Source organism: Paenibacillus sp. P4_A7 (assembly GCF_056402455.1).
Genome location: NZ_JBFUHJ010000009.1, coordinates 1 through 57,671, shown reverse-complemented (window position 1 = coordinate 57,671; position 57,671 = coordinate 1). Strand labels below are relative to the sequence as shown.

At 46.6% G+C, this 57,671-nt stretch carries 43 protein-coding genes and 1 pseudogene (1 of these 44 running past the window's edge); 34 read left to right on the top strand and 10 right to left on the bottom strand.

The window, feature by feature from the left end; all coding sequences use genetic code 11:
• The 9 genes from AC1DWN_RS02845 to AC1DWN_RS02805 form a co-directional block, all read left to right on the top strand.
• Nucleotides 1–305, top strand: the final stretch of a protein-coding gene (locus AC1DWN_RS02845) for a carbohydrate ABC transporter permease (protein ID WP_477557428.1). It extends 592 nt beyond the left edge of the window; only the last 305 of its 897 coding nucleotides appear in the window; its start codon lies beyond the left edge, outside the window; its stop codon occupies nucleotides 303–305.
• Between the two features lie 66 nt (nucleotides 306–371).
• Nucleotides 372–1,994, top strand: coding sequence for an extracellular solute-binding protein (locus AC1DWN_RS02840; protein ID WP_477557427.1), 1,623 nt, complete (start codon nucleotides 372–374; stop codon nucleotides 1,992–1,994).
• Nucleotides 1,995–2,070: 76 nt separating this feature from the next.
• Nucleotides 2,071–4,428, top strand: coding sequence for a hypothetical protein (locus tag AC1DWN_RS02835; RefSeq protein ID WP_477557426.1), 2,358 nt, complete (start codon nucleotides 2,071–2,073; stop codon nucleotides 4,426–4,428).
• On the top strand, nucleotides 4,425–7,889 hold the full coding sequence (locus tag AC1DWN_RS02830; RefSeq protein ID WP_477557425.1) for an endo-alpha-N-acetylgalactosaminidase family protein: 3,465 nt from the start codon (nucleotides 4,425–4,427) through the stop codon (nucleotides 7,887–7,889). Before AC1DWN_RS02835 ends, AC1DWN_RS02830 begins: the two co-directional genes overlap by 4 nt.
• Entirely contained in the window at nucleotides 7,882–8,895 is a 1,014-nt protein-coding gene (locus AC1DWN_RS02825) for an asparaginase (RefSeq protein ID WP_477557424.1), read from the top strand. Before AC1DWN_RS02830 ends, AC1DWN_RS02825 begins: the two co-directional genes overlap by 8 nt.
• Nucleotides 8,896–8,942: 47 nt before the next feature.
• Nucleotides 8,943–10,235: an alpha-L-fucosidase gene (locus AC1DWN_RS02820; protein ID WP_477557423.1), complete on the top strand. Its 1,293-nt coding sequence runs from the start codon at nucleotides 8,943–8,945 to the stop codon at nucleotides 10,233–10,235.
• A 38-nt stretch (nucleotides 10,236–10,273) separates the two neighbouring features.
• Nucleotides 10,274–11,533 (top strand): alpha-L-fucosidase, encoded by a 1,260-nt coding sequence (locus tag AC1DWN_RS02815; RefSeq protein WP_477557422.1) that lies wholly within the window; start codon nucleotides 10,274–10,276, stop codon nucleotides 11,531–11,533.
• A gap of 293 nt (nucleotides 11,534–11,826) precedes the next feature.
• Nucleotides 11,827–12,807, top strand: a complete 981-nt coding sequence (locus AC1DWN_RS02810; protein WP_477557421.1) for an aldo/keto reductase — start codon at nucleotides 11,827–11,829, stop codon at nucleotides 12,805–12,807.
• Nucleotides 12,808–12,903: 96 nt separating this feature from the next.
• Entirely contained in the window at nucleotides 12,904–13,128 is a 225-nt protein-coding gene (locus AC1DWN_RS02805; RefSeq protein WP_477557420.1) for a hypothetical protein, read from the top strand.
• Between the two features lie 154 nt (nucleotides 13,129–13,282).
• Here the strand turns inward: AC1DWN_RS02805 and AC1DWN_RS02800 are convergent, their stop codons facing one another.
• The gene (locus AC1DWN_RS02800; RefSeq protein WP_477557419.1) at nucleotides 13,283–14,398 is read right to left on the bottom strand and encodes a glycoside hydrolase family 88 protein; all 1,116 of its coding nucleotides are present in this window, start codon (nucleotides 14,396–14,398) and stop codon (nucleotides 13,283–13,285) included.
• Nucleotides 14,399–14,539: 141 nt separating this feature from the next.
• Between AC1DWN_RS02800 and AC1DWN_RS02795 the strand changes: the two genes are divergently transcribed.
• Complete coding sequence (locus AC1DWN_RS02795; RefSeq protein ID WP_477557418.1) at nucleotides 14,540–15,403, top strand: AraC family transcriptional regulator; 864 nt, start codon at nucleotides 14,540–14,542, stop codon at nucleotides 15,401–15,403.
• A gap of 39 nt (nucleotides 15,404–15,442) precedes the next feature.
• On the opposite strand, the gene AC1DWN_RS02790 is transcribed toward AC1DWN_RS02795, so the two are convergent.
• Nucleotides 15,443–16,282: a helix-turn-helix domain-containing protein gene (locus tag AC1DWN_RS02790; protein ID WP_477557417.1), complete on the bottom strand. Its 840-nt coding sequence runs from the start codon at nucleotides 16,280–16,282 to the stop codon at nucleotides 15,443–15,445.
• Nucleotides 16,283–16,425: 143 nt separating this feature from the next.
• On the opposite strand from AC1DWN_RS02790, the gene AC1DWN_RS02785 reads away from it, so the two are divergent.
• Nucleotides 16,426–17,211, top strand: coding sequence for a sugar phosphate isomerase/epimerase family protein (locus tag AC1DWN_RS02785; RefSeq protein WP_477557416.1), 786 nt, complete (start codon nucleotides 16,426–16,428; stop codon nucleotides 17,209–17,211).
• 121 nt (nucleotides 17,212–17,332) lie between these two features.
• On the opposite strand, the gene AC1DWN_RS02780 is transcribed toward AC1DWN_RS02785, so the two are convergent.
• Entirely contained in the window at nucleotides 17,333–18,355 is a 1,023-nt protein-coding gene (locus AC1DWN_RS02780; protein WP_477557415.1) for a LacI family DNA-binding transcriptional regulator, read from the bottom strand.
• A gap of 161 nt (nucleotides 18,356–18,516) precedes the next feature.
• Here AC1DWN_RS02780 and AC1DWN_RS02775 point away from each other — a divergent pair, with 161 nt between their 5' ends.
• From AC1DWN_RS02775 to tatA, 9 genes are all read left to right on the top strand, one after another.
• Nucleotides 18,517–19,872, top strand: a complete 1,356-nt coding sequence (locus AC1DWN_RS02775) for an FAD-dependent oxidoreductase (RefSeq protein WP_477557414.1) — start codon at nucleotides 18,517–18,519, stop codon at nucleotides 19,870–19,872.
• Nucleotides 19,873–20,050: 178 nt separating this feature from the next.
• On the top strand, nucleotides 20,051–21,829 hold the full coding sequence (locus tag AC1DWN_RS02770) for a cache domain-containing sensor histidine kinase (protein WP_477557413.1): 1,779 nt from the start codon (nucleotides 20,051–20,053) through the stop codon (nucleotides 21,827–21,829).
• On the top strand, nucleotides 21,817–22,554 hold the full coding sequence (locus tag AC1DWN_RS02765; RefSeq protein WP_477557412.1) for a response regulator transcription factor: 738 nt from the start codon (nucleotides 21,817–21,819) through the stop codon (nucleotides 22,552–22,554). The genes AC1DWN_RS02770 and AC1DWN_RS02765 overlap by 13 nt, the downstream gene beginning before the upstream one ends.
• 277 nt (nucleotides 22,555–22,831) lie before the next feature.
• The gene (locus tag AC1DWN_RS02760) at nucleotides 22,832–26,137 is read left to right on the top strand and encodes a discoidin domain-containing protein (RefSeq protein ID WP_477557411.1); all 3,306 of its coding nucleotides are present in this window, start codon (nucleotides 22,832–22,834) and stop codon (nucleotides 26,135–26,137) included.
• Between the two features lie 180 nt (nucleotides 26,138–26,317).
• Nucleotides 26,318–27,652: an ABC transporter substrate-binding protein gene (locus AC1DWN_RS02755; protein WP_477557410.1), complete on the top strand. Its 1,335-nt coding sequence runs from the start codon at nucleotides 26,318–26,320 to the stop codon at nucleotides 27,650–27,652.
• A gap of 105 nt (nucleotides 27,653–27,757) precedes the next feature.
• On the top strand, nucleotides 27,758–28,666 hold the full coding sequence (locus AC1DWN_RS02750) for a carbohydrate ABC transporter permease (protein ID WP_477557409.1): 909 nt from the start codon (nucleotides 27,758–27,760) through the stop codon (nucleotides 28,664–28,666).
• Nucleotides 28,656–29,489, top strand: coding sequence for an ABC transporter permease subunit (locus tag AC1DWN_RS02745; RefSeq protein ID WP_475810278.1), 834 nt, complete (start codon nucleotides 28,656–28,658; stop codon nucleotides 29,487–29,489). Before AC1DWN_RS02750 ends, AC1DWN_RS02745 begins: the two co-directional genes overlap by 11 nt.
• A 381-nt stretch (nucleotides 29,490–29,870) precedes the next feature.
• Nucleotides 29,871–30,602, top strand: a complete 732-nt coding sequence (gene tatC, locus AC1DWN_RS02740) for a twin-arginine translocase subunit TatC (protein ID WP_477557408.1) — start codon at nucleotides 29,871–29,873, stop codon at nucleotides 30,600–30,602.
• 20 nt (nucleotides 30,603–30,622) lie between these two features.
• On the top strand, nucleotides 30,623–30,826 hold the full coding sequence (gene tatA / locus AC1DWN_RS02735) for a twin-arginine translocase TatA/TatE family subunit (RefSeq protein WP_477557407.1): 204 nt from the start codon (nucleotides 30,623–30,625) through the stop codon (nucleotides 30,824–30,826).
• A gap of 104 nt (nucleotides 30,827–30,930) precedes the next feature.
• Here tatA and AC1DWN_RS02730 read toward each other — a convergent pair whose 3' ends face one another.
• Together AC1DWN_RS02730 and AC1DWN_RS02725 are read right to left on the bottom strand one after the other, a co-directional pair.
• Nucleotides 30,931–32,646, bottom strand: a complete 1,716-nt coding sequence (locus tag AC1DWN_RS02730) for a GMC family oxidoreductase (RefSeq protein WP_477557406.1) — start codon at nucleotides 32,644–32,646, stop codon at nucleotides 30,931–30,933.
• Between the two features lie 16 nt (nucleotides 32,647–32,662).
• A complete protein-coding gene (locus tag AC1DWN_RS02725) occupies nucleotides 32,663–33,442 on the bottom strand; it encodes a gluconate 2-dehydrogenase subunit 3 family protein (RefSeq protein WP_477557405.1) in 780 nt (259 codons plus the stop codon).
• 125 nt (nucleotides 33,443–33,567) lie between these two features.
• Here AC1DWN_RS02725 and AC1DWN_RS02720 point away from each other — a divergent pair, with 125 nt between their 5' ends.
• Nucleotides 33,568–34,260, top strand: a complete 693-nt coding sequence (locus tag AC1DWN_RS02720) for a hypothetical protein (RefSeq protein WP_477557404.1) — start codon at nucleotides 33,568–33,570, stop codon at nucleotides 34,258–34,260.
• 22 nt (nucleotides 34,261–34,282) lie between these two features.
• Here AC1DWN_RS02720 and AC1DWN_RS02715 read toward each other — a convergent pair whose 3' ends face one another.
• Nucleotides 34,283–36,073, bottom strand: a complete 1,791-nt coding sequence (locus AC1DWN_RS02715) for an ABC transporter substrate-binding protein (RefSeq protein WP_477557403.1) — start codon at nucleotides 36,071–36,073, stop codon at nucleotides 34,283–34,285.
• Between the two features lie 119 nt (nucleotides 36,074–36,192).
• Between AC1DWN_RS02715 and AC1DWN_RS02710 the strand changes: the two genes are divergently transcribed.
• Genes AC1DWN_RS02710 through AC1DWN_RS02700 form a run of 3 tightly spaced genes read left to right on the top strand, consistent with a single transcriptional unit; the run spans nucleotide 36,193 to nucleotide 39,601 of the window.
• The gene (locus AC1DWN_RS02710) at nucleotides 36,193–37,710 is read left to right on the top strand and encodes a DUF4153 domain-containing protein (RefSeq protein ID WP_477557402.1); all 1,518 of its coding nucleotides are present in this window, start codon (nucleotides 36,193–36,195) and stop codon (nucleotides 37,708–37,710) included.
• Nucleotides 37,711–37,732: 22 nt separating this feature from the next.
• A complete protein-coding gene (locus AC1DWN_RS02705) occupies nucleotides 37,733–38,683 on the top strand; it encodes an alpha/beta fold hydrolase (protein ID WP_477557401.1) in 951 nt (316 codons plus the stop codon).
• Between the two features lie 48 nt (nucleotides 38,684–38,731).
• On the top strand, nucleotides 38,732–39,601 hold the full coding sequence (locus tag AC1DWN_RS02700; RefSeq protein WP_477557400.1) for a metallophosphoesterase: 870 nt from the start codon (nucleotides 38,732–38,734) through the stop codon (nucleotides 39,599–39,601).
• Nucleotides 39,602–40,310: 709 nt separating this feature from the next.
• On the opposite strand, the gene AC1DWN_RS02695 is transcribed toward AC1DWN_RS02700, so the two are convergent.
• Nucleotides 40,311–41,366, bottom strand: coding sequence for a ParB/RepB/Spo0J family partition protein (locus AC1DWN_RS02695; protein ID WP_477557399.1), 1,056 nt, complete (start codon nucleotides 41,364–41,366; stop codon nucleotides 40,311–40,313).
• Between the two features lie 180 nt (nucleotides 41,367–41,546).
• Here AC1DWN_RS02695 and AC1DWN_RS02690 point away from each other — a divergent pair, with 180 nt between their 5' ends.
• Nucleotides 41,547–42,110, top strand: a complete 564-nt coding sequence (locus AC1DWN_RS02690) for a nucleotidyltransferase family protein (protein WP_477557398.1) — start codon at nucleotides 41,547–41,549, stop codon at nucleotides 42,108–42,110.
• A 270-nt stretch (nucleotides 42,111–42,380) separates the two neighbouring features.
• On the opposite strand, the pseudogene AC1DWN_RS02685 reads toward AC1DWN_RS02690, so the two are convergent.
• Nucleotides 42,381–42,775, bottom strand: a pseudogene (locus AC1DWN_RS02685) (FAD-dependent oxidoreductase); the annotation flags it as partial.
• A 245-nt stretch (nucleotides 42,776–43,020) separates the two neighbouring features.
• Here AC1DWN_RS02685 and AC1DWN_RS02680 point away from each other — a divergent pair.
• Nucleotides 43,021–43,620: a DJ-1/PfpI family protein gene (locus tag AC1DWN_RS02680; protein WP_477557397.1), complete on the top strand. Its 600-nt coding sequence runs from the start codon at nucleotides 43,021–43,023 to the stop codon at nucleotides 43,618–43,620.
• A gap of 48 nt (nucleotides 43,621–43,668) precedes the next feature.
• Here the strand turns inward: AC1DWN_RS02680 and AC1DWN_RS02675 are convergent, their stop codons facing one another.
• The gene (locus tag AC1DWN_RS02675; protein WP_477557396.1) at nucleotides 43,669–44,034 is read right to left on the bottom strand and encodes a helix-turn-helix domain-containing protein; all 366 of its coding nucleotides are present in this window, start codon (nucleotides 44,032–44,034) and stop codon (nucleotides 43,669–43,671) included.
• A 207-nt stretch (nucleotides 44,035–44,241) separates the two neighbouring features.
• Between AC1DWN_RS02675 and AC1DWN_RS02670 the strand changes: the two genes are divergently transcribed.
• Nucleotides 44,242–44,592 (top strand): YmaF family protein, encoded by a 351-nt coding sequence (locus AC1DWN_RS02670; protein ID WP_475810304.1) that lies wholly within the window; start codon nucleotides 44,242–44,244, stop codon nucleotides 44,590–44,592.
• Nucleotides 44,593–44,683: 91 nt separating this feature from the next.
• Here AC1DWN_RS02670 and AC1DWN_RS02665 read toward each other — a convergent pair whose 3' ends face one another.
• Nucleotides 44,684–48,025: a DEAD/DEAH box helicase gene (locus tag AC1DWN_RS02665; protein WP_477557395.1), complete on the bottom strand. Its 3,342-nt coding sequence runs from the start codon at nucleotides 48,023–48,025 to the stop codon at nucleotides 44,684–44,686.
• A 207-nt stretch (nucleotides 48,026–48,232) separates the two neighbouring features.
• Here AC1DWN_RS02665 and AC1DWN_RS02660 point away from each other — a divergent pair, with 207 nt between their 5' ends.
• The 7 genes from AC1DWN_RS02660 to AC1DWN_RS02630 all read left to right on the top strand — a co-directional run.
• A complete protein-coding gene (locus tag AC1DWN_RS02660; protein WP_477557394.1) occupies nucleotides 48,233–49,168 on the top strand; it encodes an ABC transporter permease in 936 nt (311 codons plus the stop codon).
• Nucleotides 49,168–50,094, top strand: a complete 927-nt coding sequence (locus AC1DWN_RS02655; RefSeq protein ID WP_477557393.1) for a carbohydrate ABC transporter permease — start codon at nucleotides 49,168–49,170, stop codon at nucleotides 50,092–50,094. The genes AC1DWN_RS02660 and AC1DWN_RS02655 overlap by 1 nt, the downstream gene beginning before the upstream one ends.
• Before the next feature lie 114 nt (nucleotides 50,095–50,208).
• Nucleotides 50,209–51,783 carry a response regulator gene (locus AC1DWN_RS02650; RefSeq protein ID WP_477557392.1) on the top strand — a complete coding sequence of 525 codons (1,575 nt, stop codon included), beginning with the start codon at nucleotides 50,209–50,211 and terminating at the stop codon, nucleotides 51,781–51,783.
• Between the two features lie 11 nt (nucleotides 51,784–51,794).
• Nucleotides 51,795–53,537, top strand: coding sequence for a sensor histidine kinase (locus AC1DWN_RS02645; RefSeq protein WP_477557432.1), 1,743 nt, complete (start codon nucleotides 51,795–51,797; stop codon nucleotides 53,535–53,537).
• A gap of 103 nt (nucleotides 53,538–53,640) precedes the next feature.
• Nucleotides 53,641–55,134 (top strand): extracellular solute-binding protein, encoded by a 1,494-nt coding sequence (locus AC1DWN_RS02640; protein WP_477557391.1) that lies wholly within the window; start codon nucleotides 53,641–53,643, stop codon nucleotides 55,132–55,134.
• A gap of 179 nt (nucleotides 55,135–55,313) precedes the next feature.
• Nucleotides 55,314–56,189 carry an AraC family transcriptional regulator gene (locus AC1DWN_RS02635; protein ID WP_477557390.1) on the top strand — a complete coding sequence of 292 codons (876 nt, stop codon included), beginning with the start codon at nucleotides 55,314–55,316 and terminating at the stop codon, nucleotides 56,187–56,189.
• A gap of 15 nt (nucleotides 56,190–56,204) precedes the next feature.
• On the top strand, nucleotides 56,205–57,671 hold a 1,467-nt coding region (locus AC1DWN_RS02630), incomplete at its 3' end, for a hypothetical protein (protein ID WP_477557389.1).

Sequence of the window (57,671 nt, the reverse complement as noted above, 5' to 3'; positions counted from 1 at the left end):
CTGTATTGGCGACGATCGCCTTATGGGTTGCGGTAGGCCATTGGAATGCTTGGTTTGATAGCCTGATCTACATCTCAGATCCAAAAAGTCAGGTACTTCAGGTCATATTGCGCAAAATTATTATCGAGAACAACACCTCTGGCTTGATGTTGGCTATGCAAAATCTAACCCAGCATTCGGAATTTTCCGGCAGGCAGCTACAAGCCACAATGATTATGTTCTCCATTATCCCGATGTTAGCTATCTATCCTTTCGTTCAGAAGTATTTCGTAAAAGGCGTTATGGTTGGCGCTATCAAAGGGTGATGCCGTCCCGTACRGATCGAGCCCATGATAGAATATACGAATTAATAGGGGAAGGGTTGATTTAAGATGAAAAAAGAGTTGAAGAGGATCGTTTTCGGAGGTGCGAGCTTTGCTCTTCTTGCTGGTCTTTTGGCAGGATGTGGCGGCAACGATACAAATAATGGAGGTTCAGGTTCAACTCCGCCGGTTGGAAATGAATCGGGGTCCACATCGACTGAGGAGAAACCGGATCACTTGACTTTCTGGGCGCATTTTCCAGAGCAAAACAAAGTGGATTCTCCAGGGATTACTGTAATTGCAAAGAAATTTAACGCCGAAATTGAGCTCGTTCCGACTAGTCACGAGACATACAAAGAAGATGTGAACTTGAAAATTGCCTCGGGCAACATTCCGGATTGGATAAAGGAGCCAGCGGCTACAGATTATTTGACGTTTGTTGATCAAGGGGTCGTTGCGGAAATTCCACAAGACTTGATTGAGAAACATATGCCGAAATATGTAGAATGGATCAAACGGTTTATTGACAAAGATGACCCTTTCAAATATGTTCGTGTAGATGGAAAAATTTATGGCTTACCGACGATTTGGGATATCGGTATCGATGGACAACAGCTTGGATTCCGTGAAGATTGGCTGAAGAAGGTCGGTATTAACAAAATTCCGGAAACGCTCGAAGAAGAGGAAGCAGCTTTGACGAAATTCCGCAACGACGATCCTGACGGCAATGGCAAGAAGGATACTTATGGCTTGACTGCTCATTCGGAAGGAGTGGAATCACTGTTCAGCTCCGTATTCGGAGCCTATGATGCTTACCCTGGTATCTTCCGTGAGAAAGACGGCAAAATTGTTCGCGGAGAAATCGAATCTGGTGCCAAGGAAGCACTGACTACGCTCAACCGCTGGTACAAAAACGAATTGATCGATCCTGAGTTCGTTGTCAACAAGGGCAATAATTTTGAAGATAAAATGATAACGGGTAAAGCCGGTGCAGCAGATTACTACTGGTGGGTTTATTATCCGGGCGCTTCATTCCTCGGAGGCGAAAGTTGGTATGATAAAATCCGCAAAGACATCCCGGACTTCAAGTTTTTGACGACAGGTGGTATTAAAGGACCGGATGGTAAATACGGTATTTCGCAATCTTCGCCTGCTTCCGCGACGGGGGTTATGTTCGGTAAGCAGCTTGCAGACGATCAACAAAAAATGATTAAGTATATGCAAATTTTCGAAGCGTCGCAATTCGATCCGGAAACCTACGAGCTTCTCAACTTCGGTGTTAAAGACACGCATTGGAAATTGAACGATCATGGCATCGTAGAGCGCATAGCTCCTTATGACAATGAAGAAGAACGAAAAAAAATCGGAGTCCAAGGCGGGTACTCGATGTCTGGATCATTTAACGACTATGATTTCCAAACATCTTATACCGCTGACGTTAGTCTGCAGCCAATTGCGAAAGAAGCAAGAGCGAAGGGCGTAAAAGTATTCGACATTCTAACTGCTTATCAGAAGCCTGTCTATGATGAATATAAAGAGCAGCTTTCTCAGTTCACCTTGCAGTCTTATATCGATTTCATCACAGGCAAGAAGCCAATCAGCGACTTCGACAAATTCGTTGAAGACTGGAAGAAAAATGGCGGAAACAAAGTGTTGGAAGAAGCTCAGCAAGTTTACGACAAAAACAAATAATAATGAGTTCATGAAGCATACACGGACATCGGAGTTTTCGGTGTCCGTTATGCACATTTTTGAGGGGGAATGGATCATGCAAATAAGCGCTGGCCACATCATAATCGTACTGAACGAAAGAGGAGAAATATCCAGTTTAACTGACAAAACTTCAAACAAAAATTACATGGATACGACGCAAGCTTCACCATTTATCCGAATCGTCACGAACGGACTAATTGAACAGCCTTCATCCGCTCAATTTAACGATGGAGATGGAACGGCCATTTTTCATTTCGGAGACAGTGGGGCTAACATTGAAGTGGGATTTATCTGCAAAGAGAAATATATGACGTTTGAAGTAAAGAGCGTCGCCGGTGCTGAAGTTGAAGCGGTACTTTGGGGACCGTTCGCGACAACGATTGCCGGTTCGGTCGGTGAGTCTGTCGGTGTTGTACACGATGGTGGGTTTGCTGTCGGTATTCAATCATTAAATTGGAAAACGATCGGTGGCTGGCCTATTGAGCTTAAGAAACTTGAATACGCCAATCAACCATTTGAAGATAGTAAGTTCGAATACGATAAATGTACAGCTTGGCCGACAAACGGAGGCAGCCTGTTGCAGGCCTATTCGCGAAATCGAACGTTGAGCGCGCGGAGGCCTGTTTGGAACTTAAATGAAGTTGAAGTACCAGCGCTTAGCGGTGCCGATGCAGAGATAGCAGGTTCGAAAATTGCACTATTCGGTTGTACGGCGAGCGATGTGCTTGGAACAATTGAAGAAATAGAGCTTGGAGAAGGTTTACCGCATCCGATGATCGAAGGCGTCTGGGGCAAGGTATCGCCAGCGGCTAACCAGTCCTATTTGATCACCGATTTTTCTGAAGCGTCAATCGATGAAGCAGTGCGTTACACGAAGCAGGCGGGGCTGAAGTATGTGTATCATCCCGATCCGTTCTCCGAATGGGGACATTTCGTGCTGAAGCCGCGCAGCTTCCCCAGCGGTGACGAGGGAATGAGTGCTTGTGTCGCGCAGGCCGATAAGGAAGGTGTTCATGTCGGGGTTCATACGTTGTCTAATTTCACGACATTAAATGATTCGTATGTGACACCGGTGCCGGATAGACGGCTGCAGACGAGTGGCTCCGCTCGATTAGCCAAGTCGATCTCGGCGGAGGCGATAGAAGTAACTGTGGACGACCCGGAGCCGTTCCGGGCTAGTTTGTTTCGGCATACGGCGATGATCGGCAGCGAATTGATCGAGTACGAAAGCGTTTCATCTGCTGCGCCGTGGACATTGCTCGGCGTCAAGCGCGGTGCCAACGGCACATCTGCTGCCGCATATGAGCAGGGTTCGGAAATTGGCCGGGTGTGGGATCATCCTTATGATGTGTTTTTCCCGAATCTGGAGTTGCAGGATGAATATAGCGAGCGCATTGCCGAGCTATTACGGGAGACGGGAGTTAAGCAAATTTCGTTCGATGGACTGGAAGGCTGCTATGCGACGGGCCAAGATGACTACGGGGTAAATCGCTTTGTTCAGCTATGCTATGACAGCTGGGGTGAAGAGGTTATCAACGATGCGAGCATCGTCGTTCCGAATTACTCATGGCATATGTTTACACGCTTCAATTGGGGAGAGCCGTGGGGCGTAGCGACGCGTGATGGGCAGCTAGAATGGCGGCTAAGCAATCAACGTTATTTCGAGCGGAACTTTATTCCACCGATGCTCGGATGGTTTCTCGTACGCTCGGCTTCTGATCAGTTTGAAGCGACGACACCAGATGAAATTGAATGGGTACTGTCCAAGGCGGCAGGCTTCAACGCTGGCTTCGCTCTCGTGGCTGATATGGCGGTATTGCTGCGGAACGGTAATAGTGAAGCGCTGCTTGAAACGGTTAATCAATGGGAGACGGCTCGGCAGGCTGGAGCGTTTACTCCGGAACAAAGAGAGCAGATGCGAGATCCGAAGAGCGACTGGCAATTGGAAACTACCGGGGAAGGAAGCTGGAGCCTGTACCCTGTTAACATTTCAAAACCGCTTGTTTGCAACCCAGAGGAGCTGCAGCCTGGACAGCCTGGTGGCGCGGATTGGGCATTCTATAACAAGTTCTCAGAGCAGCCGCTGCGGTTCTGCATGCGCGTAGCACCGTCATACGGCAACGATGACGCTTCGGTTAAACGGCCGACGTTCTATACGAACGGGGAATATATGACGTTCGACACAGAAGTGCGAGCGAACCAATACCTCGTTTGCGATGGAGATCGTACCGGGAAAATCTATGATTTGAACTGGAATTTGCTCGAAACGGTTCAAGCTTCCGCTGATGCGCCTGTCGTGCGAAAAGGCGGAGCAACGTTATCGTTTAGCTGCAAGTTCGTAGGAGATCCGAAACCGGCGGTGAGCGTCAAGGTGTTTACTCGGGGCGAGCCCCAAGCTGCGGGCAAAGTATGATGGAGACTTTAAGTAATTACCGAATCGCGTTCGGTGATGGAATATGGGGAAAAGAGAAGGACACATACATCTTGGAGGCGAACGGCTCCGATACAGTAGTCATCTCGGAAAACGGTACGATCTTAAGCGACGGAGAGCTGGCGTTTACAATGACGCCGCTCAACCCCTCGGGGAGAGTCGGCGCAGTGATCCGTTATACAGCGCCGGACAGCTGGATATTCATTGGCTGCGACACACCGATGGACCCTTTTGGAAGAAGTACGTGGATATGGGCTATGCCTTGCGGAAAGCAAGGCGTACTGTTTAAATCCGATCCTTTGTACGAAGGGAAATCCTATCGCGTCGAGCTCCGATATACGGGAACCGTCCTAACTATTTCATTGAATGGTTATCCGACTTATCATGGCGACATACCGGAATGGAAGACGGAAGCGGGGGTCAATGGTTTTCGCGTATGGAGTAATGAAGAGGGTGAAGACGGCCGAGCTCGTCTTAGCGAAGTAATGGTGAATGTCCTGGATGACATATATCTATCAGATTACTCGGTACAGGACGAAAATTTGACGGTGCCTACTTGGACTTTGTCGTCAGAGCTGTTGGAAGTTGTGATGGATGCTTCCTTTCCGCGTGTGCTTCAATATCGTTGGAGAGCGAATGGAGCTCTCCTATATGGTCAAGAAGATCGGCTTGTCTATGTCGATCTGAATGGGGAGCGACAAACGCCAACTGTTATTCCGACTTTACCGTCTAAGGATAAAGCGGCGTACCGACTTGTTTTCACGCAGATTCAGGTTGAAATGGTTGTCTCCTTCACCCTTTTAGAATCAGTGCTGGAAATGAAAATTACCGATATTCAGGAAGTCGGCTTATTCCGTATCCGCACAATCGAGTTCCCCAATCATGGGCTTATTTCCGTTCGCGACACGCAGGAAGAGGCGTGTTTGGCAACCGCTAAAGGGATTAAGGGCGATGAGTTTGCAAGCATTTCCGAGCTCAGAACGTCAGCTGCGCCTTCCTATCGCGCGATTGCAATCGTGAACACGAAGCAATTAGCTGCGAGTGTGGTCGGTAACGTGTTGGAAAATCGCAGACGCCTGTGCGTTCAAACCGTACAGCGGAATGGATACAAACGGACAGCTGTCTGGAACGCATATTGGACCTATCGAGGACCCGATATGGAAGTGATCGGCGAGCCATGGTCCAAAATTGTCATTACGGACGATAGAAACGGTGATAGAATCGTAGATTGGCAGGACGGTGCGATTGCCRTTCGTGAGGTGCTGCCGCCGATTGCCGGGTCAGAAGCGCTGCGGAGCAGCTACGCGCATATCGCTATGAATTTTGGCAGCATGGCGCAATTTCCGTTTCTCCGCATCTTGAACAATATTAAGAAGTTTTACTTATATACCGATGGGTTTGGCCAGATGATCGAGTTGAAAGGCTATCAAAGTGAAGGCCACGACAGCGGGCATCCCGATTACGGCAACAATTTCAACGAGCGGGCTGGCGGTTTGAAGGATCTAAACATTCTTGCTGATCGGGCTAGCGATTTTGGAGCGGTCATCGGCGTTCACATCAATCATAGTGAAGCTTATCCGGAGGCGCGTACGTACTCGGACTCTTTTATAACGACAACGCCAGGGTGGAAATGGCTGGATCAGTCTTATTATATCGATCGGGAAAAAGATATTTTATCGGGAGAGTTCGATCAGCGCTTGGATGAATTGAGAGCTAATGCGCCTAATCTCGGTTTTGTATATGTAGATACCTATCGCGATGAGCACTATGCAGCATGGCGCTTAGTCCGGAAGCTGCGAGGCAATGGCTGGACGATCTGGACAGAGGAAGCTGACGCGCTCGATTCAGATGCCGTATGGACGCACGATTCCACTGGAGACAGTCGTATTTCTCGGTTTATCCGCCATCAGGACAAGGATGCTTATGCTGAGGATGTGCTGCTCAAAGGCGGATACGACCGCCATGGTGATAACGGGTTTATGGGTTGGCAGCGAGAGCGGGATTTAACGGCTGTTGTTCGCGCTTTTTTCACAAAGCAGCTTCCGTATCGTTACCTGATGCACTTCGCTATCCTGAAATGGAAGGACTCGGAAGAGGCTATTCTGGAAGGAGGCGTCTCCTCCAAGCTAGAGGAAGGCGTTGCTGTTATTCGCAAGAACCATCGTATAATCGCAGAAGGAGATACGGTCTTTATTCCATGGGATCCGATTGGTGAGACGAAAATTTACCATTGGAACGCTAAGGGAGGAGAAAGCACTTGGCTTCTTCCAGAAAGCTGGCCAGAAGACGGGACAATCAAGCTCTATCGGTTAACGAATTTAGGCCGGGTATATGTCCGTGATGTACAGGTTAGCTCTGGCACGGTCACAGTAGAAGCAGAGGCAAATATGCCTTATGTACTCTATAAGACAGTTGCGCCTCCTGTTCCAGACATCAAGTGGGGAGAGGGCAGTCCGGTGAAGGATATGGGCTTCGACAGTCACAGTTTCAACTGGTGGTCGAAAACATCATTGTCTGACAATACGGACCATATCGAGATTCCGGAAACGAGCTACGGTCAATCGTACCTGCAAATAAGCGGCAATGACGGAGCCGATGCTCGGGTATATCAGACGCTTTCAGGTCTGGAGAGAGGGAAATCCTATTCCGCTTCGGTATGGGTGGAAGTGTCTGAGGGGAGAAAGGCATCGATCAGCATAGACGGCTACGGAGGACCGGAAAAGATACGATCCATTAACCGTACGGCGTTCATCAACTGCGATGCAGATTCGGATAAGCGGGGAACGTATTATCAGCGGCTGCAAATTCGATTTGATATACCGGATTCAGAAGGCGAGCTTTCGCCTGTTCTATCCCTCGCTGCGGAAAGAGGGGAGCACAGTTCCTAYGTACATTTCGATGATGTTCGTGTTAAAGAAGTGAGTAAGACGATTCAAACGGATCATGATTATTACGAAAATTTTGAGAATGTGGATGAAGGCTGGGGTCCGTTCGTCAGCGCTAGCTTCAAAGTTGGCAAAACGCATCTCGCACAACGTCATGAGGGATATACGGAGGATACAATCGAAGGAGAATGGTCGTTCAAAACGATGGATGAGGTTTCTGGTGAACTGATCAGAACTTTGCCATCTACTCTGGAGCTGCTGCCTAATAGGAAGTACCGGTTGTCATTCGAATACAAAACAGAAGAGGAAGCCCAATATTCGGTTTCCGTGAGGACATCGGATGGAGGCGCTTCGCAGGAAGTGTTTAATGAACCGCTCCATAAGGGACTGCAGCGGTTTTCAACGGAGCTGTTGACTGGACCCTATACGGATTATTATTTCGCCATCGTGAGAAATAACGTTAATAAAGGTTTCTTGGTAATCGATGGTTTCACTGTCGATCAAATCTCGTTGCAATCAATCGATGGTGGGTCGGAAGGAGAAATGCCAAATGTCTGAAGCTGCTAAAAATTTGGTAGAGGAGTATCGGGGGGGCCATCTGGAAAATGTGCATCAAGGTCATATTTGCGGCGTTGATGTAGATGGGGYCAGATACGGTACGGGCAATGTAAACCATTCAACTTTTTTACGGTCTTCAGGGAAGCCAATACAGGCGCTTCCCGCCCTTTTGCACGGCACAAACGTCGCTTTTGACTTGTCGGAGAAGGAGACGGTCATTATGGCCGGTTCCCACCGTGCCGAACCATTCCATGTCGCCGCATTGGAATCGATGATGGACAAAATAGGTATTGATGAGGATCAGCTAGTGTGTATGCCCACCTATCCACTGAGCATAGCGGCAAGGGATCAGTTGATCGCGACTGGAATGCCGAAACGCCGCATTTACCATAATTGCTCTGGCAAGCATCTAGGCATCTTATCGCTTTGCAAGCATAAAGGATATGACTTGTCCGGATACACGGACACTAATCATCCGGCTCAACGGGAAATCGTTGCTGTGCTGGCCTATTTGGCGGATATGTTAGAAAAGGACATCGTACTAGGTGTCGACGGCTGTGGATGTCCGGTATTTGCTATACCGCTTGACCGTCTTGCGATGGTATATTTAAAGCTGGCACGACCGGAAATAATTGGCGATGCTGACATTCGAAGGGCAGTTCTGATCATTACTGATCTTATGAACCGTCATTTCGAAATGGTGTCCGGAACGGACCTCATTTGCTCAACTCTGTTGATGGATGACAATATTGTCGCCAAAGGGGGCGCGAAAGGCGTCTATTGCTTTGGTTTGAGGAACGAAGGGCTTGGCTTTGCTCTTAAAGTAATGGACGGTTCTGAAGAAGAGTGGCCGTTGATTGTTGCTTCGATTCTCGAACAGATCGATTATTCCAGGCAGGATACGATTAATCGGCTTCGAGCTTTAGCACCAGCAGAAATTCTCAACGATAATGGCGTTGTTGCCGGTTACAACCAAGCGGTTTTTCAATTGCGTAAATACGAATAAGCTACACTAGAATCCAATTTTAACAAAAGAGGAGGGGAGCGACTAAGATGAATGAAGTATGGGAGAGAACCGAATGGTTTCGTCAGGATCGATTCGGTATGTTCATCCACTGGGGCTTATACTCCATTCCGGCTCGAGGGGAATGGGTCAGAAGTTTTGAGCGTATTTCAAATGAAGGCTATCAAAAGTACTTTGAACAGTTTGATCCGACGAGGTACAACCCCCGTGAATGGGCCAAGATTGCCAAGGCGGCAGGGCAGAAGTATGCGGTTCTGACGACTAAACATCACGATGGCTTCTGTCTGTACGATAGCGAGCTGACAGATTATAAGGCGACGAATACATCGGCCGGTCGCGATTTGGTTCGTGAATATGTCGATGCATTCCGTGAGGCTGGCATCAAAGTAGGTTTATATTATTCGATCATAGATTGGCATCATGAGCATTATCCGGCTTTCGGCGATCGTATTCATCCGATGCGGGACAACGAATCGTTCCGTGACAAGGAAATTGACTTCGACCTCTATCTCACATACATGCACGGTCAGATTCGTGAGCTGCTGACCAACTATGGGAAAATCGACATCATGTGGTTCGACTTCTCCTACGATGAGATGACTGGCGAGAAATGGAAAGCGACCGAGTTAATGCAAATGATTCGAGAGCTTCAACCAGACATTATTATCGATAACCGTCTTGGCGGCAATATCAAATCGGCAACACCCGAAATTTATGCAGGGGACTTCTACTCACCAGAACAGATTCTACCGCCGGGTGGTATTGTGAATGAAGTCGGAGAACAGGTACCGTGGGAAGCTTGCATTACATTGAACGATAATTGGGGTTATCACGCACGCGACCAGCTGTACAAATCGCCGCGATCGGTCGTGCGCTCTCTAGTAGAATGCGTGAGCAAGAACGGAAATCTACTGTTGAATGTTGGTCCCGATGCGAAAGGCGAAATTCCGACACCAACCATTGATATTTTGGATGAGGTGGGTGAATGGATGCGGAAAAACGGTGATAGTATTTACGGTTGCGGGGCAGCCCAATTGCCCAAGCCAGAATGGGGCCGTTATACGCAAAGAGGCAATAAACTTTATGCTCACGTATTCGACCGTGGCGTAGGTCCGCTTTATTTGGAAGGACTTAAAGGGAAGATTAAACATGCGATCTTGCTTGCAGACGGCAGTGAGCTGAAGGTTGAGGTTCCTTGGATGGCTGATCATTATGGYGACACGGCTACAGGAGCATTCATCAGCCTCGCCGGAGGAGAACTGCCGGACGAGCTGGACACGGTTATCGAGCTTCAGCTAATTGAAGAGGTACTTGAAGCGTAATCTTAAAATAGTGAATAGAGAGCGAGGCGATTTTTCTCATGATAACAGATCAAAAGCTAGTGCCTGCAGCAAAGCAGCTTGAATATCAGGATTGGGAATTTGGATTGTTTTTACACTTTGGTCTAAGAACTTTTTATGAAGGTTACGCTGATTTCGATGAAAGGGCTATGACACCAACTTCTTTCAATCCAGTGAATTTGGATTGTGAGCAATGGATCCGGACAGCTAAGGAAGCCGGAATGGAATATGCGGTTCTTACGGCTAAGCATCATGATGGATTTTCTAATTGGCCGTCCAAGTACAGTCAATTCTCAGTAGAAGCATCCCCTTGGAAGGACGGAAAAGGAGATGTCGTACGGGAATATGTAGACGCTTGCCGCAAGTATGGCGTGAAGCCGGGATTGTATTATTCACCTTATGACGGTTCTGCTAATTTCTATACGCAGGATGCAAAGGCATATGATGACTACTTTGTGAATCAAATTACCGAGCTGCTTACCGATTATGGCGACATCGACATTCTTTGGTTCGACGGCTGCGGCTCTGAGGAACATCAATACGATTGGGACAGAATAATCGGTGTAATACGTCGATTGCAGCCGAACATATTAATTTTTAACATGGGAGATCCGGATTTCCGCTGGGTTGGGAATGAGGATGGTGTAGCACCGAGTCCTTGCTGGAATGTCGTCGATTCAACCGAATTCTCGATATTGACAGAGGAGAAGGAAAAGCTCGACAGTCAGCTTTGGCTGCCGGCAGAATGCGACGTTCAAATGCGTCAAAACAGCATCAGCTGGTTTTACAGTGACGAAGATGAGCATATGGTCAAAAGCGTTGACGAGCTAATGGGGCTTTATTACCTCTCCGTCGGTCGTGGAACAAATTTGCTGCTTAATATTGGGCCGAATCGCGAAGGATTGTTCCCTCAGAAAGACTTGGAGAGCCTACAAGCATTCGGAGAAGAAGTTCGCAGACGGTTCGGAAATCCAATTGCGACACTTGCAGATTGTGCTGTGGATGAGCTGAAATGGTCGTATACACCGAAAGAAGCACATTTAGTCGATCATATTGTGATTCAAGAAGATTTAACGAATGGCGAAAGCGTTCGTAAGTTCGCCGTCTCGATCATAACGGCGAAATCCCGCCGTCCGATCACAGTATTTGAAGGCACAAATATTGGTCATAAGGCAATCATCCGAATTCCTACAGTGAAGATTTCTGGGGTAATTGTAGAAATTCTAGAAGCTGATGGAGTGCCTGCAATTCGTGATCTGTCGTTCCATTATGCAGGATAATCGAGTCTCCTAGTATAGGGTAATACGTCTATAATAATGATGAAGTCCGGGTACTCCGATTATGGAGTAACCCGGATTTTTTCAACTAAAATCAAAGGGATTGTGTGGAGATTGTCGAAACAATAGACATGATGTCAAAAAGGAAAATTGCACTTATTACTGTCCTATTTTTGGTTATAATACAGATCGGCGATTGAAGCAAATTTATGGTAAGGGACTACAAATCAGTAGTGTTGTGGATCAGGGAACTACGGTTGCCTTTACCATACCGAAAGCTAAAGGAGATGACCATTATGCAGTATAGACGGCTTGGCAACAGCGGATTAAAAGTATCTCTATTAGGACTAGGGACGAATTCCTTCGGTAAACGAGCGGACTTCGAGTCTACCCGGCAAATTATTCACCGTGCTTTAGATAAAGGGATTAACTTTATTGATACAGCTAATATATATGCGGGCACTGAATCAGAGAAAATGATTGGAAAGCTGCTTGGAGGCCATCGTCATAACGTTGTGTTGGCAACAAAAGCAGGCTTAGTTAAGGGGACGGGGATTAATGAAAGCGGCTCGTCCCGCTATCATTTGCAGACGGAGCTGGAAAGCAGTCTTAAACGACTACAAACAGATTATGTCGACCTTTATCAAATTCATACATTCGATCCTCATACTCCTCTTGAGGAAACATTGCGAACGCTAGAGGATATGGTACGCTCGGGGAAAGTGCGCTACATCGGCGCTTCAAATTACTATGCGTGGGAGCTGATGAAGGCGCTCGGACTCAGTGATCGTCTGGGGTTAAATCGGTTTGTTTCTACACAAGTCAGCTATTCCCTAGCTGATCGCACGCCTGAGAACGAGCTTGTTCCGATGTGTATCGATCAAGGAGTCGGCATAATTCCATACTTCCCATTAGCCGGCGGAATCCTGTCGGGGAAATACAGCTCACAAGAAAGAGCTCCAGAAGGCTCGAGAGCGCAAACCGATCCTAACTTCGGTAGATTTATTAATGATAAGTCGATTGCATTAGGAGAGGAAGTCGTCAAAATAGCGAATAAGCTCGGTTGCACGGCGAGCGTACTTTCACTGGCATGGCTGATGCAAAATCCTGTTGTCTCAACCGTCATTGTAGGTGCTACGAGCGAACATCAGGTTGAAGAAAACCTAAAAAGTATAGCATTGCAGCTTGAACCAGAGGTTTTGAAGGAGCTTGATTTGATAAGCAATGGCTATCGTTTTGGGGAACCATTCGCGGTTTATCGTTTACCAAAGCCTTAAATTCCGAGGATAACGATTTTGTGAATAGGCAGGTCAAAATCAGTGAATTCGAGGCATATAATAAGAGCGAGAAAGAACAGGATTGGAGATGGGAATATGACCTGGGGTTATGCTGTGCGTTGTCTCTCCGTCGGATTTCTCTTCGGAATTTTTGCAATCGGATTTCTTCCGTTTCTTGTTATTATGGGATGGGCCGAGATATTCAATGTGATCGAGCTCGAAACATCGCCGATGTTTTTATTTTTTGGCAAATTGATTAGCAAGCCGAGTACAACATCGAAGAGAGATAGGGTACAGGAAACAGATAAGCTTGAACAATGATTTACCATACCTAATGAGACAATCCCAAATATGTAATGAGAAAGCCTCCAAAACTTCAGTGAGAGTTGTGATGGAGGCTATATTTTCTTATGCTTCGTATTGCATAGTGGGCAAAGATCAAAAAATGACTCTAAAATAAACAGCATGAGGCAGGCTAAAAGATCCGAYGGCTCCAGCCGTTAAGCTTGGCGAATGCCTCCACGAAGTAGTAGTCTCCGTATATAAGCGATACGTTGATGTTGGCGTTCTCAGGCTTATGTCCGGTGCCTTGGAGAAGAATCGCTTCATGGTCCGGATTGTCCCAGGTCACATAATTCTCGCTAAGTGAATAAAGGATTCTCTCGGCAGCCGCGTTATAGATCCGGCGTTCCGCGGATGGAACCAGTTCAGCAAGTTCGAGCAGACCGGATGCTGCGATGGCGGCAGCGGAAGTATCGCGCGGCTCGTTTTCTATGTTTTCTACGCGGAAATCCCAATACGGCACATAGTCTTCCGGCAAGGCGGCGACAAAGTAATGCGCTACCCGCTTGGCCGCGTGCAAGTAACGCTCAAGTCCGGTGCATCGATAAGCAATCGCGAGGCCATGAAGCGCCCAGGCATTGCCTCGACTCCACGCCGAGGAGCCAGAAAAGCCTTGACCGCCCAGCGATTCTATAAACGCGCCTGTCTCCGGATCAAAAGATAAAATATGACATACCGAGCCGTCCTCGCGAATGGCGTAACGGAGGAAGGTGTCCGCGTGACGTATCGCGATATGCTTGTAACGCGGGTCGCCGGTCGTGCGACTTGCCCAGAACAACAGGGGGATATTCATCATGCAATCAACAATGGCCCAGCCGAGCGCCCCTTGCCCATTCCACGCACGAATAAACTCGCCATTCACGTTGAAGCGGCCCGCGAGGAAGTTTGCCGCCTCCAAGCCGATTCGCAGACCTTCCTGATCGCCCGTTAATTCGTATTTGATGACAGCAGTCGGCAGAAACTGAAAGCCGACATCGTGATGCAATTGTACGGGATGCTCGCAGAAGCAGCGCTCCAGCTTGGCGTCCCATTCCCAAGCGGCTGCCTTGAATGACTCTTTCCCTGTTGCATCATGCATAACCCAGAGCAGACCGGGCCAGAAGCCGGACGTCCACCAGTTATCGTCTGTGCTGTCATAGATGCCGTTGGCTTTTGCCACATGTGGCGTTTTATCTCCAATTTGGTTTATCATGCGCTCTACCTTTTCGGTTAATTGCGCCAATATTTTTTCTTTGTATGCCTGATTCATTTTGTAGTAAGCCTCCTCGTTGACCCGTGATTGTGGTTAAGCTGCTTGCTATCATTATAGTCTCTGACAAATGGGCAAAGTTACGCTACAATGGTTAAAAATGTTGTTCTGTTGACTTGTTGAAATGAAGGGGTGCAGTCAGTGAAGGGGACGCTGTTTCAGGAAATGGACTACGGGGGGCTGTCTTTTCTTTGGTCATACCGCAACTGGTCGCAGCAAGATTTCGAGGGGTATTACCATTGGCATCGAGGCTTCGAGGTGCTGGCTGTGCATCAGGGACACGGCTCGGTTACCGTCAATCAGAAGACGTACGAGCTTAAGCCCGGCATGCTGTTTTATTTCAAACCCTATCAGTTGCATAGTGTTTATGCGGAAGTGGATGAAAGCCGGCCGTATGAACGCAGCGTCTTTCATTTCGACCCTGTATTTATGAAGGGCTACTTAAGGACGTTTCCGGCTCTTTATGATGTCTATAAACGAATGCTTCAAGGGCTTATCTCTTTGCAGGGCATAGATATGATCGATTGCAATGAAGAGTTGAATGCAGCTTGCTCCGCATTCCAGAATAGCTTGCTCGCTTCCTCCGCCAGCAGCAAGGACGAGCAGAGCGCGCTTTATTTGTTAAACATGTTGTCGTTAATTAAACGAAAGGTTATTCCGGGGCCCAAGCAGGAGGAGCATATGAAGCCGATTCGCCAATCGGAACATGTTATGGCATGGATTGAAAATCATTACGGGGAGCCCTTTCAGCTGGAGCTGCTTGCGGACGAGCTCCATATGTCAAAATCTTATTTGTCCCGGCTGTTTCGGCAAGAGACGGGTAGCAGCATTACGGGCTATTTGACAGCCCGCAGAATGCAGCAGGCTTGCAGTTTGCTTCAAACGACGAACAAATCCGTAGAAGTGATCGGTGAGCAGGTAGGGTTTACGAGCACCTCTTATTTTATTAGCCTGTTCAAACGGATTATGGGCGTTTCTCCGCATCAATACCGCCTGAGACTGTAGCGGAGAGCAGCGGTAATATAATAAGATGCTTCGTTCCAATTAAGGATTCTCTACCTTGCGAAGCTGGTTCCGAACGCGGTATTTGCTTGGACTGGCGTGAAAATGAGCCCGGAAGGCGCGACTGAAATAAGGGTAGCTGTGAAACCCGGAGGCTTCGGCGATATCCTCCAGTTTCATGTCGCTGTACAGAATTTTCTCCGAGGCAATAGACAGCCTGATCTCGATGACATAACGAATTGGAGATTGCCCGAACGCTTGCTTGAACAAGTGGGAGGCTGTCGATACGCTAATGCCATAACGTTCGGCGATATGGGTCAGCGTCAGTGGCTCGGTAGCATGCTTCTCCAAATACTGCTTCATTTTGTAAGGAATGTTGAGCTCCGGCTTGGAGGCCGCCGCCGTCTGCATCCTTACATGCCTCTCGATAGTTAGACATAAAACTTTGATCAAAGCGTCCATCATTTCCGTATTATCCCCGTGAATATTCCGCTTCTCATAGATCAGTTTTCTCCACAATGCCAAGAAGTCTTCCGCCGTATCCAGATGTACCTTGCTTGGAAAATCGTTCCGGCTGCACCACTGCTGAACCCATGCTCCGCTGCAGGATAAGTAGTAATCGGCGCTCTCAATTGGCTGAGAGGCGTCGGCGTCTTTATCTGCCTCAACCACTAACCGGTAGTATTCCCCTGGCTTGCGGATGATCAGATCGCCGGGCTGCACAACATGAGTCTCATCGTTAATCTCGACATGGCATGTCCCTTTTACCTGGAAGCGCAGGAGCAAGCGATTGTCGGCTGTGCCCTTTTGCAAGGAGCCGGTGAATGGAGAAGTGTGATGAGAATAACCGATCAACAGGCAATCGATCCACGATGCGTTCATTATTTGCTGCCACCTCCAAGTGAGTAAACTATTTCTACTATCATAAATGTTGCAAAATAAGTCAACAAGCAGAGAATCGGATATTCACTTCTAAATCAGTTGTCACTATACTGGGGATTAATTAAGTGAAGGGAGATGGTAGTTTGTTGAAGGATAAGATTGCGGTTCAATTGTATACGCTTCGCGAGGAATGCCAAGCAGATTTCCCGGGAGTTCTTCGTGAAATAAGTCAAATTGGCTATGGCGGTGTACAGTTTGCGGGTTTTCAAGGCTATGATCCGCAGGAACTCAAAGCGGTTTTGGACGAAGTTGGATTGAAGACCGCGGGTATGCATGTTGGTTTCCATGACATTGTTGCGAACACAGGCAAAGTGGTCTCGGATGCCAGATTGTTCGGCACACGGGATATTATTTGCCCGAGTATTCCCTCTGAGCTGCGAAATGAAGGCGGATATAAACAACTGAAGAAAGATTTGAACGGTATTGCGAAGCAGCTGAAGGGCGAAGGTTTTCGAATCAGCTATCACAATCATGCTTTTGAATTTGAAACGGTGATAGAGGGGCAGGACGCGCTTTCGTACTTGCTTGAGGCTGCTGTAGACAATGAAATCCTCGCAGAGCTGGATGTATACTGGCTTCAGAAGGGTGGTTTTGAGCCAGCATCATTCTTCAAGCCATATGCGGACAGGATGCCGATTGTCCATATGAAGGATATGACCGCAGACGGTGAGCAGGCATTTGCGGAAATCGGTACAGGATTGATTGAATTCGAACCGATTATTCGCTGGGGAGAGGAGAACGGAGTCGAGTGGTACGTAGTAGAACAGGATGTTTGCAGAACAGAACCGATGGGCTGCGTGCAAACTAGCTTTACCAATCTATATCATTTAATGTCAAATCTGCAACCGAATCTGTTCGGTGAAGCCTGAGAACGCGACTGCCGAAAAGGCGCACCTCAGTGAGCCGCGAATCGAACAATCGGAATAGCTTTGCTGACTTTTTTTGTAGAGAGAGGACAGCTCGTCCGAACATCAAACCATCCGGCGCTTCTCAGTTGAAGCTCCGGATGGTTTGCCCGTTATGGAAAAGGCCGGCAATACGGATATGCTCGCAGGGCTCGCTCTGGTTGGCGAGGCGCCACAGCATTTTGTCAGCCGCTTTATATCCGGTCTCCCTGATTAGAAGCTGGGGGCGGCTTAAATGCGGCAGCGCCGCCACCGGTCCGTTGGCCAAGCCGACTAGGGAGATGTCCTCCGGGATGCGATAGCCGAGGGAGGTAAGGTTGTCGTACAGCCTTACGATATCTTCATCGATGCCGGCAATGATTGCTGTTGGTTGGCCGCTGCGCAGCTTTTCGATCAGCATGCACTCGTCCCAAACGTCGGTTATTTGCAGTTCTGCGTCATGATCCAACTGAAGCTCACTCATCATTTCCTCAAACGCCTGCCATCTTCTTGTATACCCTCGCTGGCTGTGAATATCTCCTACGTACATAATACGGGTATGGCCAAGCTGCGCGAGCCGGTCCACGGCCATGCAGACGGCTTCGAACACATCCCAGATTACGCTGTCGATTCGGGAAAGCGGTCTCGGATAATTAATCAGCACCTTGGGTAAAGGCAGCTCGAACAGCTTGCGTTCCGTGGAGTCTGAGAGCAGCCGAGGGGCAATGAACAGACCGTCCGCCGTCGGCAAATTGCGCTGCTCCATCCAGCCCGAGAATGCGTGATCCGGCACATCCTCATCCAGCACATAGCATTCCAGTCGATGCTCCAATTGATCGAGCCTCTCTCTTAACCCCTCTGTCAACAATATGTTGTAATTCATAGATTGCCGGGATTGTATCAATACAAATCGAAATTGGAAGGTAGGATAGGGCGTGATGCCGCGGCTGACCATCTCACGTGCCTGAGATACAGTCAAATAGCCGCGTATGAAGGCTGTTCGGGTAATACGGCTCCGCGTTTCCTCGGACATGCCGGCTCGTCCGCTCAGCGCTTTGGATATGGTCTGAATCGAAAGACCAAGTTCTTTGGAAAGATCGTGCAGAGTAATCGATTTACGAGTCCCCAATTTCAAAACCGCCTTCCTCATTTCTCCGTGTGGTTAGGGGATGCGAACGTAAAGCTATCGTCCACGCTAACGCTTGACAGCTCYATTTTAAACTAAAGTTAAACTACTTTAGAAGTCCCCCGGCTCCTATAATGAAAATACTTTCAGAGGAGGGGTTAAGCATGAGAAAAATAGAGACGGATATTGTAGTATGCGGCGGAGGGCCGGCGGGGATCAATGCGGCGCTGGCAGCTGGAAGAAGCGGGGCGCGAACGCTGCTGATTGAACGATACGGTTTTCTTGGCGGCATGTCGACTATAGCTCTGGTCTATCCATGGATGACCTTTCACACGATGGATGGAAAGCAGGTCATTGCCGGAACGGCGCAGGAAATTGTAGACCGCTTGATGGCCGAGGGAGCTTCGCCCGGTCACGTTCGCGATACGGTAGGTTTTGTAAAGACGATCACCCCTTATGATCCTGAAGTGTATAAGGTGTTAATCATCGATATGCTGCGCGAGGCGGGCGTGAAGGTGCTGCTGCACAGCTTCATGGACGAAGTGCAGACCAGGGACGGCCTCATTGAAACGGTACGATTGGCTACCAAGTCCGGGAAATACGAAATTTCGGCGAAGCAGTTCATCGATGCTACAGGGGACGCCGATCTGGCCTATCTGTCAGGCGCGCCGTGCTTGCAGGGACGCGACAGCGACAATTTGACGCAGCCGATGACGATGAAGTTCCGAATGAGAGGCGTTGATCTGGCGAAGGTAAAACGGTATATGATCGAGCATCCGGACGAGTTTTACAAGAAGACGCCTTTCGATGAGCTGGAGGAACTGCCATTATCCGGCGTATTGGGTTACTTCAAGCATTGGAAGGAGGCTGACTTGCCCATTAACAGAGACCAGGTCCTGTTCTTCACAGGTCCGGGACCGGACGAGGTGCTTGTCAATACGACTCGTGTTCAAGGGCTGGACGGAACTGAACTGGAGGATTTGACGGAAGGAGAGGTGCAGGGTAGGAAGCAGGTGCGCATGGTCGCGGATTTCATGACCCGCTGCTTGCCAGGCTTCGAGAACGCTTCTATCTCTTCGGTCGGAGCGCAAATCGGCATACGCGAGAGCCGAAGAATAGACGGCTGCTATTCACTCCAGGTACAGGATGTTGTAGAAGGACGCGCGTTCGACGATTGCATTGCACGAAGCGGCTATCCCATCGACATTCACGATCCGTCCGGCAAGGGCGTACAGGCCGCATGGGTCCAGGGAGACGGGGCATACGATATTCCTTACCGCTGTTTGCTGCCGAAGCGGATTGACAATCTGCTCGTGGCAGGCCGCTGCATCTCGACGACGCATGAGGCGCTGGCAACAACGCGTCTGACACCTAGCTGCATGGCGACGGGACAGGCTGCGGGTACGGCGGCAGCAATTGCATGGGAGCAGGGTATATCACCGGGAAAAATAGACATTGGACAGCTGCAGGAGCGGCTAGTTCATAACGGCGCGCTGCTGCGCAGCGGGCAGACTGTATAGCGCGTATCCGCCAGCGAGATAACTGCCAAATTCAATTGAAGAAATAATTGGAACATGTTAGACTTTTTCATTAGGTCGCCTCGTATCGGAAGTTTGTTGAAAAACAAACATTCTACCGGATGAGCGGCCTTTTTCACCATGTGTTTGCGCTTACTATCTGTCAGGAGGAATTGGTGAAATGAAGCGGTATATTTCGATACGAGCCAAATTTATTACCATGTTCGTTCTGCTTATCACCATTCCATTCCTGATAAGCGGAATCAGCACTTACAATAAATTTGCGGAGGAAACCGAAAAAAACTCCAGGGCGTACTCTATGCAAATTATGAATCAAGTGAAAATTAATTTGGAAAATACGATAAAAGACGCGGACAGAATAACTGTGGCTCCCTTGTATAACGAAGACGTGCTGCGTATTTTGGAGAAGCACAGTTATGAAGAACTAGGCGAAGAGAAGCTTATTCCATCGGCGGAAATTACCAAAATGGCAAGAGTAGCGTCTTCGCTCACATTGGACCAGCCCGGAATTGAACKAATGATCTTTTTCACCCGCGACGGCATTATGTACAGCGTCGAAGAAAAACTGACGCAGCGTTATTGGAACGAGAAAGGGAATAGCTGGATGCAGGAGGTGCTGGATGCGGAAGGAAGGCTTGTCATTATCGAACCTCACGAGACGACTTATTACAAACGATCGGAGCGGGTTATTTCCGCTGCCAGAGCATTGAATCACCCTGCAACGGGCCAAAGCATCGGAGTCGTCAAAATTGATTTTAACATGAAAGAGCTCGAAGCGTTATTGTCAGAAGTATGGTTGAGTGACAACAGCCAATTTTACTTGACAAAGGATAACGGCGAGCTGTTATTTCCGGATGAATCGGTTAATTTTCCGGATACCGGTCCGGGGGACGGAACGATAGATTGGAACGGCCAGACTTATCTGTACACAACCATGCACTCCAAATCAACGAAAGTGAATATTCACGGACTTATCCCGATGGCCGATTTGCAACAGGGCGGCAAGGAAATCGTCGGATTTACGATCCTCATTTCAGTCATATCGCTTATCATTGCCTATTTGCTTGCGATCATTACGTCAGAGCGGCTGGTCAGGCCGATCCGTTATCTTCAGTCGCGCATGCGGCGGGTAAAGGACGGGGCTTTCAGCGAACGGGCAGATTTAAGCTTGATGAATCGCGATGAAATCGGGCAATTGGCCCAGGGTTTCAATCTGATGGTGACGGAAGTGGAGCGGCTGGTCAAGGAGGTATATGAAACGAAACTGCGCGAACGCGAAGCCGAGCTGTCGGCTTTGCAAAGCCAGATTAATCCACATTTTCTGTACAACACGTTGGAATTGGTAAGCATGCAGGCGCTGAAGGAGAGAAATCTCGAAATCAGCGACATTGTTGCCAGCTTGGGAAAAATGCTGAGATACACGGTTGACAAGCAGGAACGGCCGGTGCAATTGAAGGAGGAGATACGGTTCGTTAACGCTTATTTGCAAATTCAGTTATCCAGGCATAGCGAGAAGCTGAGTTCGAAAATGTATGTGGATCCGTCCTTCGAATCTTGTCTTGTACCAAAGCTGCTGCTTCAGCCGCTGGTTGAGAATGCATTAGAGCACGGAATGGGGAATAGCGGATTAACGATAACGATCAGGGCATCCGTGCTGGATCAGGATTTGCTCCTGACTGTACAGGATAATGGGGTGGGGATGCCGCCGCAACGTTTATATGAGGTTCGAGAGCAGATGTTGTGCAAGCCGGAGCGGGACGGCAGCCGTCCAAAGTTTGGAGATACGCTTAAAGGCTATGCCATCAAAAATATTCACCATCGCATTCAACTGCTTTATGGCGTGGAATACGGCTTAAGCGTGGTGAGCGATGAGGCTTCCGGAACACTATGGAGAATCCGGCTGCCATTACGATGGGGGGAATTGGAATGTACAATGTGATGCTGGTAGAAGACGAGAAGAAAATTCAAGAAGGGTTAAAGAAAATGATCGAGGAAGTGATCGGCAGCTACAAGGTAACCGCAGAAGCGGAGCACGGTTTCGCTGCGCTGGAGTTTCTCAGAATGCAATCGGTAGATTTGCTGATTACGGATATCCGTATGCCCCAGATGAACGGAATCGAGTTATTGCGGCATGTCCGGGGGCTGTATCCCGACCTTCCCGTATTAATCATCAGCGGGCATGAAGATTTTACTTATGCCAAGGCGGCGATGCGTCACAATGCGTCGGATTACATCCTGAAGCCGGTGGACCGGATTGAGCTTTCCCATTTTCTATTGAATTTGAAAGCGCGGCTGGACCGCGAGCGGGCGGTAGAGACGCCTAACGCCGAAGCGGCCCATGAAGATCTGACGATTCGAAGAGTGAAGGAACTAGTCGTCTCTTGTCTGGATCAGGATGTTTCACTTCAATTCATCGCGGAGCAGGTACATTTGAATCATCAATATTTATCTACGTTATTTAAAGTGAAGACCGGACAAAATTATTCTGATTATGTGACGGCCTGCCGGATGAGTAAGGCCAGGGAGCTGTTGACCCATACACATCTGAAAATATACGAGATCGCCAACCTTTGCGGCTATGCCAGCGCCAATCACTTTATGGCCGTGTTCCGGCAGCATTGCGGAGTGAAGCCTACTGAATATAGAAAAAGGCCGCTGGGTTAAGGGCGGTCAGATCATTGAGCACAAAACAAAACAAATGCTATGAATATCGTAGTTTTTCTCGAAAAATCGTTGTTTTTCACTGATAGGCTGACTTGTATACTTATTGTTAAGCGCTTCCAATTGGTGCAGAGACTTTATGTATTGCGACAGAATGATTACATTCGGATGTTCGGGAGGTGTAAGTGAAAGCTTGGGTTGGGTTGTGATGGTAGCGCTTACAAATCAACTGCAAGAGAAGAACAAATGAAATAACATGAAAAAAAGGATGTGATGGATAATGACTAGTCTTACAAAAAGATCTACAGTGTTATTATTAATCCTGAGTATGCTGTTCATGGGTTTGATGGGCTCGAGCCGCGTGCAGGCCGAAGCCGATGCGGAGTCTGCAAACCGAATCATATTCGAGGAATTCGAGAACGGCGCTCCGGATGAGTTTGTTCTCGATTCCGATATGGACACCTGGAGCGCCACGGCGCGCAATTTGACTCCGGAGACGGCGTACTCCTTTAATGAGGTGATCGTATCCACACCGGCACTTAGCGGAGATTCAGCAACCCCGCTAACGATCGCGGGTTATCGGGCCAGCGGCAGCGATTCCAATATTCCGGAATATGTCATTGATAGCGATATTCAGACAAGGTGGTCGGCGTATGATGACGGGCAATGGATCGAACTGGATCTGGGATCGGAACAGCTGATTTCTTATCTGGGAGTCGCTTTCTACCGAGGAGACAATCGCAGCAAGACCATTGATATCGAGGTTTCGAACGACCAGACCAACTGGACCCGCGTATACAGCGGCGACAGCAGCGGCACGACGATCCAGGTTGAAGCCTTTGGTTTTGAAACCGTCTCCGCCCGTTATGTACGGGTTGTCGGGCGCGGAGTAAGCGAATGGACAAGCATTTCGGAAATTCAGGTTTACCCTCCCCATGTGGACGGGTTTATATTAAGTGAAGTGGAGATTCCGCCAACGGGACCGGATCCAGATTCCCCAATTCCGACAAAGGCAGGTCTCTATTATGCGGATGGCACTCCACATGTGCCGCATGAGGCTCAGACAGTGACCGGCTCTACGTATAATGTCCTGGACTTCGGCGCCGATCCTGCCGACAACGGATTAGATGACGCTCAAGCTATCCGGGCTGCACTGGCTGCAGCTGCGATTGGGGACGAAGTGTATATTCCGAACGGACACTATCAATTAACGAGCACAGATAAGGATGGAGTTACCCATTTCATTATGAAATCCGGCGTGCAGGTGCGCGGCGAGAGCCAGGCTGGCGTTCTGCTGGTCTCCGACCATGCTAACGAACAGAAAGAATATGCTACGGTTGAAGGCATCGTATTCCGCATGGCCGGAAAAAACAATATTAAGATCAGCAATATGACGATTACGTCCAGCTGGGACTTAAATTATTCAACAAATACGTCGGTTGCGAATCCGGATCGGGGCGGACCTAAGCAAGTGATCATGATTACCTCCTCTTCCGGCAAACCGTCCTATAACATTACGCTGGACGGACTGACGATCGAGAAGTTTCAACGGATCGGCGTTGTAATAACGAACAGTCATGATGTTATCGTGGAAAATTCGCTTTTTCGCAACGCGACGGACTTAGCCGAGGGCGGAAACGGATACGGCGTTTCCATCGAAGGCAAGTCTAAGGAAAGCCGACTAGGCAGAGAGGACGACTCTCGTTTCAATGTCGTTCGCAACAACGAGTTTATCGGTCCCTATCTGCGTCACGGAACGATGGCGCATTCTTATACACATAACAATCTCATAGAAAACAACTACTACTTGAACTCGGCATTAGACGCTATCGATTTCCACGGAGAAGACGAGTATATGAATGAAGTAAGCGATAACCATATCGTTGGCGGCGGCGAAGCGGCTGTCGGCGTCGGCAATCCGGGCGCTACGCATGATGCCGCTGGACCAGGCAATTACATTCATAACAATTTAATCGAGAATGTGAAACGGTATGGGGTACAGGTGTATTTGGGATCTCCCGATACAATTATCGAGAATAATACCATTACCGGATTTACGAACGCGGGGAGCCAGGGAATACGTCTGAAAAATGCGCCCGGAACGATTGTGAAGGGCAATCAGATCGTGAACAATACGGCATCCGACTTCTGGGGTATAATTGCCATGAAAGACGACGGCGATCCGACCAACGCTGGGAACGGCGCAGGCATACCCGAGAATATTGTCATTCAGGACAATCATGTTACGGGGAATACGAATGGCGTAATGATCTCACACGGCACGAATATTCTTCTCTTCGGCAATGAGATCAGCGGAAATACCGGGATGGATTATGAGAATCAAGTGGTGGTTTCCGAACTGATACCGGCAACCAGGGCGGCAAGCGTACAGCAAAATGCTCAGAACGCCCCGGTTGCGAATCTCTTACAGATTAAAGGCGGAAAAGGTAGCGAATCGGTGAGAAGCTATCAGCAATTCGATCTGAATTCCATTGAAGGCAAGCTGGCTACCGCATGGCTCTACGTGTATGGACAAGCGCTGGAGAGCCCTGCTGGAGAGACGGGAGCTGCAACTTCTCTCTATGCAGTGGATAGCAATGACTGGGACAGTGATACAATGCAATGGAATACGTACCAGTCTCCGCCAGAGCTTGGTCAGAAGCTCTCGACTGTGCAGCTGAATAATAAAGGCAAGTACGACTGGTATGTATTCGATGCGACTGTGCTCGTGCAAGAACGTCTGGATGGCGATCGGACGATATCGCTTGCTTATGCCCAGAATGCCGATCAAACCGGTTACTTGACGCATCTATACAATGGATCCGACTCCAGCTATAGGCCTTACCTGCGGGTTGAAACTTACCCTCCCGTCGAACTTGCGGCCGTAGCGGTAACGGCGGATCGTTCGCAGCTGGTGCCGGGCATGACTACCCAACTGCATGTGACCGGCACATACAATACAGGATCGGACGTTTCGTTGGAAAATGCGGACATATCTTTCATAAGTCTGACGCCGGATCTAGTGACTGTTGATAATACGGGCGTGGTTACCGCGCTTCAAGCTGGAGAAGCAACATTGYAGGCAACTGTCGTCTTGGATGGCGTTGCTCGCACTGGAACGTTCGTTCTTAATGTAACCAATAATCTGGTGATTATTGCTCAGTTGTCAGTCGACTCCACGCTGGGTACAAATACAAAAGATAGAGTGCTTGACGGAAGCTTGGAAACCCGGTGGATATCAAACGGCTCCCAAACGCCTTATCTGATGCTGGACTGGACAACGGAGCAAACGATCAACCAAGTGAAGCTATGGAGCGGACATGTGTCGGTTATAGGTTCGGCCAACTGGCATGTCAGAGATTTTGATCTGCAGATCTTGGAAGACGGAGAATGGAAGACGATAGCCGAAGTCCGAGATAATGATCAGGACGCTTTTTTGGGTCAGTATACGACGTTGAATTTGGAAAACCCCGTCGTGACGACTGCCTTGCGCTTCCATTTTGTCCGTCCGTCATGGGGCAATGGCAATTCGAATGATATGATGGCCAGAATCAATGAGGTGTTTGTCGGCTTCGTCAACGATTAGGAACCATCTCGGCCTAAGTCCTTGTCACGCGGGCTTAGGCCGAAGTTCTGTTATACAGCTGGTTCTATTAAAGTACTCGAATTTACATAGTTTTTCTCGATTTCGTGTTATATTTTCTGGAAGCCATCAAATCTATACTAGTAATAGAAAGCGATTACATACATTGAGAGGGGCATAAAAATGAAGAAATACGGGCTAGTCTTGCTGTCTATTGTATTGCTGCTCGGCTTGCTGAGCGCATGCGGAGGAAAAGGAAATAACAATAATGACGCCTCAAAGGCAAACAAGGAAAATGCGAACAATACGCCGAGTGCGGAAGTGGCTGCTGAGTCAAAAGATCCTGTGGAGCTTGAGATGTCCGTTTGGGGCAGCGATGCCCAGGTGGCGTTGTATGACGAGCTTGCTGTGGAATACAATAAGCTCCATCCGAATGTGACAGTCAAAACTTCCGTGATTCCGTGGGCGGACTACCAGCAGAAACTGGCGATCATGGCAGCGACCAAAACCTCGCCTGATATCGTATGGATCTCAGAGCGCATGATTCCGCAATTTATGAATGGGGGCCAGCTGCTGGATATTTCGTCCGTGAAAGAGGATGCGGCTTATGCGTTCGATGATATACTACCATCCACGCTCACTGCATTTGAAAAGGACGGCAAACTGTACGGCATTCCATTCTCTACGCCGCCTCAGGTCGTTTTCTACAATAAAAATCTGTTTGAAGCGAATGGATTGAAGTCGCCAATGCAGCTTTATGAAGAAGGCAACTGGACTTACGATGAGATGGTCAAAGCGTCCGAAGCGATCTCCAAACCGAAGGAAGGGGTATATGGCGTAAAGTTCATACAAAATTCCTCCAACTGGTCCGACAATCTGATTCCATTGATTTGGGCGATGGGCGGCGAAATCTTCAACGAAGACACAACGCAATTCGCTATGAACACGCCGGAGACGGCCAAAGCGATCAATCTTTTTAAAGGACTGCTCGATAAGAAAGCGCATCCAAGCATCGGCGAGCAGTTAACTTTCGATACAGGTAAGCTTGGTATGGCGATTGAGAACGTTACCCGTACAAGCGCTTACCGTGACAAAGTCGATTTCGAATGGGATATTGCTCCGCTTCCGAAAGGCGACCATGGCGTCAAGGTGCCTATCGGCTTTGCAGGCTATTCGATCTTCAAAGACGCAGAGTATCCGAAAGAGGCATTGGAATATTTAAAATTTATAAGTAATAAGGAAAATGCAGCTAAAGTAGCCCAGTTTTTTGTGCCGCAGAGAGAGTCTGTCCTGTACTCCGATGAGTATCTGAACAAGTTCCCGTTCCCGACTGTTGAAACGATGAAATTAGCTGCGTACGATCGGTTGGCCGAAGGTATAATCCGACCTTCCCATCCGAACTGGGTCAAGATTGACGAGCAGGTGACATTAAACATGGACGCGATTTTGCTCGGTTCCGCGACAACCGAGCAAGCGTTGAAAATTATGGAAGACAGCATTAATCCTCTATTGAAATAACCCTCCAGAACGATGGAGCATTGCGAGATCGCCATATGAACAATAGGGCGATCTCGTATTTTAAAGGGAGGGTTGCGTCATATTCACAACAGGAGGTAGGCGCGAATGGCCGGAGGTAAGTCAGCAGGTTTAGCAACTATGAAATCAAAAGAAATGTGGATGGGATATTTGTTTATACTGCCTATTGTGGCGGGATATTTAATCTTTCTGTTTGGCCCGATCGTTTACGCTTTCGTGATGAGCTTTACGAATTGGTCGTTATTTGGAAATACAGCGTATATTGGTTTGGATAACTATATTTACGCCATGCGCGATGATCCCGTCTTCTGGGATACGGTCGTGAATACCGTATATTTCTCTGCGGGCTTGGTCCCGCTGAACATTGTTTTATCGCTTTCGCTGGCCATGCTGTTGAAACGGAAAATATGGGGCATCGGCTTGTTTCGGACCGCGATCTTTACGCCGGTAGTCGTTTCCCTCGTGGTTTGGGGGATCGTATGGAAGTTTATTTTCTCTACGGACGGCGGATTAGTCAATCTGCTGATCCGAACGTTTGGCGGAACGGAGATTTCCTGGCTTTTCTCGGAAATTTGGACGATGCCTACCGTTATAGTGGTCAGTACGCTTAAAGGCGTGGGCATGAACATGGTCATCTTCCTGGCCGCTCTGCACGATGTGCCGAAGGATTATTACGAGGCTTCCAAAATTGACGGGGCTTCGCGCTGGGAAACCTTTAAATCCATTACATTGCCAATGATTACGCCAGCCGTATTCATGGTAACGATAATAACCGTTATCGGTTCTCTTAAAGTGTTCGGACAAATCTATGTAATGACAGGCGGAGGGCCGGGAACAAGCACGTATGTGATGGTCTTCTACATTTTCAAACAAGCGTTCCGCTCCTACGAATTCGGTTATGCATCGGCACWGGCATTTATTTTGTTCAGCATTATCCTGGTTCTGACTTTGATACAGTGGAAACTGAGAAAGAGATGGGTACATTATGAACAATAAAAAGATAACATCCAGCCTTGCATCCTATCTGGTTCTAACAATCGTTTCCTTCATCGTGTTGTTCCCTTTTTTTTGGATGGTCAGCACATCCTTGAAGACGGAATCCGACGTGTTTCTATTTCCGCCCCAGTGGATACCCGAAGCTTGGGAATGGATCAATTATATTCGCGTGTTTACGGAAATGCCGTTTCATCTCTACTTTTTTAATAGTATGTATATCGCGGTGCTCGTCACAGCAGGCACTTGTTTCTTGTCCGCATTGGCAGGCTATGCGTTTGCCAGATTACACTTTCCATTCAAAAACGCGATCTTTCTGTTCCTGCTCAGCGGGATGATGATTCCTACGGAAGTTACGGCCATTCCTTTATTCAGCTGGATGTCAAAGCTCGGATTCATCGATACACATATTCCTCTGATTCTTCCACCAATGCTTGGAGCGGGAGGGATGTTCGGCGTATTTCTCGTACGTCAGTTTCTAATTACAGTTCCTATTGAACTGGATGAAGCAGCCAAAATGGACGGGTGTTCGCCGTGGCGCACGTTCAGGTCGATTATGCTCCCGATCTCCACGCCCGCATTGGCAACCGTAAGCATCTTTACATTCATGAATAGCTGGAACGAGTTTTTTGAACCGCTTATTTATTTAAATACGAAGGAATTGTTCACTCTGCCGATCGGCTTATCGCTGCTGACTACGGATGCCGGCGTGGACTGGCCGCTGCTGCTTGCCGCTTCGACAATAGCAACTGTCCCGATTCTGGTCGTTTTCTTCCTGGCTCAGAACAAGTTTATTGAAGGCATTGCCAATACGGGCTTGAAATAATGCGTTTTCTCCAAAAAGGACTGCCAAAGGTCAGGACAAGATCAATGGATCTTGAGGGAAAGCGAAGAATATAGCTGAAAAGTTTGGATCAAACAGACCAATCAGAACAATGATGTTTCATACCAAGTCAGATTCTATTCTTCAAAAAGAGCAATCCCTCATTGGAAAAAGTGGGGATTGCTCTTTTCATGTTCAGCGGCTGTACATAGTTAGAGAGTTAGAGATTCGCGGATAGGTTTCCCTAAATTTTAAGGTCTATTCAGTGTTTTCTAAAGATTTTGAGTATAGGAATGACAACGCATAACAGGAGGTGAACTGGTTATTCTATAAAAATGTAAGGGTTGAATTTACAGTAGAATGCATGTAATGCGAGGTGGTTTTTTGAATATTCAGGAGGATCTGGTTAACCACTTGACTGAGCTGCGTAAAAGACTGCTCATTGTATTCTTTTGTTTTATTGTTGCTATGAGTGGTGGGCTTTACGTTTCCCCAGGTATACTGCGGTATATAAAGTCCGGCTTGACCGCTCAATCGGTGGAATGGAATGTATTCTCGTTCACGGATGGTTTGTTTATCTACTTGCGCTGCGCCTTTCTGTTCGCTATTCTGTTCACGCTGCCTGTAGTGCTATATCAAACCTGGRCATTTGTGCGGCCTGGCTTAACGGAAATAGAAGCAAAAGGAACACTGGCTTATGTGCCGGTATCCTTCCTCTTATTTCTTGCAGGTGTCTCGTTCAGCTACTTTCTCGTCTTTCCTATGATGCTTGGGTTCATGATTGAAATGAACCATACAATTGGCGCTGTTGAGACTTATGGCATAGATCGGTATTTTTCCTTTCTGTTCAGTGTCGTGTTCCCGCTAGGGGTTGCCTTCGAAATGCCGCTTGTCATCCTTTTCCTGACGAAGATCGGGCTGCTCACTCCTGAGCGTTTGAAGGTTTCACGTAAATACGCTTATGTTAGTCTAGCTGTTGTCGGGGCTTGTATTTCTCCGCCGGATTTCGTCTCTCACCTGTCTGTGACGGTTCCGCTGCTGCTTCTCTTTGAGATCAGTGTACTCATCTCACACCGGTACGCCAAACGGCTTGCCGCAATGCCTTCACCTACTTGAACGAAAAAGGAGATTTGCATATGTTTAACAACATTGGCGTTTCAGGATTAATTATTATTCTGTTTATTGCGCTCATCGTGTTTGGGCCAGCCAAGCTTCCCATGCTCGGCAGGGCATTTGGTGATACACTGCGTGAATTCCGCAGCTCGACGCGGGGTATCGTAGATGAGGAGCAAACCAGCACTTCTACGGAAAACAAGGATGACGTGAAGAAGCTGAGTTAGTTTACGGTATAGAAAGAAAAATAAAAGGCCGTTTCCGAAATATTTCGGGAGCGGCCTTTTGTGCGATTTTTGAGCAGCTAGGAGAGATAGGACAGCTAGTACGATCAGACCAGCAAGCCGGCCTTATCTCTATATTTCAAGATTCCTTCGGCAGCTCGGTAGGCAAGTGCCCCAACTGTGGTCGTCGGGTTGTATCCGGCATTTTGCGGAAATGAACTTGCACCAACAACAAAAACGTTATGCGCATCCCACATTTGACTATAGGTATTAACCGCCGACGTTGCCGGATCTGAACCCATTATAACGCCTCCGGTGTTATGTGTGGATTGATAAGTTGTAATTTCATAGGGACCGAGCTTCTTCAAATAATCTACCTTATCCGCGCCCATTTCCTTCACAATATTCATACACTGCTCCGCTAAGTACTTCGCCATCTCGCGATCCTGCTCTTCAAAATCGAAAGTGATACGGATCAGCGGATCACCGTAGACATCCTTGTAGGTGGTATCTAAATCGAGAAAATGATGCTTGAATGACATGGACGCCCCTTGCGTACCTACAGATAGTGCTCGATTTGCATATTTCACCGATTTTGCCTTGAAATCAGCTCCCCAGGGTGCTGTGTCAGAGGGTGTCGGGTTGTTCTGAATGGGGCGAGAACCACTCTGAGTTAACGCGATTACGCCGCCATGGAGAAATTTTAGATCGGAATGGTCGAAGTTGTCACCGTTGAAGTCGTCGATCGAAACGCCAAGTGCACCAGCACCTGCATATGTATTGAATTGTTGATTCTCGAAAAAGCCAATAGCACTGCCCTTTGAGACCTGATAAGCGTAGTTTCGTCCGATAACCCCTTTTCCTGACGATGAATCGTAAGGCTTACCTAGATCTGACATAAGAAGTAGACGGACATTGTTGAATACGTAGCTCGTCATGACGACGATATCTGCTGGCTGAATAATTTCTTCGCCAGTCGTTACGTCGGTATACATGACTCCGGTCGCTTTGCCGCCCTTATGTAAAATACGACGAACGTTGGAATGGGTACGGATTTCGAACTTTCCTGTTTTATTGGCAACCGGAATAACGGTAACAACCGGATCGGCTTTGGCCCCATACTCGCAGCCAAATCGCTCGCAATATCCGCAATATTGGCATGCAGCTCGGGAGATTCCATCGGGATTTGTATAATTTTCCGACAGGTTGGCTGAAGGCATCATATAGGGATGCAGCTTCATACGTGTAGTTGCGTCATTGAAAAGCTGCATGGCAGGTGATTTTTTCATGGGCACGGTTGGATAAGGCTTGCTTCGCTTGCCGCCAAGCGGATTAACCTCGCCCGAAATACCAGCCATCACCTCGAATTTGTCGTAATAGGGCTCGAGCTGGTCGTAGGTTATTCCCCAATCCTGAATAGTCATGTCAGCGGGAATTTTGTTCTTTCCATATTTCTCAATCGTTTTGCTGCGGATTTCGAAATCATAGGGCAAAAAACGATACGTTTGCCCATTCCAATGGACGCCGGCTCCACCAAGTCCGTCACCAATCAGAAATGAGCCGTATTGCCGCATCGGTAATGCTCGAATTTTCTCAGTGCTGCGGAATGTGATCGTTTCCTTAGATAAATCCTGCATCATTTCGAAGCGAAGTGCATAACGCAGCTCATCATGCACCATGTAATAATCCTCAGTTTTCCGTTCTTTCCCGCGCTCTAATCCGACGACATTTAATCCGCTCTTCGTTAGCTCGGCAGCTATGATGCCCCCAGCCCAGCCGACACCTACGATGACTACATCGGTTTTTGGTAATGTTTTGGCCATAATACCCTCCGCTTCGCTAATGTGTTACCAAATGGTCTTGCAAACTGCTTGGTGCGATTGCACTAAAGTCCTTGTCGATGACGTCTGTATAACTCGCTTGATTCCCTGGGTAGTTTTTCATTCGCCATCCGTTCATGTCTAAATTACCGCCATACAACGGGTCGCTGTAGGCTCCTTCAAGCGTACTGCTGCGCAGCATTCGGAAGAAACCGCTCGCGGAAATGGTCGTCAGCTTTACAGCGTCCGTGTCGAAGGCTTTAAGAACCTCATCCTGCTGCTCAGGAGTCAATTCAGGGAAGCTCTTCTGGTATTGGGTCAAGCCATAATTGTCTAACTCACGCAGCCCTATATCAAAAATTTCCTTGCGTTTCAGGCGTCCTTGGTAGCCCTGTTCCTTTTCACCTGTAAAGAATGGGGGAGTCATATAATCACGCCCGTTGAAGCCCCAATCCCCAGCTAACTGATGATCGATGAAAAAAGCGACCCCCAGCGATTTGGCGCCAGGACCATTCTCATCCTCGGGAAAGATTCTCTCAGTAGCACTCTCGACGATCCGAAACTGGTCTTGAGTAAGATACATTAGCGCGCGGTTGTAGTTTTTTGGCTCAGCAGCCTTATTCTTATCAGGTGCCAAGGGCTCCGTCTTTTTAGCAGGCTTTTTGTTGATTAACGAGCCGAGCGCTCCGCCTACGACTATTCCGCCTAGGGCGTAACCCGTATTGACTAAAAACTTGCGCCTTGAATTGCTGCCAATCGTTTCATTGCCCTGCTCCTTCTGTTTGTCACTGGGATCCAAATGCTGCACCTCCTAGAAAGTTGTTTCGATCCCCTTTATTATTTTCCAAGAAGTCATGAATATTCATTTCATGGAAAGGGTCATGCTAATAACAAGAAATTATTTTGATGGAGGATGATAATGAAATGACTATTACCAGTAAACTGCTCGTATTTGCAGTAGCATCACTCACCTTGACGGGCTGCGCCGGTGAAGCGCCACCCTACTCGCAATTGCAATCAAAATCGGTACCCAAACAACATGCGAAAATGCTCCACAATCCTTCCGTCATTCCAAATGAAGCAGGGCCGAAGTTTCATACGACCAATGAGCATGGAAATACCACTTATGGGATGGGCACATCTGTATACAGTACGATTGGCAGCTCAGGACTGCATTCGAACGGCTTCTCCGCGCATTTGGAATCTAGGCTGAGCACACTTGGCATTTCTGACGTACGCGTCTTCGTTTTCGATGATACGGTTGTACTTGCTGCTGAGAAGCGAGAGGCATCTGCCTCGCAATATGATGGTAACCAGAAGAAGCTGCTTACCCCAATGGAAGATCAGTCAGGCAAAGAGAATTCGTCGATGTCCGGTCACACCGAAATGAAAAGCACCGATACGAGCAGTCATGATAATCTTTCAATGGCAGCGAGCCAGATCAAAACGCTTATAGGCGGGGATGTTAAAGTATTTACAGTTACAGGGAAAAAAGCGGTCAAAGCGATCGAACAGATTCGCGCTGACGCGTTAGCCAAGGATATATCCCCAGATAAAATCGCCAGCGGAATCCGTGTGCTGTTGAAGCTAGTAAAGGAAGACCAAAGAAACAGATGAGGGTGAAATACGAGTTTTAATGCTAAGTAAACCATATATCTCGAAAACGAACCCAGCCCAGCGACTCGAGTGATATACCGCGAATAGATGGATGAAATGCCGTTTTTAAATGTTTACGGTAAAGGAATAGCAAGCTATGTCGATCCTTGAGTTTTGATTCAATTCGCATGAAATGGCTCGCTCTATGCTTAGCTGCAGGCTCTGATAAAATGAGTGAAATGCTGTGCTCCAGCGTTTCATGCATATCGGGAAGCGTATGCTGTTGCATGCTTCTGAATAGATCGATGAGCCGAAGCTCTCGGTGCTCGTCCAGCATAACGGCGAAGAGCAGTAAGTCGGCTGTCATACGGGCTGTGCCTTTGAATTGTTCAGCCGCTATGAGCTTAATTTCTAGTGTGATTCCTGCTTTAACGCATATCTCTTGAATGATTCTGGCATCTGTCTCGTACTGAGGAATAGTCGCCATAATTAACTTCTCGCCGCGATAGCCTGCATCATCAAGCTGCTGGTTTATATTATAGGAATCCGTATGGATTGAAACAGCATGAAGGTCGCAGTTATCCGGCTGCGGCCAGAAGCTGTTTGCTTCAGAAATAGCATCTCCCGACAGCTTCTCCAGCAGTTCACCTCGATCAATAGCAGCATCAACCGCAGCACGTATCGCAGCATTTTTGAGAGGTCCGTCCTTCGACTCATTGATGGTTATGAACTTACAGGTCATTCCCGACTGTCTTACCTGCTGCCATTGCTCAGCCGCCATATCGGAGAGCCGAACATTATGCATCACTTGGTACGGCTGCAGCTCAGTTGATTTATCCTTCCGATTACGCTCCTCCAGCGTCCATACTTCTACCCGATCCAGAAAAGCGCGCCCCTGAAAATAAGGAGCAAATGCTTCCAGTATCCAAACGCCTTGTTCATTGCCAGCCAGTCGAAAGGGCCCTGTGCCGACAGGCTTGCTTACGAATTGTCCACCAGCAGCCTCGCAAGCATCCTGCGGAACAATTGACGCGCGATTGGATGTCAAGAAGGCGAGAAAAGTTTCGTTTGGCTGGGCTAATCGAATATGAATAGTCGTATCATCCGGCGTTTCCATAGATACGATGTCTTCGTAGACCCAGCTATATAGTCCATACGGAGCAAGCTTCTTAAGCCGCTGCAGGGAATACGATACGTCGGTGGATCGCATTTCGCGTCCATGATGAAATAAAACGCCCTTACGCAAATAAAAGGTCCAAAGCGTCCGTGAAGCATCAACCTCCCAAGCATGAGCTAAATGAGGTAAAAGCTGCTCACCCTTCGAATCCATTCGCAATAATCCGTCATATAGCTGGTTTACAAGATGCGATTCACCAGTATAATGAATCGTGGCTGGGTCTAAGGAATGGATGGTTTGGGGAAGCGGGAATCTAAGCACATCCGTTCGCCGCTGGCCATCCACCTCCGAATGAAAACCGAATTGACTGGAGAGCCAGTCCTGAAATTGCTCGCGCAGAATAGGTGAATCATCTATTCCATTCAGAAGCTCAAGTGCCGAATGTAAATCTTGTTTTTGTACCATTTCTTGCGCTTCTTGAAGAGCAATAGATTCTTTGCTCGCTACAAAAGTGAGAAGAGAACGATTGCCCCGACCTCGCTTGGGAGTCCAAGTTATCCAGTTTTCCTGCTGCATTCTCTTCAAGAGCAGCACCATATTACGGTGCGTACAATCGAGTATGGATGCAAGCTCTTGTGTCGTCGTTTCGAAGGGAATGTCTTCTTGCAGCTCTGGGAAAGAGCAGCGCAGAGTCAAATAGTGTCGACGAATTTTCATAGCTATATCTCCTTACGTACGCTTAAAATATGAAATTAGGTAAAATTAACTTACACTTTTTGTTCTTGTTTTATAGGTTACAATAAAAGGAGGATATTAACAAATAAGGAGTGAACGCAATGAGAGATCCGGCGCCATGGCAAAAACGGTACGAAACGATGCTGGTACTAGCTCTATTGTTTGGTTTAATCAGCCAATATTTATTTGTTGGAAGTACAGCGGGAGTTTCAGTCATTGTATTTGTACTTGGCTTCTATAGTCTGTTCTTTTATGCGGTAAAAGGCAGGATAGGCGGCTTTGAGAAGTGGCAGGGGCAATTCAGCTCAGGCTGGCTGCTTATGATTCCGATAGTGCTGCTGACATTGTCGTATGCTTTTTTTGCAAATAGCTTTTTCCGTTCAGTAAATGTAATGGCCCTTCTTGCATTGATTATAGCGCAAACGATGCTGGTAACACGTTCTGGAGCACAGCCTTGGCATCGGGCTAGATTTTATAAGGATATGATTGTACAAGGGGTGGCGAAGCCTCTCTCACATATAGCCGTACCTTTCAGTTTACTTGGCGGGTTATTGAAGACGGACACTAATGATAAGAAAGCTAATACCCATATTCGTAAAATAGGGCTAGGTCTATTGCTCGCCGCACCGCTTCTAATTGTCGTAGTTTCCTTACTGGCCTCTGCTGATCAAATTTTTCTTTCATGGCTGAATGAAATTCCGAATTTATTTCAACTGAACTCCATGGGAGACGGTGTGTGGCGGATAATCGTCGCAGGAAGCATAGCGTTGTATACGTTCTGCTACATATGGGGGTTGCTGTTCCGTAAGCCTAAGGATGATTCGAATGGTTTAGAGCAGCCTGCTGTGCTCACTTATGTTGAAGGTTTGGAGAAGAAGCCGAGAGAGAGATTGGAGTTTGATCCTATTACGGCAGGCACACTGTTGTTAAGCATTAATCTCGTTTACTTGTTATTTGTAGCTATTCAATTTTCTTATTTGTTCGGTGCGGCAAATGGGATGCTGCCTGAGGGTGCGGCTTATGCCGAGTATGCGCGACGGGGCTTTGCGGAGCTTGTTATGGTTGCGCTGATTAATTTAGGTGTGCTGCTATGCGGCCTGTATTTGATTCGTCCGGCTGGTAAAACAGCTGAGCTGATCCGCAAGCTGCTGCTCAGTCTGTTGATTGGCTGTACCACGGTCATGCTTATTTCTGCATACAGCAGGCTGTCTTTATACGAGGATGCCTACGGTTTTACGCAGTCACGTCTTTTGGTTCATGGCTTTATGGTGTTTTTAGGCATACTGCTTGCAGTAGCTTTAGTTCGGATATGGAAGGTGCGCTTTTCTTTAGCTAAAGTCTACATCTGCACCGCTATCGTCGCTTATTTAATTATGAACTATGTCAACCTGGATGCTCGCATTGCAGTAAATAATATCGATAGATTCGAACGAACCGGAATTATCGATATTGCTTATTTGCACACATTGTCTACGGATGCAGCTCCTGCGCTGTATAAGTTTTATGCTAAGTATCCTGATTTAGAAGGGTTAGAAGGTGTAATTAAGATGCAGAAGTCCGCTGCTCATACGGATACTAGCTGGCAATCATGGAGCGTGTCCAAGCAAAGGGCGAAGTAAGTGTTGGGAGGCGATTCCTATTATGGCGAAAATAAATCTGTTGGATCGTTGCATCCGTTCCGTGATCACAGTGCTAGGTTTTCCTCTATCGCTTTATCAGCTAGCAATTGCTCGTTATGAGCTGCAAAAATATCAGCCTACAGGCAAGCTTGTAGACATCGGAGGGCGAAAGCTGCATGTTGTTGCAACCGCAACAACAGTGGGAGAAGGCTCGCCTACTATTATTTTGGAATCGGGAATGGGCGGCTGCTCGCTGGATTGGTCACTCGTCGTGCCGGAGCTTTCGAAGGAGGCGAACGTCATTTCATATGATAGATCGGGCCTCGGTTGGAGTACGTCAACGGTGGAACTTCCAACATGCAGTCATTATGTGAACGACCTTCGAATGCTGCTGCAGGCGATTGGTGCAAAACCTCCTTACTTGCTGGTAGGACACTCCTATKGCGGGATGATTATGCGGTTATTTGCTGCTAGATATCCGGAGGAAACAGTAGGTTTAGTGCTGGTGGATTCTACACACGAAAGCAGGTATCTACCTGACCTGTCAACGAGAGAAAGAAAGGCACAGCGTAAAATAAACAGTAATGAATTTAGACTTGGGTATTTGTTATCGCCAATCGCCATTCCGCGACTATTGCGAAAGCATATTGGATCTAATCGGCTGCCAGATTCATTGCGCAAAGTGGTAGTTGCACTGGGATATCGATCAAATGCTTTTGAAGCTGTTTACTCTGAGTTGTTATGTACGCAGGAAAGCAGCGTTCAGTTGCTTAACGCCAAATCTCTTGACGCGGATTTGCCTGTACTTGTGCTGACAGCAGGTAAACAGACAAAAGATTGGATGCAAGGTCAACAGATGCTTAGCAAGTTGACTAAACGTACAAATCAAATTATCGTCGAGGATAGTTGGCATTCAATTGCGATTCATAAACCGGATGCCGTCATTAAAGCCATCAAAAGTCTATTACGATAAGAGGTGGATTCCTCTCCGCCTTTTGAAAGGAAAAGGGGTTTGCTATCAATGCGCTTAACGAAGAAACGGTTGCCATTGTATATTTTAATTGTCGTTTTTGCAAGCATTGCCTTTCTTTATTATCAGAATAACGCGATTGGTATTACTAGGTTTAAGGTAAGCTCAGATAAGCTGCCAGCCGCCATGGAACCCTACAGAATCGTTCAGCTGACTGATTTGCATAGCAAAGCGTTTGGCAAGGAACAGCAGCGATTAGTTCGGAAGGTGAATAAGCTAAAGCCTGATCTCATTGTTGTAACCGGCGATTTAGTTGATAGTAAACGGTATAACGAAGAGGTAAGCATGACGCTTATGAGGGAAATTGTGAAGCAGGCCCCTGTCTATTACGTAACTGGAAACCATGAGTGTTATTCCGAACGCTTTGAGAGTTTAGAAGAAAAGCTGGAAGCTGCAGGTGTACACGTCATGCGTAATACGAACGAGCTTCTTGAGTTTGGTTCAGGTGAAGGAAAAGGGACAATTCGCATCGCAGGTGTTGACGATCCTACCTTTTACAAAGAGGCTGACGGTGATTTTGCAGCAGTGGATGAGGAGATAACGATAGCTCTTCAGGATACCAATGACGATGATACATTTACGCTGCTTCTATCGCATCGGCCGGAGCTATTCTCCATATATCAGAAAAATAACATTGACCTGACTTTCTCGGGCCATGCACACGGCGGGCAAGTGAGATTGCCTTTTGTCGGGGGGCTTATCGCGCCAGGCCAAGGCTTATTTCCAAAGTACGACGGAGGCAAATTTGTTGAAGGCGGCTCGACAATGATTGTCAGCCGAGGACTAGGTAACAGCATCATCCCGCAACGATTGTTCAATCGTCCAGAAGTTGTTTTGGTTGAGCTGATGCCCGCTAAGTAAGTTGTAGGTTACAAAACAATCACGCCTGTTGATTAACAAATATAAGGTATCTGAAAGCAGAAATGGTTACTCGGTGAAAATAGAACGATTGGTTACAACTATCTATATTACAACTATCTATATGTCGATAGGATATTGCTTTGCATGTGATTAATCATTGGTAGCTTGGAGGCCATATTCAATTAGTGTCACAATGTGAAACTAATGAGTATCTTTATGGAAATAGAGATGGTGTAATTTCAGAATATGCAACTAATCCATCAAAAAGAGGGCATAGATCGCGCTCAACCAGCAATTACGTTCATCCGTTGACACTAAATCGTCGTTTACCCTATTGCAGCCTCATTTAGTTTCAGAATTTGAAACTACGCGGACACGCGTAAACGGCTGGGCCTTTTTCTGGCGTCATAAGCTCGTTTCATGGCGAAATATAGGAAGAGCATAAGGGTGAGACTTATACTCGCCTATATTTATACAAACCGTTTTTGAGCTCCTTATTGCTTGTTATTGGTTTCCAGTATTAGATTAATCAACAGGCTTACAAAAAAAAACAAAAAGAGACCCACAGCAACGGGCTGCGGGTCTAAAGGTTTATATATTAAAAAAGGGGGTCGAGTTCTATTATAGTCCTAGTTCATTAAGGGTTGATGAAAGTTATGTTTCAAATAGATTACAAATAAATGTAATTATTTGGGAGCTATAAAAAGTTTTATGCATTAGGTTTGGCGAACTCTTTGATCTTCTGCCACTCGGCCAGATGCTTCTCTAAATTGTTGATGAGCGAGTTGACACTGTCCATAAAGACCGCTTGCTCCCCCGGTTTAATACTCTGTAGGGATTGAAGAATTGCGGGCGATAGTGGACTATGCTCAGGAAGAACCGCGATTAGCTGCTGCAGCTTCAGTTCAACAGGTGACAACTCTATCTGAGAAGCATCAGCTGTCTCAGCCTTGTCAGTTGTCTCCGACTTGAAAGCTGTCCCAGCCTTCTCAGCTCTTCCAGCCTCATCAGCTTTTATCGGCGCTGCCTTTGGTTCAGGCGGCTTTGCTCGCTCCGCCTTGTTCTGCTCATGGGTAGACCAGGTTTCCAGAAGTCCGCTGCCAGTCTTGAAGAGAAGTTTATCCTTAGTGCTGTCTGAGATTGTTTTGTCCTTAAAGAGCTTGGCAATCTTCTTCACGTCACTAACTGGCATCTCGTCTCTCGCAATGATGAGAGCTAGTGCATCACGATGCTCCAGCGGGAGGTCCTTCAAAGGCAGCAGTTGATCTTCCGTCAGCTTGTCCTTCTTAATTTCTGTACCGCCAACGATTAGCTTCTTCACTGAATTAGCGAATTTCAAAAGCTCACATTTGTTCTTTATGTACGATTCTGGCTTGCCCAGCTTGCCCGACAGGTACTTGGTCGAGCTTCGGAATTTGGGATCATTAAGCAGCTTGTTGAACGCTTCCGCTTCCTCAATCGGGGAAAAACCTTCGCGTGTTAAATTCTCCGCTATTTGCTCCAAATAAATTTCCATTTCATCCGTTACGGTAGATACTATGCATGGAATCGTTGGGCGTCCGAGCATTTTACTCGCTTTGTAGCGGCGATTTCCATAAATAATTTTATAACGACCGTTGGTCGTCGTTCTCACCTTGATCGGAGAGAGCAAGCCGATTTCATCGATGCTTTGCATCAATTCCTGCAGTGCTTCTTCGTCAAATTGGTATCTGGGCTGGTCCGTATCCTCATCAATTAAATCGGTTATTATTTCTACAATGTCCATCTGATTTCTCCTATCGTTCGACTAGCTAGCCTGTTTAAGCGTCCGATGGGGACTTATCTATTATAGCTCACAGATGAAAATGAGCCAATGATTGTGCAAGTTAATAGACTATAAATACAAAGAATTGTATGTTAGTATCTGTCTCATGGTTAAATTTCCCACTAGGAGATGAGTTCGCAAATGCATGTGGAAGAAGATATTTTACATCTAGTTAGAGACGATGCATGGATGATGGCCATTTTAAAAGCTGCTAAATTACTGGATCTTCCGGATTGGTGGGTATGCGCAGGCTTTGTACGCTCGAAGATATGGGACACCATACATTGGTACAAAGAGAGAACACCACTCAGTGATGTTGATGTCGTTTATTATGATCCTGCGAATGTGAAGGAGTCTGAAGAACAGAGATATGAACAAATGCTAAACAGCTTGCTGCCAGGCATCCCATGGTCTGTTAAGAACCAGGCTAGAATGCATGTTGTAAACAATACTCCTCCCTACTCATCCTCCGCGGATGCCATATCGAAGTTCCCCGAAACAGCAACGGCACTAGGCGTTTCTTTAGATGAGCAACATAACCTTATTTTAACGGCGCCATGCGGCATAGACGATGTGCTCAAGCTAGAGGTAAGGCCTACTGCTTATGTTTTTCAAAATGAAGAGTGTGCTAAAGCCTATAGAAGACGATCAACGCAAAAAAACTTTAAAAGCAAATGGCCAATGTTAAAGGTTACAACCATCTGAACTGCGTTCCTCCAAGACAAATTCTCTTAGCTATCTAGAAAACGATAGAATAGGATGAATATTATGAAGCTTAGATTAGTTTTATCATCCATCAATATCTATCGTAATTAACAGCCTTGGATCAGTCTTTCCTGCCGGGCTTGATGAGAACTCTAACCCCTATCTAGAATATATTGAGAAAAATACGGGACTAACGGTGAAGGTTAATATACCTCCAAATGAAGTGTACGAGGATAAGCTAAATGTTTTTATGTCCTCAGGCAAATCGGGAGTTGCATCAAGAAAGTATGGAGCAATCAGCTGCACAACATCTCCTGAATCCAAGCTTCGAACGGTAACGGATACAATATCGTCTCCATCAACTTCTGCATCTTGAAGCACATGACGATCAAGTAGGGTGAGACGGCCGCTGTGTACGTATGGAGCAAGCATTTCATATCACGGATACCTTCGCGAAATTCACGATAGCTTCTTGTGCATCCGAACGATTCAATCCATGGATGCTCATCGGGCGGAACCGCTTGGCTCGTTAATTGTCCACGAATCCAGCTGGTCTCTTCCGTCATAATGACTTGCTTGCCTGCATTTGCTGCTGCAAGGGCTGCGGCAACCCCACCGATGCTTCCGCCAACTATGACATTATCGACATACATTTTGCGTTCCATATGATTAGTCTCCTTTGTGGTCACTTGCTCTAGATTGCTTTCATTATAGAAGTGCGCTTCATATAAAAGTAGGGTAGAGTGATGACCATTTATGGTAAATTGATGTGGATTTCGCACTGAGTGGATGTGGTTCGCGGTGAGGTAGTGAGTATTGTAGGGAAGAGAGAACTTTTCTATCGCCAATAGTTCTTCTATATGTTAATATTTCCCTTAAATCAATAGAGTGAAGGAGAGCTGAATCAGGCATGAAAATGGCATTTATACTTTTTGATGGAATGACGACAATGGACTTTATCGGTTTTTATGAGGCGGTAACGAGATTGGGGGTTATGAAGGCTATTGAAAATGTATCGTGGGATTTCTGCTCCAATAAAGAGGAAGTAACCGATGATAGAGGGATGACTATAAAAGTTAAGCATGTGAATCCTGACTTGTCCGTTTATGACCTTGTATTTGTCCCAGGGGGGTCTGCTACACGACAGCTTAGATACGATCCCGATTTTATTTCGTGGATTCAAACAGGGAAGGATATTAAATATAAAGTATCCGTTTGTACAGGAGCCTTGCTGCTTGGAGCGRCTGGTTTTTTGGAGGGTAAAAAAGCGACAACCAATCCCAATGCTTACGAGTTATTAACTCCCTATTGCTCAGAGGTTATCAAAGCTCGAATTGTAAGGGATGGTCATTTATTTACGGGTGGCGGAGTAACGGCGTCCATTGATTTAGGTCTGTATGTGATAGAATCACTTACCAACACTCAGTTTGCACAACAAGCGCAAAAGATGCTGGATTATCCTTATTATGAGTCAGGTAAGTTGACTGATATTTATATGCCTCTTGATTAGACTAAAGTAACTGAATGCCCTCCTGAGAATACAGCAACTGATGAAAGTTTAACAACCTCCCATTATCCTTCTTCCCTGAACTTGGTTGGTGTCATTCCAATCGTTTTTTTTGAAAATTTTCGAGAAGTAATAAGGGTCCTCGTAACCGACTTCCTCGGCAATCTGATTAATTAACTTGTCCGTTCGACGAAGCAAATCTTGTGATTGTTGTATACGTAAAAATTGAATATAGGTTGTAATGGTGATGCCTGAGTATTTCTTGAATACATTGCTTATGTATTCATATTTAAGGTTGAGAGATTGCTCGTAAAAAGCTTTTGTCCTATCTTTAGTAAACGATTCCTCTAGGTAATTGACAATTATCTGATTGAGCCGAATTATTTCATGACGGATATTGTATTCCTTCCACAGCAATGAAATGATTAAGTTCTGTTTCGAGGATCAAAGATAGATTTTAATATGGGCCTCAACATACAAAGGAGCAGGCTACCGCGATAAACGTGGTTAGCCTGCTCCTTTTGTGATTTCTGAATTAATTGTGCTGATGTCTAACACTTATTTTAACGGATTTATATATGATACAGAATCAAGTTTTATCTTGATCTTAGGGGAGGGATTTTTATGAGGAAAAGAGTAATGAAAAGATGCACTAAAATAAGAAGACAGACACATTTACATGAATTTGAAGGCAGTACAAAATTAGCGGAACAAGGTGCAGATAGGCATAATCATCGTTTTGCAGGTGTTACTGGTCAAGTGATCCGAGTTGGTAACAGTCATGTCCATGAAATAGACCTCACTCATACCGATTTCTTGAACCATTTTCATAATCTCAAAAAAATAAGAACCGGACTTGCAATCCCTGTCGGGAATGGTAAGCATGTGCACTTTGTAAAAGGAATGACTACACTAAATGATGGCCATGTACATCAGTTCAATTTCGCTACTTTAATCCAAAAACCTCTTGTATAAAGTGTAGGCAATTAACTAAGGTTTTCTATAAAATAACTACAAATAAGCTACCGCGATAAATGCGATAGCTTATTGTAGTTTTATTGATGCATTAATCGGTAATCATAAGAATCTCTCGGATATCTTGCTCGGATAGGGAGGAAAGTGCCTCCTGCCCGGGCTGGATCACTTCGTCGATGAGGTTCTTTTTTTTCTGCTGCAGCTCGTACATTTTATCCTCCACAGTACCTTGCGCGACAAGGCGGATAACCTGGACAACGTTTTTCTGCCCAATGCGATGGGCGCGATCGGCTGCTTGCTGTTCAACAGCTGGATTCCACCAAAGATCATAGAGGATAACGGTATCCGCTCCAGTTAGATTAAGTCCAGTTCCGCCAGCCTTTAACGAAATGAGGAACAGGTCGCGTTCACCGTCGTTAAATTGGTTACATAGCTCTACGCGCTTGGAAGCTGGGGTTTGGCCGTCTAAGTAAAAATGAGAGACGCCTTGATAGCCGAGTTCCTGGCTGATTAAGCCTAGCATCTGGGTAAACTGCGAGAATACGAGCATACGTTTTCCAGCACTGCGGCATTCCTCTATAAGCTCCATGAGCTGCTCGAATTTAGCTGAGCTGCCTGTATAGCCCTCGACAAACAGAGAAGGATGACAGCAAAGCTGGCGCAGCCTTGTTAAACCAGCTAGTATTCGTATGCGATTTTTTTGGAAGTCCTTCGCATGTAAATGCTTTACGGTTTCCGCTTGCAGCTCGGCCAAATAGGATACATACAGCTTCTTCTGCTCTGGCAGCAGCTCAGAGGCCTGCAGCGTTTCGATCTTATCGGGCAGCTCCTTCAGCACGTCCTTCTTCAAGCGGCGCAGTAGAAATGGACGAATCCGCTTCGCCACAGTTTCTCTAGTAAGCTCGCCAAATTCCTTTCTTCCAGGAAACAGAGCTGGGAATACGGCGTCAAATATCGACCATAGCTCCTCCAGCCGATTCTCAACCGGAGTTCCTGTAAGGGCAAAACGGTAACGAGCTTGAAGCCGCTTAACAGCTTGTGCGGTCTGAGTCGTATGATTCTTAAATGTTTGCGCTTCGTCCAAAATAAGCGTGTGGAAGGATTGCTGCTCATATTGCGCAATATCTCTTCGCAGCAGTGGGTAGGATGTAATAATAACGTCTACTTCTGATCCTCCCTTTACGACACTGCTGCGTTCTTCTTTACTTCCGTCGGCGATGACAGCTCGCACTTCAGGCGCGAATCGCTTCAACTCATTCAGCCAGTTGTACACGAGTGAAGCAGGCGAAATGATAATAACCGGCAACTCCTGACTTCTAACCTCTGGCAGCACGGAGACGATAAACGCGATGCTTTGGATCGTTTTTCCGAGCCCCATATCATCTGCTAAAATACCTCCGAACCGGTAATGAGCAAGTGTTTTCATCCATTGAAAGCCATATTGCTGGTAATCCCTTAGAACGTTAACGAGACTATCCGGTACGGTAAAATCCAGATTGTCGGGATTGCGCATGTTCTCCAATAGTCGACGGAACGATTTTCCTAAATTGACGGCGTTGCCTTGTCTCTGAGAATCCATCAAGTGAAGTCCTCGTACGACAGGAATACTGATTTCTGATCCTTTCAAATCCCCCTTACGAATGCCGACCTCATTTATGAATCGAATAATCTCTTGAAATTCCGCGCTTTCCAGCGGCATTAACGCACCGTTAGGAAGCTTGTAGTACTTACGCTTTTCCTCAAGTGACTTAAGCACAGCACGGATATCGGCATCAGGGATGCCAGCTATATCAAATTTGAATTCAAGCCAATCGGTGCGCTCGTCCACATTTACCGTTATTTGCGGCGGTGCATGCTCGGTGAAGATTCTTATTTTCACAGCTGAGGTGGCATAGACGTCGAGCAGCTTTTCCAGCTGCGGAATGACATGGTACAGAAAATCATATTCGCTGTCCTCGTCCTCCATGAAATAGCCGCTCTCGGTTTTGGCAAAGGGACTTAGCTCCATCAGCTCTAATATGCGTCTTTCCTGCTCCCCGTCTCGCATAAGGATACGATCAGTACCGCGTTTCTGACCGTTTCCTTCTAATGGATTTATAACAATATCGCCGTATTGAAAATCTAGACTGGCAAGCAGGCGGTCCTTCAAGCGGTCTAAGTAAAGCTTCGCTTTTAAAGGTGTGTGCGTAATACGTTCTGAGACGGTCTGGGCAATACGAACGCTGCCGAGCTTCATTAAGCCAGGCACAACCTTTTCCATAAAAGGCTCCATTTGCTCCGGTGCAATTTTAATTTGCTGCTTGTTCGTTGCATCCAGCATATACTTCAGCTCAGATAGACGTTTGCAATGCGCGGTCTGCAGCTTAAGCAGCTTACCGCCTGAGAGGACAATGCTGTATGCCTCTAAGATAATGAGGTTTTCTATACCCTCTACTTCTAACTGATAGCCATCGCCATCTGCCTGGTTGAACTCGAATTGGAGCGGGATCTGCTCATCAGATAGCTCAATTCCTGTAAAGCTGTTGTTGTCGTACTCCAGAAATGCAGCAGGCGCTGTAGACAGCAAAGGCCGCAAAACTTCCCAAGAGGCTGGAGGAATAAGCAGCATGCGATCACCACTTAAGTTTTTGCTATGATTTTCATATACGCTAGACGTTTCACGGTACATTTTTTCGTTGTGATAGATTTCAATTAGCTGTCGAATTATAGCGTCGTCCTGTATGGAAAAGCTATGCAGCGCAGGGTCAAAAATGAAATGCTTGGAGAAAACATAGCTTTGCCTGCGCTCGATGCGGTCGAGAAATTCTCTTAGCTTTTGTACGATATAGGGTCGTTTCTGCCCAACCTTGAGCTCAATGCCGAACATATATTTTCGATCACCATAATGAAATGGTTTACAGGTAAACGAGACATCTAGAATGATTCTTGTATCAAAAAAAGGCGTTGCATTACTTGGGCGCAGCGGCTTCTCGCTGAATAGTCCCAGCATACTGCTCGTCAACATGGCATCATCCGAAGAGCTGGTAGAAGAAGACCTTGTCCTTAAGGTGCTCGATCTAGTCTGAAGCTGACCGATTTCCCCAGAAAACGGATCCTCCGGATAGAGGATGGAATTATAGGAACGAGTAGGTTCATTACTGCCGTTATGGTTCAAATCATGTATATACAGAAGCGCGGCGGCAACATGCTTGCAGAGTTTGTCGGATGTATAAAAAGCGAGGCAGGTGCATTCTGCATCCACATCACCGTTATAATCAATTTCGATTGAAATATCGTAATTTTTATTGTCTTTGACGATGGCTTTATAATTAGAAGTTTCGGGATCGTTATTGGTAAGAGTCACTTTGTTGTCCAGGAAGTAAGCTTCCCCTCTCTCGTAAGAGAGCTCGCCGCACAGCAGCTTAATGACCCGTTTAGTCAATTGAAAGCTCATGTTCTTGATCCTTCCTTTTAAACCATAATGAGATTTAACAAAATAATTGTCCTTCTTATGATAACAGAATTAACTCACATCGCCATAACCTTTAGATTTTCTTTGTTTTATTACGATTGCATCATTTTCTTGGTTTGATATCTCACCGATAATTAGACTAAAGAGGCACAGCCTGCATCATTCATCTCAATTAAAGGAGTCATATGTATGAAAGCAACGCAGGTACAACCAATCGTTAAAACGAAAACGTGGAAAGCCATACTTAAAGAATGGGACCTTTACCTTATGCTGGTACCGGGGCTGCTATTTCTAGCTTTATTAAAGTACACGCCGATGTACGGGTTAATTATCGCATTTCAGGATTTTAGTATTTTTAAAGGCATTGGTGAAAGTGCATGGGTGGGGCTTAAGCATTTTAAGCGGCTCGTAGTAAATGATCAGTTTTTGAACGTACTAACGAACACGCTGCTAATTAGCATTTATAAGCTCATCTTTTTGTTTCCTGCACCGATCGTATTGGCCGTATTGCTTAACGAGATTCGGAAGATGTTTTTCAAACGGATCGTGCAATCGGTCATTTATTTACCACATTTCTTATCATGGGTCATTATAAGCGGCATGTTCATTAACTTACTTTCACTCAACGATGGTATCGTAAACACGATTATCGAACGGTTAGGCGGAGAACGGATTGCCTTCTTTATGGACCAGTCGGTTTTTCGTTCGCTGCTTGTCGTGACGGAGGGGTGGAAGGAAGTTGGCTGGGGAACGATTATTTATTTGGCGGCAATCTCTGCTATTGATCCCCAACTCTATGAAGCGGCTAAAATCGACGGGGCCAACAAGTTTCAGCAAATGAAACATGTTACGCTGCCGAGCATTTTCGCAACAATCGTACTGATGCTTATTTTGCGGCTCGGCAATATGTTGGAAGCAGGTACGGAACAAATTCTCGTTATGTATAATCCGGTTGTTTATGATATCGCGGATGTCATTGGGACATACGTGTATCGGGTCGGGATCGGAGCCTCTGATTATAGCTTTTCAACCGCAGTAGGAATGTTCGAATCCGTAATCGCCTTTGGACTCGTTGTAAGCGGTAACTGGGCATGTAGGAAATATCTAGGAAGGAGCATCTGGTAATGCAAACGACAAAAACGGTCTCACAACAGCAACCCAGAAGAAACATAGTGAAGGACTCCTTTGGAGAACGACTATTCACCATTCTTAATTACACGTTTTTTATTTTGCTTGGCATTGCCACATTGTTTCCTTTTCTAAATGTAATCGCAAAATCTTTCAGCAGCGAGGCAGCGGTTGTCTCGGGCCTAGTTACGATTTTTCCAATCGATTTTCAAGTAGGGACGTATGAGCTTGTCCTCGGCAATAAGCAGTTTCTGAATTCATTTAAAATTACGATTCTAGTGACGATTGTAGGAACGTTGGCATCTTTGTTCATGACGGYATTAGCTGCTTACCCACTATCGAAGCCAAGCCTGAAATTCCGTAAGCAGCTGTTGTTGATTTATGTATTCACGATGCTGTTTAACGGAGGCATTATACCGACCTACTTGGTTATGAGAGAGCTTGAGATGGTAAATACAGCCTGGGCATTATTCGTACCTGGCCTAATCAACGTCTTCTATATGCTCATTGTCAAAAACTTTTTCGAAGCCATTCCGGAGAGTCTCGAGGAATCGGCTAAGCTTGACGGCGCATCGAATATGCGGATTTTGTTCAGTATTATATTGCCGTTATCGAAGCCCGTGCTTGCTACGGTTGGATTATTTTATGCGGTATTGCTCTGGAACAGTTACTTTAATGCTATGATCTATATTACGTCGCCAGATTTGAAGACACTGCAACTGTACTTGAAGGAATTAATTGCTTCGACGCAAGAGGTACTGACTATGGCTGGTCAAATCGACGTTAACCGGGATTTGAACCAAGCGCCGGAAGCCGTTCGTGCCGCCTCTATTGTGACGGCAACGATACCGATTTTGCTCGTATATCCTTTTTTGCAGAAGCATTTTGTTAAAGGTGTAATGGTAGGTTCTGTAAAAGGTTAGTTCGGATGTATTCAATCCCATTCACTGCCGCAATGAATTTGCGGCAGTGACGGGTTTTTTTGCTATTATAGGCTTAAACGTCTTATCGACTTGAGAGAACAAGGAGGCAGCAGCATGATAAAAGCGATTCTCGTTGATGACGAGCCCATGACGCGCAGCGGGCTTAGGAGATTTATTGATTGGACGGGTCTGGGCATCGAAATTGTCGGTGAAGCGGAGGATGGCATTGAAGCCTACGATTTATTCATCCGCGTACGGCCAGATATGATATTATGTGATATTCGGATGCCTAGATTGGATGGAATTGGGTTAACTCAGCGAATCCGCGAGATTGATTCTAATTGCAAAATTATTTTTTTGAGCGGCTATAACGATATCGATTATTTGAAATCTGCAATTAAGCTGCAAGCGGTAGACTATATGCTCAAACCGATTCAAATGTCGGAGCTTTCCGATTTACTTAAGAAAACGGTGAGCCGGATTTGGGAGGACAGGCAGCAGCAGCAGCAAATTCAGCATATGCGTCAGCAGCTAGATCGAAGCAAGCCGGAATTGACAGCGCATTCATTAAAAGCCATTCTCAAGCTCTCTGTTTCGACAGGAACTGAATATGATAATATTCTAGAAGATATTGCGCGTATAGATGATAGCTTTCCCATGGATGGGTTTTATCAATGCATAACGTTCAGCTTTAAGAACGATCAAGCTGAGCAACAATGGAAAGAAGAATCAAAGGCAGAAGCTGCTGTGCTGGAGCTGCCTATATTAATTGGAGTCATAGATGGCATAGGAGTTGCTTGTATCGGTCATACCTCGCGGCGGAATGATGATCAGCTTGGGATGTGGTTGAATCGTCTGACGAGGCGAAGAGGGCAAGAGGAACAGACTGGCATTGCAGCTGGAGTAGGAGAGACATTTACGCATCTAAACGGATATTCGACTTCCTATGAGCAAGCGCTCAGAGCGCTCTCGCATCAATTTTATCGTGGCTGGAATACCGTTATATGGTTTAGAGACCTGCCGCAAAATAGCCGTACACTCTGCCTATTTGATAAACAAGCTATTATTCGATTTGAGGAACTGCTGCGCGGAAAGCAAATGCAGGCGGCGGAACAGTGGGTGGACCAAACGATTAATGAGCTGCTGCTGAACCCATCTTCAGAGGTTGAAGCTGTTCGTAAAAAGCTGTTTCGTTGGTATGTGGCGATGACTCGAATATATTCGGAAACGATGTGGGAGTTCGAAACGGATCAGCTATGGGCGACAATGTTCGTATCCGGTGAGCTGTTCTTGATCCGTAAATTTATAATGCAGCGTCTTGAAATTATTCGTCAATCACTTGATCTAACCGATTCCAGTGACAAAACAGTTATTCGGGATATTATCCGATTTATTCAAGGCAATTATAATAAGGATGTTTCCATTACGATGGTTGCCGGACATGTCCATTTGGCGCCAACCTATATGTGTATTTTGTTCAAGAAGGAAAAAGGTCTTTCCATTAACGATTATATTACGCAATACCGCATTGAACAGGCTAAGCTGCTGCTGCGCGACCGCAGACTGAAGCTGTATGACGTATCGGCGCAAGTCGGGTATCAGGATGCCAATTATTTTGCGAAGGTATTTCGTAAGCTGACCGGTGTTATTCCGTCCCAATATCGGGATACGCTGCAAGAAGAATGTTGACTTTGAATCAGATGATTAGTCAGAGAATTTCGCGCATCCGAATAAAGACGAAGTTAATGCTCGTCTTTATGTCATTAATATTCATATCTGTAGGCTCGATATCTGTCATAATTTATTCGAAAACTGTCCAAATACTAGAAAATCGGATCGAGCAAGCGACGGAACGTGCAATAAACCAAGCCAATTCGTTTATAGCCTACAAGCTTACTAGCGTGAAAGATGTCTCTAGCATACTGTTTATGAATAAAGAATTGAACGATATTCTGAAGAATGGGCGAAGCGGAACTTCACTAAGCAATCAAATCGATGATTATCATAAAATATTGAATATATTGCGTTCCACTCAGACTAGCAGGGAAATTTACAGCATGCGGCTATATGTGGATTCGACAAGCATTTATACGCGCGAGAACAGTACGATCTATGCTTTGTCCACGATCAAAGAGGAATACTGGTACAAGGAAATGATGCAAAATTCGGAAGGGATATATTGTCGGTCAACCTATGAGCATAATTATGACGGGGATCGCGGGAAACAAAATATTATCTCCTGCGTTCGTCCGCTGTTTGCAGATGGGTTCACTGGCGACGTGCTCGGTGTGCTGTCCATTGATATTCTCGAAGATAATATTCAACAAATCATTAGTGAAACTCAAATCACAGCAGCCGGCGAGGTATATCTTGTTGATAAGCACGACAGGATTATCTCCAGCTTGGATACGGAGGACCTTGGTCAGGAGCTGCCCACGGTCGAGCGTCAATCGCATATTGTTATTACGAAAGGAATTGAAGGGAGAAGCTGGGAGCTGATTGCCTTTATTCCTAAGGAAGAGATTTATGCGGAAATTAGGCAATGGTCGTCGACGTTCTACGCGGTGTTGGTCGTTGTCGTTATCGTCGGGGCAATATTGGCGGTTGCTGTCTCAGAGGGGCTTACGCGCAGAATTCGCCCGCTGCTGCTGCAGATTAAGAAGATAGAATCGGAGAATTGGGATTCAGATACTCCTGTTACCGCTCACGATGAAATCGGCGTGCTGCAGTCGCATGTCAACCAAATGAGCGCAAATATGCGCCGCTTGATTCAAGAAAAATATCAGACGGAGGTAAAGAAGAAGGCTGCTGAGCTGCAAGCGCTGCATGCCCAAATTAATCCACACTTTTTATATAACACACTAGATCTCATTCATTGGATGGCGATGGAGCGGGGAGCTATTGAGATAAGTGATGTTGCCGGGCAGCTATCGAAGTTTTTCCGAATCAGCTTGAGCCAAGGCCGTGATATTATACCGATATCGGAGGAGTTGGAGCATGTACGTACGTATATGGATATCCAAAATCGACGATTCGGTGGACGAATTCAATTCTCGACTGATTCAGATCCGAAGCTGCATTCATTAAAGGTAGTGAAGCTTATCTTGCAGCCAATTGTAGAGAATGCAGTACTGCATGGCATTCGAGAGAAGCTGGATAAGTCGGGCAGCATCCGGATTTCCTGTTATTTTAACGAGAATAATGTTGAGTTTACAATAGAGGACAACGGTGTTGGCATGAGTAGAGAGCAGTTGGAGCGGCTGAATGGTGATTCGATTGACTCTGGTTATGGTTTACGTAATGTGAAGGACAAGCTCAGACTCTATTTCGGGAATGAGGCTATAGTTCGTTTTGAGTCCGTAGAGCATGAGGGAACTCGGGTAACCATTGTTATTCCCGCTACATTCGAGGAAGTTATGCCTTATGAAGAGCTGGACGAGTGAATGAGGACAACAAGGGAAGCGTATGACGACAAATACAGCGTTCCCCCCCGGTGCTACAATTAGAACGAGTAATGAGACTTTTTAACATAATGGGGGAGATAAAGTGAATAAGAGGTTGAGTATAGGTATTGTATTCGTATTGATTGTAGGTATGCTTGCTGGTTGTGGAAGCGATAACAATGCAGGTAGTGGAAAGGCCCCGGCAAGCACGGATGGAGCAGTTTCAGAAAAGAAGCCTGTACTTAAACAGCTCGGCTTTCAGCGGAACTTTGATCCGAATCAAGATCCTGTTGCAAAGTTCTTGGAAGAGAAAACAGGCTATAAAGTGGAGTATGAGACGCTTCCGCTAGAAAATCCGGATGACAAGCTCAACCTATTAATGGCAAATAACGAGTCTTATGATATTTTGAAGCTTTCGGCTACACAATACAATCGTCTTGCCGTACAAGGTGCACTTGAGCCGCTTGATCAGCTTTTGTCTGAGCATGGGCAAAACTTGCTTAGCTCCACTCCGGAAGAGTTTTTCGGAAATTCCAAAGTTGACGGTAAAACATACGGTATTCCGGAGAAGCATCCGCGCGGATTTGTGGGCAGCTCGCTAGCCATTCGCCAAGGACTTCTTGACGAATTGAAAATGAAGGTACCTACGACGATTGACGAGTTTTACGAGCTATTGAAAGCTATTAAGACTAAAGACGGTATGATTCCTTTAACTGGCTTTGAAAGCGTTATTCCTGAAATATCGGGCGCATTCGGTGTCGTGACTAGCTTTGACGTGCAAGACGGCAAGCTCATTCACCGCTTGGAAGGGCCTGGGATGAAAGAGTATCTCGCATTTATGAATAAACTGTACGCTGAAGGCTTGATGGATCCTGAATGGCCGGTTAACAAAGCAGATACCATTCAGCAAAAGTTTGTTACAGGCAAAGCAGGCATCATGACTTATGGCTGGGGTATTGCACCTGCGGTAACAGATGCACTTAACAAAAACATTCCGAATTCAGAAATTACATTGATTTCATCTTTGAAGGGTAAAGACGGTCAAATCGGAAACTGGGTGCAAGGCGGCGGTGTAAGCTGGTATATTGCCATTCCAAAGTCATCGAAGAACAAGGAAGCAGCAATGAAATATTTGAATATGAAGGTGGAACCGGGGCTATTTAAAGAATTGGCGATCGGTGAAGAAAACGTTCATTATAAAACGGAAAGTAACGGCAAAATGTTTCCAATTCTGCCTACGTTTAATGAGCAGCGCGGAAACTCCGATTGGTTCATGACCAGCACGGACGCTTCACAGTTTGAAGAGCTTTGGCTGCTCCGGGTCCGTAAAGATCTAGTGCTTTATGAAACCTTTGAGAAAATTCAAGGTCAGATGTCCATTTCAAGAAGTGATCCGACGCTACTTGCTCCCCCTCTGCCGATTGTATCTAACAATTTGCAGAAGCTGATCATGCTGGAGAACGACTACATTATAAAAGTAATGGCTGGTGCGGAATCACTGGATAATTACGATAAKTTTTTATCTGATTGGAAATCGCAAGGCGGAGCAGAAATGCTGACGGAACTATCCGCTTGGTATGATGGGAATCAAAAGTAAATAGGATTGAGGGAAGTCGGGACTAGGTGTCTCGGCTTTTTTTTGCATAATCATACTGAGTCAGTAAAACATCTCAAGATATTCCTTGTATTCATAAGATCACACCATAACGATGGTGGAGCAAGTGATGCAAAATAAAGGAATAGAAGTATGATTAACATGGATGGGGAGGCAGCATTATGCCGTCTGTCGCTGCAGCGAGATTTACGAGTGGAACAGGTTTTGACAACCGTTATTTGGAACGGGCGGTCACTTTAAGCCGTGTCGTTCTGAACCAAGTACATGACCGCTGTTGCTATGAGGCGGATAGCGGCTCTACATCAAGTCATCGATTGCTCTATATGCTATCGGGGAGCGGATCGGCTTCGATAGATGGATGCCATACGCCATTGCAGCAGCGTCACTTCATATGGATCTATCCAGGGCAATCCTTTCATATCAAATCGACAGGGAACGCGAATGAAGCGATGCGATTTATATGCGTTGATGTGCAGCCGGGTAAAGGGTGCAGTCTCTTGGATATTGCATTTCAGGCTGCGGATGATATCAGGTCTTACCGGGATTTGTCGGGGATGGATGAGCTGCTCTTCCAACTAATGAAGGAATTACAACTGCTCGACAAGTATGCGCTTACAATTCTGGATAATCTTTTAAATCAATTAATGGCCCAGCTATGCCGTCTGCTAGAAGGAAATACCTTGCAACAAATTGCAAATGGGCGCGCGGTCAATAAGAAGGAGCTGGTTTATCAAACCATCCAGTATTTCGACATTCATATCGAGAATATCGATGAGCTTGGACAGGTTGCGGAGGCGCTGGGATACAGTTATTCCTATCTTTCTCATGCCTTTCGGTCGGAGATGGGTATCACGCTGCAAGGCTATTGGGCTAACCGCCGTATGCTGCGGGCTATGAACCGGCTGCAAGCAGGACGCAGCAGCATCACGAAAATATCAGAGGAGTTACAATACCAGTCGATTCATTCGTTCAGCAAGGCGTTCAAAAAAGTGACAGGCTTTACGCCTTCGGAATATCAAAGCTTATATGGAAAATAGACGAGGAGGAATAAAATGAAAACCGCGTTGTTCGTAAGAAGTAATCAAGAGCTCAAGCTATTACCGACCGAAGGAGCAGAACGCTTCGATTGGACGGCATTGGATACCGTTTCGTTAGAGGGTTATAGGGCGATATTCCTCATTGGTTCCGATTCACTGGACAACCAGGTGTCGCTGTCTTCTGCGGCTTGTGCCAAGCTATGGGCATTCGCTGAGCAGGGAGGGCTTATTTATGGGGAAGTTATCGAAGTGTTTGATTTTCCAACATCAAGGCTGTTCGGCTGGAAGCAGGATTTCCCTGTAACGCGCCGAACGATGGAGAAGCTTCAAAGCAACCTGGCGATACCAAGAGTAGCGGAGGGAGATTTGCTTGAGTGGACAGGTACATTGCAGCGGGGATTTGCTTTCGATTCGGAGGTTAAGCTTTCGATGGGCGTTTATCGCGATACTCATCAAAGCGTTTCAATCCCCGCAAGTGAAGGGCAGCCCGGTCTGATCATCCGTAAGCTTGGTGCGGGTACGATCGTATATTGTGCTTTTTCGCTATTCTCCTGTCCTGATCCAGAATCGTTAAGGCCTTATAGCCGCTGGTTGCCGCTCATGCAGTACCTCAAGGAGCTGTCGGGCATTCCGTTTAGGATGTGGGAACCGTTTATTGACTTGTCAGCGAATGCCTCAGCAGCGGAAGCGGTAAAGGCAAATGTCCAGTGGTTTAGAAGCTCGGGCATGCTTCCTGCAAGTAATGGAGCGGAGGGTGTATACGAAAATATTCATTCCGTAACGGCGAAGTTGTCGCCAGACCTTCGGCCGGACTGCCACGCGCATTCGGCGCTAATGTTTTATTTGTATGGCAAGTGGAGCGGAGAGAAGCAATGGTTAGAGACCGCCGACGGCTTGCTCCACTATTTATTTGAGCATGACTATCAAGATATGGATAGTACTTCGCCGTCTTATGGCTTTTTCAAATGGTATGATTTTCCCGGAAAATACCCGCATCAACTCTTTACAGACGATAACGCTTGGGTCTGCTTCGTGTTGCTGTATCTATATCGTCGGACGGGCAACGAAACGTATAAAATTCGCGGCTTGTTAGTCGCTGAAGCACTGCTGGCCACGCAGCGGGAGGACGGGTTACGTCCAAATGTACTTACTCGTACGCAACTGGGAGAGCTGGGAAGAGAGGGTGCGTCGGCGCTGCCGCCTAGCTTGAATCCCCACTTCGAGAGCATAACCCACGCCGCGTTCGTACAAGCGTATCTTGTAACTGGTGAGAAGGCCTATATGGATACAGCGCTCACTGGTGCTCGGACATTGCTTGCTAGAGAATCTGAGCATCGCTTTATGTACAGTCGCACTTCGGGATTGACTCGAATGCTTCTTCCGCTAAGCTATTTGAGCAAGCATGACGAAACGGGTGAAATTGCTGCTGGATTGGAGCGGACTTTTGCTTATCTAATCTCGCATCAGCATTCGCTTGGAGTT

Coding starts and splice junctions, on each gene's coding strand:
- AC1DWN_RS02720 (WP_477557404.1), top strand. CDS start 33,568: ATGACTATTACCAGTAAACTGCTCGTATTTGCAGTAGCATCACTCACC.
- AC1DWN_RS02670 (WP_475810304.1), top strand. CDS start 44,242: ATGAGGAAAAGAGTAATGAAAAGATGCACTAAAATAAGAAGACAGACA.
- AC1DWN_RS02715 (WP_477557403.1), bottom strand. CDS start 36,073: ATGAAAATTCGTCGACACTATTTGACTCTGCGCTGCTCTTTCCCAGAG.
- AC1DWN_RS02650 (WP_477557392.1), top strand. CDS start 50,209: ATGATAAAAGCGATTCTCGTTGATGACGAGCCCATGACGCGCAGCGGG.
- AC1DWN_RS02840 (WP_477557427.1), top strand. CDS start 372: ATGAAAAAAGAGTTGAAGAGGATCGTTTTCGGAGGTGCGAGCTTTGCT.
- AC1DWN_RS02805 (WP_477557420.1), top strand. CDS start 12,904: ATGACCTGGGGTTATGCTGTGCGTTGTCTCTCCGTCGGATTTCTCTTC.
- AC1DWN_RS02700 (WP_477557400.1), top strand. CDS start 38,732: ATGCGCTTAACGAAGAAACGGTTGCCATTGTATATTTTAATTGTCGTT.
- AC1DWN_RS02835 (WP_477557426.1), top strand. CDS start 2,071: ATGCAAATAAGCGCTGGCCACATCATAATCGTACTGAACGAAAGAGGA.
- AC1DWN_RS02695 (WP_477557399.1), bottom strand. CDS start 41,366: ATGGACATTGTAGAAATAATAACCGATTTAATTGATGAGGATACGGAC.
- AC1DWN_RS02665 (WP_477557395.1), bottom strand. CDS start 48,025: ATGAGCTTTCAATTGACTAAACGGGTCATTAAGCTGCTGTGCGGCGAG.
- AC1DWN_RS02755 (WP_477557410.1), top strand. CDS start 26,318: ATGAAGAAATACGGGCTAGTCTTGCTGTCTATTGTATTGCTGCTCGGC.
- AC1DWN_RS02790 (WP_477557417.1), bottom strand. CDS start 16,282: ATGAACGCATCGTGGATCGATTGCCTGTTGATCGGTTATTCTCATCAC.
- AC1DWN_RS02660 (WP_477557394.1), top strand. CDS start 48,233: ATGAAAGCAACGCAGGTACAACCAATCGTTAAAACGAAAACGTGGAAA.
- AC1DWN_RS02645 (WP_477557432.1), top strand. CDS start 51,795: ATGATTAGTCAGAGAATTTCGCGCATCCGAATAAAGACGAAGTTAATG.
- AC1DWN_RS02765 (WP_477557412.1), top strand. CDS start 21,817: ATGTACAATGTGATGCTGGTAGAAGACGAGAAGAAAATTCAAGAAGGG.
- tatA (WP_477557407.1), top strand. CDS start 30,623: ATGTTTAACAACATTGGCGTTTCAGGATTAATTATTATTCTGTTTATT.
- AC1DWN_RS02775 (WP_477557414.1), top strand. CDS start 18,517: ATGAGAAAAATAGAGACGGATATTGTAGTATGCGGCGGAGGGCCGGCG.
- AC1DWN_RS02730 (WP_477557406.1), bottom strand. CDS start 32,646: ATGGCCAAAACATTACCAAAAACCGATGTAGTCATCGTAGGTGTCGGC.
- AC1DWN_RS02690 (WP_477557398.1), top strand. CDS start 41,547: ATGCATGTGGAAGAAGATATTTTACATCTAGTTAGAGACGATGCATGG.
- AC1DWN_RS02710 (WP_477557402.1), top strand. CDS start 36,193: ATGAGAGATCCGGCGCCATGGCAAAAACGGTACGAAACGATGCTGGTA.
- AC1DWN_RS02815 (WP_477557422.1), top strand. CDS start 10,274: ATGATAACAGATCAAAAGCTAGTGCCTGCAGCAAAGCAGCTTGAATAT.
- AC1DWN_RS02810 (WP_477557421.1), top strand. CDS start 11,827: ATGCAGTATAGACGGCTTGGCAACAGCGGATTAAAAGTATCTCTATTA.
- AC1DWN_RS02745 (WP_475810278.1), top strand. CDS start 28,656: ATGAACAATAAAAAGATAACATCCAGCCTTGCATCCTATCTGGTTCTA.
- AC1DWN_RS02635 (WP_477557390.1), top strand. CDS start 55,314: ATGCCGTCTGTCGCTGCAGCGAGATTTACGAGTGGAACAGGTTTTGAC.